The sequence below is a fragment of the Xanthomonas sp. JL1 genome, assembly GCF_038405005.1.
Window position 1 is genome coordinate 1 of sequence record NZ_JBBYGR010000014.1, and the last position, 57,671, is coordinate 57,671.

A 57,671-nucleotide genomic window follows, 5' to 3' on the forward strand; every position below is an offset into this window, starting at 1 on the left:
TGGCGTCAAGGTCGGCATTGCGGTGAGTGCGCGCAAGGGCTTGATCGTGGGCGCGCGCAGTTTTCCCGGCAATCCCTACGACGGCGATACGTTGGCCGAGCAACTGGAACAGGCGCGCGGGCTGCTGCAGGATGTGGATGTGATCCCGCAGGTGGCGATTGTGGATCTGGGGTATCGCGGGCGCGACGTGGAGGGTGTGCAGATCCTGCATCGGGGCAAAGCCAAGACGCTGACACGACGGCAATGGCGCTGGATCAAACGACGGCAAGCAGTTGAGCCGGTGATCGGACATCTGAAACAGGACTGCCGCTTGAATCGCTGCCATCTCAAAGGCGCCCAAGGCGATGCACTGCACGTGCTCGGCTGCGCCGCTGGCGACAACCTGCGGTGGCTGCTGCGCTGGATCGCCTTTTTGCGTGCCTGGTTGCAGGTGGTGCGGGCGCGTTCCTCAACGCGCTCAAGCATCATGTGGCCGGCAAACATGGCATTTGGTGTTTGAGAGGGTTTTTCAGGGGCGACTTATTAGCCGCTCTCAGCCGCTTCCAGCCCAAATCCCGCGCCTTGCGCCAGGGTGTCGAAGCCCGGAAACGACGTCGCCACGTTGGCCACATCGTTGACCCGCACGCTGCCGCTAGACAGTTGGCCGGCAATAGCGAATGCCATCGCAATGCGGTGGTCGCCATGGCTTTCGATCACGCCGCTGCCGATGCTGCCGCCGTGGATGGTGGCACCATCCGGCGTTTCGTCGACCTGCACGCCAAGCGTGCGCAGGCCGGTAGCCATGGCTGCCAGGCGATCAGATTCCTTGACCCGCAATTCGGCAGCGCCGGTGACCACGGTCTGCCCGCTCGCCGCGGTCGCAGCCACGAACAAGGCAGGAAACTCATCGATCATGTCCGGCACCAGCGCTTCGGGAATCTGCGCGCCGCGCAACGGCGCGTAACGCACGCGTAGATCGGCGACCGGCTCGCCGCCATGTTCGGCATGATTCTCTTCGCTGATATCCGCCCCCATCAGGCGCAACGCGGCCAGCAGCCCGGTGCGACGCGGGTTCAAGCCAACCGCCCGCAGCACGACCTCCGAGTCGGGAACGATGCTGGCGGCCACGATAAAGAACGCTGCCGACGAAAAATCCGCAGGGACCGCGATATCGGTCGCGCGCAGACGCTGCCCGCCGCGCAAACGTGCGCTACCCGGCGAAAAATCGATGTCCACGCCGAACGCCGACAACATGCGTTCGCTGTAATCGCGGGTGGGATGCGGCTCGGTTACCGATGTCTCACCTTGCGCATAGAGACCCGCCAGCAGCACCGCAGACTTGACCTGCGCACTGGCAACCGGCGAGACGAAGTCGATGCCATGCAACGCCTGCCCACCGTGCACGCGCAATGGCGGGGTACCGTCGTCCTGCGTGTCGATCCGTGCGCCCATCTGCGCCAGCGGACCGGTCACGCGCCGCATTGGCCGCTTGGACAACGACTCGTCGCCCACCAGCACGCTGTCGAAGCGCTGCGCGGCCAGCAAGCCGGCCAACAGGCGCATGCCGGTGCCGGCATTCCCGCAATCCAGCGCTCCGGTCGGCGGCTGCAGTCCATCCACTCCCACGCCGTGCACGATGCGCTGCGACGCCGACGGCGTCTCGATGCGCACACCGAGCTTGGCGAAGATGGCCGCAGTGGAGCGCGTGTCTTCGCCTTCGAGAAAGCCGTCGATCTGCGAAACGCCGTCGGCAAGCGCGGCGAACATCACCGCGCGGTGCGAGACCGATTTGTCGCCCGGAATGGCCAGGCTGCCCTGCAATGCGGTGCCGCGTCGGGCGATCCAATGGTGCGTGTTGCTACTCATGCATGTGATCCGATGGCGGCGACATCGCCAACGCTGGCGATGCGCTTTGAAGAAGGTTGCGGCGCTGCCATCATCAAGATGGCGGCGCGCCAGCGGTGACTGTCGTATCGAGCGTCGATGCCTAGGGAATGGCCACCGGATACGACCCTAGCACCTTGATCTGTGCCGCATGCGCTTTCAGTTCGGCCAGCGCCTGCTTCATCGCATCGTCTTCGACATGGCCGACCAGATCGATGAAGAAGCCGTACTCCCACTTGTCCTGATGCGAGGGCCGCGACTCGATGCGGTTCATGCTGATGCCGTGGCGCGCGAACGGGCTGAGCACGTCGAACAACGCGCCCGGCTTGTCGTGAATAAATACCAGCACCGAGGTGCGGTCGTGCCCGGAGGAGGGGAAGATCTGCCGCCCGATCACCAAAAAGCGCGTGGTGTTGTCGTCGTCGTCCTCAATCGACTTCATGATGACTTTCTTCAAGCCATACACATGCGCGGCGCTTTCGCCGCCGATGGCTGCCGCATCTTCTGCATTGCGTGCGCGGCGTGCGCCTTCGGCATTGCTGGAAACGGCGATCTTCTCCACATTGGGCAGGTGCGAACGCAGCCAGCCGGCGGTCTGTGCGAACGATTGCGAATGCGCGTAGATGCGTTCGATGTCTTCCAGCCGGCCGTTGCGCGAGAGCAGATACTGATGCACGCGCAGCTCGACTTCGCCGCAGATTTTCAGGTTGGAGGTCAGGAACATGTCCAGGGTGACCTGGATGGTGCCCTGCCCGGAATTTTCCACAGGCACCACGCCGAAGTCGGCATTCCCGGCTTCCACTTCCTGAAACACTTCTTCGATGGTGGCCATCGGCAACCCCACCGCCGAGCGGCCGAAATGCTTGAGCACCGCCTGCTGGCTGAAGGTGCCTTCCGGGCCGAGGTAACCGATCTTCAGCGGCTCCTGCTGGGCTAGGCACGCGGACATGATTTCGCGGTAGACGTGCACCAGCACTTCGTCGCTGAGTGGGCCTTCATTGCGGTCCACTACCATGCGCAGCACCTGCGCCTCGCGCTCGGGGCGGTAGTAATCCACCGCCGCCGCAAGCTTGCCCTTGGCCTTGCCGACCTGATGCGCAAAGTTGGCGCGCTCGGCGATCAGCGCCTGGATGTTGCGGTCGATCTCGTCGATCTTGGCACGCACATCAGCCAGCACCGGCGCCGCTGTCTTGATCGCAGAGGTGTCGGCAGACGTCTTTGCCTGCTTACTGACTGAAGCGCCCGCGGATTTTCTCGCTGGCTTGCTTTTGCCGCCAGTGGCGGACGTGGGCCTGTTGGACTTGGGAGCCATCGCTGGGCATTCCTAAAATGGCGGCAGACGCCGCAGGTCAATGAAGATTCAGCCGTGGCGCTGCTGGAAGTCGTGCATGAAGTTCGCAAGCGCTTGCGCGCCAGCCAGCGGCATCGCGTTGTACAGCGAGGCGCGAATGCCGCCGACGGCCTTGTGGCCCTTCAACGCGAGCAGCCCGGCCGCCTTGGATTCGCTGACGAACAACGCATCCAGCTGCTCGTCCGGCAGAAAGAAAGGAATGTTCATGCGCGAACGCACCGCCGGCGTGATCAGGTTGCGATAGAAGCCGCCGGCGCCATCGATGGCGCCATACACCAGCGCGGCCTTCTCGGCATTGCGGCGCGCGAATTCCTGCACTCCGCCCTGCTCCAGCATCCACTTCACGGTGAGCCCGAGCAGATACCAGTTCCAGGTCGGCGGGGTGTTGAGCATCGAATCGCGCGCGACGTGCGAGGCGTAATTGAAGATGTCCGCGCGCGGTTGCCCGGCACGTTCCAGCAGATCGCGCCGCACGATCACCACCGAAATGCCGACCGGACCAAGATTCTTTTGTGCACCGGCGTAGATCAGGCCATAGCGCGAGATATCCAGCGGCTCGGAGGCGATCGACGAACTGAAGTCGGCAAACAACGGCAACGTGCCCACCTCTGGCGTATCGCGGAACTCAACGCCATGAATGGTTTCGTTGGCGGTGATGTGCACATAGGCCGAGTGCGGCGACAAGGTCCAGCTGGCCGCCGGCGGGATGTCGAGAAAGCCGCCGGTCTCGGCGTCGGCGGCGATACGCGCATCCACATAGGGGGACGCCTGCTTGATCGCGGTCTTGCCCCAATGCCCGGTGATGACGTAGTCGGCCGCCTGGCCGGGCGCCGCGAAGTTCAGCGGCAGCAGCGCCTGGATGGTGGTGGCGCCACCGGCGGTGAACATCACTGCGTAGTCGTCGGGAATCGACAACAAACTGCGCAGATCGGCTTCGGCGGCCGCCGCCACCGCCATGAAATCGGCGCTGCGGTGGCTGATTTCCACGATCGAGGCGCCAACGCCGTTCCACTCGACCATCTCCGCCTGCGCCTGCCGCAGGACCGATTCCGGCAATGTCGCAGGGCCGGCACTGAAATTGAACGCGCGTGTCATGGCACACCTTGTCGAGCTAGCCTCCTAGTATGCCGCAGCGCATCGGGCTTGGCAGCGGGCAAAGAAGTTGCAGCTGCATCCTTCTGACTGAGCCTGACGTAACGTAGGCGTGCATCAAAGCGAACTTTTTTCCGGTTCGTTACTCTCACGTTGCAGCCACCGCCGGAGCCTGCCATGTCGTTTCGCGATGCTTTCAAATTGCCGTCCAGCCAGATCACAGATGAGGCCGTTTATCGCGACCGTCGCCGGCTGCTGCAGGTAGTGGCGTTGACCCCGGCGCTGGGCGTGGCGGGGTGTGCCGAGGCCGATCCGCCGCCTCCGCCCAAGACCGTGGTGACGCCGGCGCAGGCGCGCAGTGGGTTTCGCACGGCTGAGGAGTTGACCCGGCTGGAAGACGTCACCAGCTACAACAACTTCTACGAGTTCGGTACCGACAAGACCGATCCGTCCAAGGCCGCCAAGACATTGAAGCTCTCGCCGTGGACGGTGAAGGTGAGCGGCGAGTGCGAGAAACCGGGCAGCCTGTCGCTGGACGAACTGCTCAAGGACATCACGCCGGAGGAACGCATTTATCGGCTGCGCTGCGTGGAAGGCTGGTCGATGGTGATCCCGTGGACGGGCGTGCCGTTGGCCGAGGTGCTCAAGCGCTTCGCGCCGACCTCCAAGGCCAAGTACGTCGCGTTCACCACGCTGGCCGACCCACAACAGATGCCCGGCGTGCGCTACCGCTCGATCAACTGGCCGTACCGTGAAGGCCTGCGCATCGACGAGGCGATGCACCCACTGACCCTGCTGGCCACCGGCCTGTACGGCAAGCCGCTACCGCAGCAGAACGGCGCGCCGTTGCGGCTGGTCGTGCCGTGGAAATATGGCTTCAAGAGCATCAAGTCGATCGTGGAAATCCGCTTCGTCGAAAAAATGCCCGAAACCGCCTGGCACGATCTGCAACCGTCCGAATACGGCTTCTTTTCCAACGTCAATCCGGCGGTGGACCACCCGCGCTGGAGTCAGAAGACCGAGCGCCGCATCGCCGGCACGGCCAGCAAACTGTTCGCCGAGCGTATCGCGACCAAACCCTTCAACGGGTACGCCGATCAGGTCGCTTCGTTGTACGCGGGCATGGATCTGAAAAAGTGGTTCTAGGCGATGGCTCGATCCATGCGAGCTTGCATCACTGCAAGAGCGCGCTGGCGCGCGACCGGGCGTTCTACGTAGCGCCTCATCGCGCGCCAGCGGGCTCCTACCAAGCATGATGTGTAATGGCAGCGCCAGCGTTCTGGGTTAGCGAGTTGCAGAGCCTGATCGCGCAGGACATGCCTGTCCGCAACGCATTGCCGGGTATCCACCGAGCCAGGCACCTGTATCACCGCTGCGAGGCTGATGTGCGTTACACGCAGCCACGCAACCATCTTCCGCAAAACCGCTTTCATTGACGAGATCGCATGGCCAAGACATCCACTTCCGTGATCGTTGCCAAGACGCTGGTGCATGCTGCCGCGCTGGCGCCGATCGCCCTGCTCGGCTGGCAGTTCTGGCAGGTATGGCAGAGCGGTAGCGACGCCCTGGGCGCCGACCCGGTGGCCGAGATCGAGCATCGCACCGGGCTGTGGGCGCTGCGTTTCCTGCTGATCACGCTGGCAATCACCCCATTGCGCCAACTGACCGGACAGGCCGTATTGATCCGCTTCCGCCGGATGCTGGGCCTGTACGCGTTCTTCTATGCCACCGTGCACCTGGCGGCTTATCTCACGTTGGACCTGCGCGGCTTCTGGACGCAGATTTTCGAAGAGATCCTTAAACGCCCCTACATCACGGTGGGATTTGCGGCATGGCTGCTGCTGATGCCGCTGGCGATTACCTCCACCCAGGGCTGGATGCGTCGGCTCAAGCGCAACTGGGGCCGCGTGCACATGCTGATCTACCCGATCGGCCTGCTGGCGGTGCTGCATTTCTGGTGGTTGGTGAAGTCCGACATCCGCGAGCCGGCGCTGTATGCCGGCATACTTGCGGTGTTACTGGGCTGGCGCGCCTGGAAAAAACTCAGCGCGCGCCGAACCAAAGCAAGGCGCTCAGCGCCGCCGCAAGCAACACCGCGCTGAGCAGCAGCCAGGGCCAACTGGCGACCTTCACCGGCACGCGCGTCAGCTCGGCAACGGCACGCGGCGGTGGCATCGGCTCTGTGTCGGGCAGATCCCAGGTGGTGCTGTGGTGGGTACGCGGTACTTCCACCACGAACCGGTGGCGCGCGTCGAACACGACCTGATCGCCGGCCTGCAGCCAGCCATCGCGCACCTGCACGCCATTGATCCAGCTGCCTTCTTCCGAACCCAGATCGCGGATCAGCACACGGTCGCCATGACGCTCCAACCGCGCGTGCTGCGCAGCAAACGCGGGGTCGTCGATAACGATATCGGCGGCGGCATCGCTGCCGACCAGACGCGAGCGATCCAGGGTGAAGCTACGCCCGTGATGACGACCGCCCACACCGCGCAGCAGCAGGCAGACTTCGCTCAAGCCGGCCGTGTCTTCCTGGATATCGTCGGACGGCGCAGTGGAGGGCGCACTGCGCAGCAGCATTTCCACCCCATCGGCATAGATCGCATCGCCCGGGCGTAGCAGCGCCATGCGACGTATCGGTCGGCCATTGACGTGGATGCCGCGGATGCCGTTGGCCACCTGCAGCCACAGGCCACGTTGGTCCAGGCAGAACTGCGCCAACAGCAACGCGCCCTGCGCATCGGCGACCACCCGCACGCTGCCGGAGGCATGACGGACGATCCGGTGGACGCCGGGCTTGAGGGGATGATCCGGCTGCTGCCGGTGGGTGAAATGAACTTGCAGGTCGCGCACCGGCTGCAGCCTAGCAGGTTTGTTCCCGCGCGCGGCCATCTCGGGTGATCGGGGCGTGCCGGGGCGCAGCCAAGCGCACGTCAGGAACGCGATGCAGCCTGGCCGAGCGCACGCAGCGCCGGCGCGCGGCATAAACCCGCATTCCTGACATCGTCAGCAACGTGGTCCACGGTCGCACTTGGAGCCCGGCCCGCGCATGCGCACAATGCGCCCTCACTTTTCGCACGACCCATCGCCCCCATGTCCAGCATCGATATCCGCCACGACCATTCCTTGACGCCGGCCCAGGCCCGCGCGGCTATCGATGCGGCGGCGCGCAAGCTGACCGATCGCTACGGCATCGCCTCGCACTGGGAAGGCGACACCTTGCGCATCGCGGGGTCCGGCGTGGACGGGGCGATCGCGCTGCTGCCGCAGCAAGTGCACGTCACCGCCGAGCTGGGCTTCTTGCTGTCGGCCATGCAGCCGATGGTGGAATCGGAAATTCGCCGCTTGCTGGCCGAAAAATTGGCCTGAACCACGCTTGGCGCTGCGCTGCTTCAGCGCCAAGTCACCTGCCCTGGCACTGGCGGGTAGATGCTGGCAACACGCCTGATCGGGCACCGCTTCACCTGCCCGATGCAGGGCCGGTACTAGGGTGAAGGTAACGTCACTTTGGCAACCTACAGGAGCATCGCATGACGACCGGATACGATCACAACGGTAACCGCGAAAACGCGGCCCAGGGCTTCCAGGCGCAGGCGGAACAGATCTCGCGACGGCTCGGCGAATCGGCTCAGACCGTGTGGCTGGCCGGACTGGGCGCGCTTGGCCGCGTGCAGAGCGAAGGCGGCAAGCTGTTCGACTCACTGGTGCGCGAAGGCGCCGCCTACGAACGCACCGGGCAGCGCAAGGCGGCCGAAAGCGTTGACGAATTGCGCGGAGAAGTCGAAACCCAGTTCGAACAAGCACGCGACACCGCCATGCGCGGCTGGGACAAGCTGGGCAAGGCCTTCGACGAGCGCGTCAAAGGCGTACTGCGCACGCTCAACATCCCTGAGCAGGAAGAGCTGGAAAACCTGCGACGCGAGGTCGAATCGCTCAAGGCCCAGGTGCGTGCCAACACAGCCGCCACCAAGCGTGCCAACCGCACCGCCAACCAGGCGGCGCAAGCAGCCGGCAGCGAGACGCCGGGTGCCAGCGGTGCAGGTGCGGGGGCGGCGACCTCGTCCGGCAACCCCGGTGCGTTCGACCCTGAATAAGCGACGGTAAAAGCAACCGCGCCACCGTCTGGTGGGGCGGTTCTACCGAGCCGGTGAAGGCAGGATGTCCGACGCGCGGGAGGTATTTCGAGCCGGGCACGGGCGCTGAGCGCGGGCTCGCTTGGAAAAACTACCCTGCCTGCACAGCGCCTTGTGGGCAGCCGGCGACCCTGGATAACGAAAGTCTTTAACGTCGTTGGCCCGAATCGTTGCGCCACGCGGCCATCGAGGCACCAGTGGGCGCAGTGGCGCTGGATCAGCGCGATGTGTGGCACTGTCCATATGCCAGTCGAATCCTCATACAGGCTTTTGGAATCAGTGCCTTAGCTCTCCAACGCCACGCCGCCGCCCAATATTGCAAAGCAACATGTTTTTTCAGAAAATCGGGAACGACCCGCCAGTCCTGCATTCCGAAGTCCGTTTGCTCCCCTCCCCTCACGGCTTCGGACTGGCGGGTCTTTCGCTATCTGGATCACGGCTCGCGATATCGCCGCCAGTGATCCATTGACGAATCTTTCGCGAAGGATTCTTCTAGACCAACGACGCGTTATACGCGCCATTGCTTGATGCTTATGCCTTCCTGGATTTTGGCGCCTTTGGCTGCACTGCTGCTCTGGCTGGCGGTGTGTGCTTATCTCTGGTTGGTGCGACGACGCGCAAGTGAAGTGCACGAAGGCGTACGTGCGTTGTCCACCATGCATTGGCGCGATTTTTCCGCCGTGGTATTGCGCGTTCTGCAGGATCAACGCGGATGGCAGCCGACCCAGTTGCCGCAGGACGGCCTGCCCAGCGCCGATTTCATGATGCAAACCGAGCATGGCACCCGCCTGGTGGCCTGCAAGCACAGGCGCGGTTATCGCATCGGCGTGGCGGCGGTGAACGAGCTGGGCGCGATGGCGCGGCTGGCTGGCGCCAACGGCGGCGTGATGGTCACCGAAAGCCGCATGGAGCGCGAAGGTCTCGCCGCCTCGGAAAAACAATCGATCGAGGTGCTGGACGGTGCGCGCCTATGGCCGCTGCTCAAACCGTATCTGCCCGGCGATGTGGAAGCCGGCGTGGTCGGTGCGGCCCGCCGCCGCGCGATCCAACAGAGCGTGATCGCCGGTGCCGCGCTGGCCACGCTGGCAGTCATGGCGGTACTCGAACTGCGCCCGCCAGCGCCGGCACCGGCCGCACCGCGCACTGCGGTGTCCTCGCCGGTTCCTGCAGCGGTGGCTTCAAATACGCCTTCCGCGACGACAGCGCAGCCGACACCGCCGCCTGCTGCCGTACCGACGCCGCTCGCGCCAGTCACACCGACCGCCGGCGCAGAACCGGATGCCGCCACCATGCAGGGCTATCAGCGCGAGGTGTCCAAAGCGTTGGCGCAGACGCCTGGCCTGATGCGCGGCATCTGGCTGACCAAGGAGACGCTGGTAGTGGATCGCACGGTGGAAGACAGCGCGGCATGGCCGCTGATCTGCCGAGAACTGGAACGCTATCCCTACCTGCGCACGGTGCGCGTGCAACTCAACCCACGCCCGGGAGTCGCGGAGCCGGTGCGCTGGCGTCAGTGCACTACGATTTGATCCTGGCGCGTTGCTTGCTGTCTTGGTGTCATGGCGCGCAGGCATGCGCAGCAATCGCAAGGGATGCATTGGCATGCAGCGATTCCCACCTCGCCGCTAATGGTTGGTAGCGACATGTGCGCTGCGACGACGCACCCGGCGCCTGCCGAGATCATCTCAGCGCATTCCCGGCGCAAACCGCGCCACCAGATCGTACGAGCCGCCGAGAAACATCTGGCGCACGTAGGTGACCGGCTGGTCGCCACGCCAGGTGTGACGGTCGATGACCAGGCAGGCCGCGCCATCGTCCGCCTGCAGCTGCCTGGCCTGCGCCGCGTCGGCGCTGATCGCGCTGATGCGGTGCTCGGCGCGCGTCCATGGCACGTTGCGCAACAGCCAGCTGCCCGGCGCCATCTCGGTGAACGGCTGCGCCAATGCCTCTGGAACCGTGGTGATATCGATCACCCGCTGTTCTAGCGCAAACGGTCGGCCGTCGGCCAGATGCACGCTCTGCAAAGCCAGCAGTTTGCCGGTGCTGCCCAACGCACGTTCCTGCGGCACGCGCTGACGGACGTTGCGCAGCTGCCGCGACAACAACGCGAAACGATAGACGTGGCCGCGCGTGGTCATTTCCACTTCGATATCCGGAATCGAAAGCGCCACCTGTTCCAGATACGGATGCTGACGCGCCACGAACGAGCCGGTGCGCCGACGGCGTTCGATCATGCCGGCATCGGCCAGCAAGCCGAGCACCTTGTTGACGGTCATGCGCGAACAGCCGTATTGCGCCATCAACTCGTGCTCGGGGGGCACGCGGTGCCCGGGCGGCCAGTCGCCGCTATGGATGCGTTGCTCCAGATCCTGGCGGATGCGCTGATGCAAGGTGCCAGGCGCGATGGGGGGGGGGCGGTCAAAGCTCGGGTCTCCGGGAAGAGCGGCTATCCAATCGGAAGGCCGCATCGTCGGGCGGGTGCGCGGTGTGCACGTTGCGGCATGCACCATGCACACCCTGCATTGATGAGGGCACTGCATGCAGCTGCCCGACGACGCTGCAGCGTTTTTAGCGGCTCCAGCGGGAGCATCGTGCGCGCATCCGCTGATAGCAGCTGAGAACACCAACGCGCGGGCCTGCCCGGTGCGGCGGCGGCTCGGAATCGGCAGTTACAAGGCCCATACCTCGATCCTTCTGCGCTATCGGTATCAATCTGACGTTGCTCGCTACATTTTGCTAGCCGATGTCATGTGTCCAGCAGGCTGCGCAGCACCGCAGCAAACCGCGTGGCAATACGCGCGCGATCGGCATGCCGCCCATCGCGCACCACCCAGCGCCCGCCGCGCCAGACATTGCGTACCGCCGAGCCACGCGCGGCGAACAGCCAGCTGTCTACCAAGGCGTCGTCGTTGCGCGCCAGCAGGGCCGGATGCGCTGCGTCCAACTCGACCAGATCAGCCGCGGCACCGGGACGGATGCCGGTGTGCGCAACGCCCAACGCCTGCGCGGCACCAATGCCGGCCTGATCGTAGAGCCAGCGTCCGCTGGATACTCCACCCTGCGCCACTACATTGCGCGCCTGCAGCGTCAGGCGCTGGCCGTATTCGAGCAGGCGCAGTTCTTCGGCTGCATCGATCAGCACATTCGAATCCGAGCCCACGCCGAAGCGTCCGCCCGCCGCGGCAAATGCCCGCATCGGGAACACGCCGTCGCCCAGATTCGCCTCGGTGATCGGGCACAGACCGACGACCGCGCCGCTGGCGACGATCGCCTGCAGTTCGTGCGCATCCACGTGCGTGGCGTGCACCAGACACCAGCGCGCATCCACCGGCGCGTTGGCCAGCAGCCACTGCACCGGACGCTGCCCGGACCAGGCCAGGCAGGCATCCACTTCACGTTGCTGTTCGGCGATATGGATGTGGATGGGGCCATCGGTGAGCGGCACCAACGCCGCCAATTGCGGCGGGGTGACCGCACGCAGGCTGTGCGGCGCCAGCCCAAGCACCGCATCCGGCAGCGCTTTCAGGCTGTGTCTGCAGTCGTCCAGCAGGCGTGCGAAACCATCGATGCCGTGAATCAGGCGGCGTTGCGCCGGGCTGGGAGCGGCACCGCCGAAATCCGAATGCGCATAGAACACCGGCAACAAGCTGAGACCGATGCCGGTGTTGGCGGCCGCGGCGGCGATGCGCTCGGACATTTCGCCGGCATGCGCGTACGGCGCACCGCTCACGGCGTGGTGCAGATAGTGGAATTCGCCGACGCGGGTGAAGCCGCTTTCGAGCATTTCCACATACGCTTGTTCGGCGATCGCCTGCAGGCTGTCCGGATCGAGCCGGTCGACGAAGCGGTACATCAGCTCGCGCCAGCTCCAGAAGCTGTCGCCGCTGCGTCCGCCGACTTCGGTCAACCCCGCCATGCCGCGCTGGAAGGCATGGCTGTGCAGATTGCCCAAGCCCGGCAACAGCACGTCGCAGCGCGTGTCGGTCAGGGCAGCAGTGGCACCGGCCTGCAACGAGGCGATGCGGCCCTGCTCTGCCGCGACCCGCACCCCGCTCGCCCAGCCGTCGGGCAACAACGCCCGGGCGGCCCAGAACACCTGCATCTGTTGGTCAGCCACTGGACACCCTCGATTGCCGAACTTATTGTATATACATATCAGACACCACGAGCCTGCGCCATGCATTGCGACGTTCTCTGGCACAACGCGCAACTGATGACCCTGGATGCCGCCGACGGCGGCCTGGGCATCGTGGACGACGGCACCGTCGCCTGCCAGCAGGGCCGCATCGTCTACGCCGGCCCGGCCGCACAGGCACCAGCACTGCAGCCACACGCCACGCACGACTGCCAGCGTCGCTGGATCAGCCCGGGTCTGATCGATTGCCATACCCATCTGGTGTACGCCGGCAATCGCGCCAACGAATTCGAGCAACGCCTGCGCGGTGCCAGCTACGCCGACATCGCCGCAGCTGGCGGTGGCATCGTGGCGACGGTGCGCGCCACCCGCGCCGCCGACGACGCGGCACTGCTGGCCGCCAGCCTGCCGCGCCTGGACGCGATGCTTGGCGAAGGTGTGACCACGCTGGAAATCAAATCCGGCTACGGGCTCACGCTGGACGATGAAATCAAGCAACTGCGCGTGGCGCGCCAACTCGCCGCGCTGCGCAAGGTGGAAGTGGTGCCGACCTTCCTCGGCGCACATGCAGTGCCGCCTGGCGGCGATGCGCAGCGCTACACCGACCAGGTCTGCACGCAGATGATTCCGGCGATCGCCGCGCAAGGGCTGGCCGAGGCCGTGGACGTATTCTGCGAGCATCTGGCGTTCTCGCACGCGCAGGCCGAACAGGTCTTCATCGCGGCGCAAGCGCATGGCTTGCACATCAAGATCCACGCCGAACAGCTGAGCAATCAGCACGGTGCCGAACTGGCTGCACGCTACGGCGCGTTGTCGGCCGATCACATCGAATACCTGGACCAGGCCGGCATCGCAGCGATGGCTGGCGCCGGCACGGTGGCAGTGCTGTTGCCGGGCGCGTTTTATTTCACTCGCGACACCCAGGTGCCGCCGATTGCCGCATTGCGCGCGGCCGGCGTGCCACTGGCGCTGGCCACCGACTGCAACCCAGGCACTTCGCCGCTGACCAGCCCGCTGCTGGCGATGAACATGGCGGCGACGCTGTTCCGCATGACCGTGGACGAATGCATCGCCGGCTTCACCCGCGAGGCTGCGCGCGCGCTCGGGCGCAGCGAGCGCCTGGGCCGGTTGCGCGCCGGCATGGACTGCGATCTGGCGATCTGGGACATCGATGCGCCGGCCGATCTGGTCTACCGCATGGGCTTCAACCCTCTTCATGCCCGCGTGTTGCGCGGGCATCTTTGCTGAATCCGGAGTCGTCATGCCTGTTTCTGTTGTCTTGCAGCCCGGCCAGGTCACACTGACGCAATGGCGTGCGCTGTATCGCGGTGCCGAGGTCGCAGTGGACGATGCATGCGCCGCTGCCGTGCTGCACAGCGCGCAAACGGTGGAGGCCATCGTTGCGCGTGGCGAGCCGGTGTATGGGGTCAATACCGGCTTCGGCAAGCTGGCCAGCGTACGCATCGAGCGGGAGGATCTGCAGACCCTGCAGCGTAATATCGTGCTCTCGCATGCAGCCGGTGTCGGCGAGCCCACCCCGGTGCCGGTGGTGCGGCTGATGATGGCGCTCAAGCTCACCAGCCTGGCCCAGGGCGCTTCCGGCGTGCAGCCGGACACGCTGGCACTGCTGGAAGCGATGCTGCGCCATGGCATCACCCCGGTGGTGCCATGCCAGGGATCGGTGGGTGCCTCCGGCGATCTGGCGCCGCTGTCGCATCTGGCCGCGGTGATGATCGGCGTTGGCGAAGCCTTCGTCGGCAACCAGCGCCTATCTGCTGCTGACGCACTGGCACAGGCGCAATTGCAGCCCCGCGTGCTGGGCGCGAAAGAAGGCTTGGCGCTGCTCAATGGCACCCAGTTTTCCACCGCCTGCGCCCTGGCCGGTGTGTTTGAGATCGAAACCGTGTTGCAGGCCGCGCTGGTCGCCGGCGCGTTGTCGGTAGAAGCGGCCAAGGGCTCGGATACGCCCTTCGATGCGCGCATCCACGCATTGCGCGGGCAGCCGGGACAGATCGCCACCGCGGCGGCGTTGCGCGCCTTGATGACGGATTCGGCCATTCGCGAATCGCATCGGCTTGGCGATGGGCGCGTGCAGGACCCGTACTGCCTGCGCTGCCAGCCACAGGTGATGGGAGCGGCGTTGGACATCATGCGCCAGGCCGCGCGCACGCTGGAGATCGAAGCCAATGGCGTGTCCGATAACCCGCTGGTCTTCAGCGATACCGGCGAAGCCTTGTCTGGTGGCAATTTCCACGCCGAGCCGGTGGCCTTCACCGCCGACATGCTGGCGATGGCGGTGTGCGAAATCGGCTCGATCAGCGAACGCCGCACCGCCATGCTGGTGGACCCTGCCCTGTCCGGCCTGCCCGCCTTCCTCACCCCGCGCCCGGGCTTGAACTCCGGCTTCATGATTCCGCAGGTCACCGCCGCGGCGCTGGTGTCGGAAAACAAACAGCGCGCGTATCCGGCCAGCGTCGATTCGATTCCGACCTCGGCCAATCAGGAAGATCACGTGTCGATGGCCGCCCACGGTGCGCGCCGTCTGCTGGCGATGGCAGAGAACGCCGCGCATGTGATCGGCATCGAACTGCTGGCCGCCGCACAAGGCTGCGATTTCCATGCGCCGCTGCGCTCCAGCGCCGCACTGGAAGCCGCGCGTGCCCTGTTGCGCGCGCATGTACCAACACTGCAGGACGATCGCTATTTCCATCCCGACATGTTGGCTGCCAGCGCCTTGGTACGCTCGGGCGCGCTGGCGCAGGCGGTGGCGATTGCGTTGCCGGGCGTGGAGCACGACGTATGAGTTGGCAGCTCTCATGCAGCGGGTCGATACCTACATCTTCGCAATCGCAACGGCAATCTTTCGCGATATCTCCAAGCACATGCGATGACGCGGCACGGCGCACGCGACGCATCCACAACGCGCAACTGCTGCGCACCGCATGCCGCACGCTCGCAGCACTTATACATGGAGCGCAGCAATGAACGCCCTGCCCGACTGGTTAGAACTCCACCGCGGCGAGGCGCCGTTGATCATCAGTTTTCCGCACACCGGCGCCGAGTTACCGGAGGACGTGGCCGACCAGTTCGTTTCGCCGTGGCTGGCGCGCCGCGATACCGATTGGTGGGTGCATCAGCTCTACGATTTCGCACAGTCGCTGGGCGCCACCACGCTGCGCACCGCGATCTCGCGCTCGGTCATCGACGTCAATCGCGACCCCAGCGGGGCATCGCTGTATCCGGGCCAGAACACCACCGGTCTGTGCCCGCTCACCACCTTCGACAATCAGCCGTTGTATGTCGATGGCGCTGCGCCGGATGAGGCGCAAATCGCGTTGCGTCGCACGCGCTGGTTCGACCCGTACCACGCAGCGCTTGCCGACGAGATTGCACGGCTGCGCACGCAGCACGCGAAGATCGTGGTCTACGATGCGCATTCGATCCGCTCGTTCATCCCGCATCTGTTCGATGGCGAATTGCCGCAGTTCAATATCGGCAGCAACGACGACCGCAGCTGCGACCCACGCCTGGTCGATGCGGTAGAGAGCCTGTGCCGCAGCAGCGGCTCCAGCACGGTACGCAACGGGCGCTTCAAGGGCGGCTGGATCACCCGCCACTACGCGCACCCCGAACATGGCGTGCACACATTGCAGATGGAACTGGCCTGCCGCGGCTACATGCGCGAGCCGGACATCCTCACTCCCGAGAACTGGCCGATGCCGTGGCAGCCGGTGCACGCCGTCGTATTGCGCGCGGTGCTACGCCATGTACTGCTGGCCTGCCTGCAGTTCGCCAACACCCCCTCTTCCGACGCCGCGCCGCCTGCGGCCACCCGCTGATTGCAAGGAACCCGGCATGACCCGTCACGATGCAAGCCGCGTCATCCGCGCCGCCACCGGCACCACGCTCACCGCCAAGAGCTGGCTCACCGAAGCGCCGCTGCGCATGTTGATGAACAACCTGGACCTGGACGTGGCCGAGCGCCCGCAGGAACTGGTGGTGTACGGCGGCATTGGCCGTGCCGCGCGCGATTGGGAATCCTTCGATGCCATCATCGCTGCGCTCACCCGTCTTGACGACGACCAGACCCTGCTGGTGCAGTCCGGCAAACCGGTGGGCGTGTTCCGCACCCACGCCGATGCACCGCGCGTGCTGATCGCCAATTCCAACCTGGTGCCGCGCTGGGCCACCTGGGACCACTTCAATGAACTCGATCAAAAGGGCTTGGCCATGTATGGCCAGATGACCGCCGGCAGCTGGATCTACATCGGCGCGCAAGGCATCGTGCAGGGCACCTACGAAACCTTCGTGGAAATGGGCCGCCAGCACTACGCCGGCAACCTGGCCGGCAAGTGGTTGTTCACCGGCGGGCTTGGCGGCATGGGCGGCGCGCAACCGCTGGCCGCGGTGATGGCCGGCGCCTCATGCCTGGCGGTGGAGTGCCGCAAGAGCAGCATCGACATGCGCCTGCGCACCGGCTATCTCGATACCTGGACCGATTCGCTGGATGAAGCGCTGCGCTTGATCGAAGACTCGTGCACCGCGAAAAAACCGCTGTCGGTCGGCCTGCTCGGCAATGTCGCCGACATGCTGGACGAACTGCTGCTGCGCGGGATCAAGCCGGATCTGTTGACCGACCAGACCTCGGCGCACGATCCGGTCAACGGCTACCTGCCGCAGGGCTGGAGCGTGGACGAATGGGACGACAAGCGCGTCAGCGCACCGAAGGAAGTGGAAGCCGCCGCGCGCGATTCGATGGCCAACCACATCCGCGCCATGCTCACTTTCCATGCGCTGGGCGTGCCCACCGTGGACTACGGCAACAACCTGCGCCAGATGGCGCTGGAAGCCGGCATCGATAACGCATTCGATTTCCCCGGCTTCGTACCCGCCTACATCCGCCCGCTGTTTTGTCGCGGTATTGGCCCGTTCCGCTGGGTCGCGCTCAGTGGCGACCCGGACGATATCGCCAAGACCGACGCCAAGGTCAAGGAACTCATTCCCGACGATGCGCACCTGCATCGCTGGCTCGACATGGCGGCCGAAAAGATCGCCTTCCAGGGCCTGCCCGCGCGCATCTGCTGGGTGGGCCTGGGCGACCGCCACCGGCTGGGCCTGGCCTTCAATGCCATGGTCCGCAGCGGCGAACTGAAGGCGCCGGTGGTGATCGGCCGCGACCATCTGGATTCCGGCAGCGTGGCCTCGCCCAATCGCGAAACCGAAGCGATGGCCGACGGCTCGGACGCGGTTTCCGACTGGCCGCTGCTCAACGCCCTGCTCAACACCGCCAGCGGCGCCACCTGGGTATCGCTGCACCACGGCGGCGGCGTCGGCATGGGGTTCTCGCAACACGCCGGCATGGTCATCGTCTGCGATGGCAGCGAGGCCGCCGACAAGCGCCTGGAACGCGTGCTCTGGAACGACCCGGCCACCGGCGTGATGCGCCACGCCGATGCCGGTTACGCCATTGCAACCGATTGCGCCAAGGAAAAAGGGCTGGATTTGCCTGGAATTTTGGGCTGATACCTCAACCTGGCCCATGACACGCATGCATCCACTGGGCCTTACACACCAATTCGGGATACACACATGCGCTGCCGGTTAGCTCCCGAGTTCGGCGTAGAGTGATATTGATCAATCTTCTTGCCGACTGCGCGCGATACCATAGGCTTGAAGTTGCAAGCCAAGTAAGTTTTCAGCGAGTCGGGCGAAGCAGGGTAAACGCCTGCCCGCCCTGAGGCGGCAACGCACACAGACGCCTGCCGCCCTGAGGCGGCAACGCACGCAAACACCTGACGTCCTGAGGCGTCAGCGCACGCAAGCGACATCGCGCCTCCGGCAGGCGCGGGTTTTCGTATGTCTCCCACTGAGAGCCCCCACTCATGCAGCAGGAACAGCGCATCGATTCGTTGACCGGTATTCGCGGCCTTGCTGCATTACTTGTCGTTTATGCTCATCTGACGGAAGAAAAATTCTTCACCGATACCCATCTGTTTCCAGGCGAGATGGGCGTGATGGTGTTCTTTACCCTGAGCGGTTTTCTGATGGCATTTCTCTACGGAGAAAAGGATGCCAGCTACCCCTCAGTGGCGCGCTACGCAATTTCCAGGTCCTCCCGTATTGCGCCGGCCTATCTGACCGTCGTGCTGGCGTCCTATCTGATCTACAACCTGATCGACCCACATTTCGTCTACGCGATCAGCAACGACAACCTGCTGCGTCACCTTTTGTTCTCCGGTAACGTGTCTGCGCTCTGGAGCATTCCACCCGAAGTCCAGTTCTACGTGATCTTCGTCGGCATCTGGTTTGCGTTGCATGCGTCCCGCACCAGGAGCAATGTCACCCTGATGGTGGCGGTGCTCGGCAGCATCCTGATGCTTATCGCTTACAGGGCCCATTTGCCGGGCACCTTCGTCGGCTCAAAGATCCATTACTTCCTGGCCGGCGTGGTATTGGGCTTGGTGCGGACCCGGGTCGTGGCCGGCGTCAACATGACCACGCTGGCCTTTCTGCAGGCTGGCGTCATCGCGCTGGTGCTGGCCGTCATCGCGGGTGTTGTCGATGTCGATCTCGGTTCAAAGCGCGAGCTCTATCTGACCTTGGAGACGGCTGGCTTTGCCGGAATCTTCGTGTTCCTGTTCTCGTTCGATACCGCTCTCAGCAAGCGCCTGCTCGGCAACCGGCTGACGATGCTTATCGGTGAATGCAGTTTCTCGGTGTATTTGCTCAATATTCCGATCATCTATGCTGCGCTGGTGGTCATGGACGGCATGCAACCAAGACCGGCCCTGGCCTTGCCTATCGGCGCCATCACCATCGCGGCGGCCTGGTCGATGTATCGGCTGGTTGAAATGCCGGGAAATACGGCACTGCGCCGGCTGGGCACGCGTCTGTTGCTGCCCCCGCGCACCGCGCCCGTACCGTCATCGGCGGTCACCTCTGTACCAACGGATGTGCAGCCAGGGCGAACTCCCTGACGCCCACGTCGTGGCCGATGGCGGGACGGCAGCATTCCTGTTGGTGACCTTTGTCGCCGCACAAACCGAGATCCCTCAAGAACGTCATTGTCAGGCCGACAAGATATGCAACGTTTCGAGGAATCTCCCATGGGCATCTTGATCTACCTGGTGCCTGCGTCCGCACTGTGGGCGCTGATCGCCACCGCACTGGCATTCGTGCGCGGTCGCCAGTTGCGTGCCGAATCGAGCGAGCTTGCCAGCACGCAGGACCGCCTCGGTAGCTATCAGGCGGCGCTGTCGCAACAGAAGGCGCGTGCGGCGGCCACCACGCTGGAACTGGAATCGTTGCAGCGCAGCTATGCCGTGCTCAAGCAATCGCTGGAGCAGCAGGAGCAGAACGCCTCGGAGCAGCAGGCGGCCACTGCCGGCCAGGTGATTCCGATGGTGCTGGTGCAGCGGTTGGATATCGCCAGCGAGATCGGCACGCTCTTCGGGCATGTCGCACGCGTGGCGCGCATCCTGCGTCGCTACAGCGCCTACAGCCGCGGCCACAATGCACCCGAGCCGGCGACCGCGCGCTACGACCTGCACTGGCTTGCCGACTGTTTGCACAGCTTCGATCAGCTGGGTCACGCACTGGTGCACGGCAATGTTGCTGCACTGATCACGGCTTGCCAGGATCTGCTGTCGATGTATGAGCATTACTTGAAGGATGGCTCCGGCTACAACAGCCGCGATACCTTCCAGCGATTGAGTCACGATGTGCCGCTGTCCGAGGCCACCGATGCGATCCGCTCGATCATCGTCAAGGCGACGCTGGCGCAGGATGTGCAAGATGCGGTGCAGAACGACGAGGTGACCGCGAACGTTGGGTGAGTTGTCCAAGCGCTTCATCGCGCAGCGCCCAACCCGGCTTGTCGGCCTCGACGCCCGACACCATCGCGACCACCGCCTTGCTGTCCTTGCGACGTCCCCCCATCCTGAGTAGCAGTCGGGTTTAGAGTCCGGGGTTGATGATATCGCTATTGGCCAACTGCTGGGCATACGTTGCCTGCGTCATTGCGCCGATTGCTTTCTTTGGGCGGTGTTGGTTGTAGTCGTCCACGATCACCAGGCACTTGATCACTCGGCCTTCGGCGGTGCGGTCGAACACGACGTCCATCGACCACACCGGGTTGGCCTGCGCTGGCCGCAGCAGCGGCTGACGCTCGCCAACCGGTACCTTCTTGCGCTTGCGGTGCCGGACTTGTAGCTGCTGCTGGCGATACAGCCGCTCCACCCGCTTATAGTTCACGAGACGACCTTCCTGCCGCAGCTTGAGAGAGATCATCCCCACGCCATAGCGGCGATGGCGATGCGCCAACGCAAGGATGCGCTCGCGCAACTCAACGTTGCGGTCCTCGCGCGGGCGATAGCGCAGCGCACTGGCGCTCATGCCGATCGCCGCCAGGGCGCAGCGCTCGCTGGCGCCACCTTCGATCCACTCGCGCACCAGCGCACGACGCGCCGGTGCGCTCACCATTGTTTTTGCAGCGCATCCTTGATCAGGTCGTTCTGGAACACCTGCTCAGCCAGCAACTTCTTCAGTCGCGTGTTCTCGGCCTCCAGGTCCTTGAGCCACTTGGCATCTGGCACGCTCATGCTGCCGAACTTGCCGCGCCACAGGTAGTAGGACGCCTCACTGAAGCCATGCCGCCGGCACAGGTCCTTGATCGCCACACCGGCCTCGGCTTCGCGCAGGAAGCCGATGATCTGCTCTTCGGAAAAACGCTTCTTCACGTCCAATCTCCTCGGGGTAGGGAATTGGACTCCAAACTGAGATGCTACTCAAAATCGGGCGGACGTCGCCCATAAACAACGCCGGTAGTACGCCGGCGTTTGCTTTGATCGCTCTGCGACTGGCTGTGGCCGTCAGGCGTCTGCAGGCGGCGTATCGCTGGCAACAGCCGCCTCGCCTGCTACATCTTCCACCTCGTCCAGCGATGCATCCAGGCGTTCCACTGCCTGCAACTTTTCGCCCTTGGACAAGCGGATCAGCGTGACGCCCTGCGTGTTACGGCCCACGCGCGAGATCTCCGAACCACGTGTACGCACCAGCGTGCCGCCATCGGAAATCAGCAGCACTTCGTCGGTGGCCCCCAGCAGCACTGCACGCACCAACTTGCCGTTGCGCTCGGTGGTCTGGATGCCGATCACGCCCTGCGTGCCGCGCCCCTTGCGCGGATATTCGGCCAGCGGAGTGCGCTTGCCGTAGCCGTTCTCGGTGGCGGTCAGGATGTAGGCCACGTTGCCGTCATCAGCAACCTCGATGACCGCAGTTTCAGCGCCATCGGTGGTTTCGACCACATCATCGACATCGTCGGCTTCGATCTCTTCATCGGCGCCGCCGGCACGCTCAGCCACGATCAGGCTCACCACCTCTTCGCCCTTGGTCAGACGGATACCGCGCACGCCGGTGGCGGTGCGGCCCATCGAACGCACGGTGGATTCGCCAAAGCGCACGGTCTTGCCGTTGGAGGCGAACAGCAACACGTCGCGGTCGCCGTCGGTCAATGCCACACCGATCAGTGCATCGCCTTCATCCAGATTGATCGCGATCTTGCCGCGCGCCAGACGGAAGGCGAATTCGCTCAGCGAGGTCTTCTTGACCGTACCGTTGCGGGTAGCGAAGAACACATAACGATTGTCAACATATTCGCGCACCGGCAGCACCGCCTGCACGCGCTCGCCGGCTTCCAGCGGAATCCAGTTGATGATCGGGCGGCCACGCGCATTGGAGCCGGCCTCCGGCAATTGATGCACCGGCAGCCAGAACACCTTGCCGCTGCTGGTGAAGGTCAGCAGCGTGTCGTGCGTGTTGACCAACCACAGCTGGTCGATGAAATCTTCTTCCTTGGTCGCCGCGGCAGAACGGCCACGGCCACCACGCCGCTGCGCGCGATACGCGCTTACCGGCTGCCGCTTGGCATAACCGGCGTGCGAGAGCGTCACCACCACGTCTTCCGGCGCAATCAGATCCAGGATATCCAGGTCTTCTTCGCTGTGACGGATCTCGGTGCGGCGTTCGTCGCCGTATTCCTCGCGGATATTGATCAGCTCGTCGCGGATCACCTGCAGCAGCACATCCGGATTTTCCAGGATGCGGATCAGGCCTTCGATGACCCCGAGCAGTTGCTTGTACTCGTCGGTCAGCTTTTCCTGTTCCAGGCCAGTCAGACGATGCAGACGCATTTCCAGAATCTGCGAGGCCTGCACTTCGCTGAGCTGATAGAAACCCTTGATCAGGCCAACGCCCGGCGGCAGATCTTCCGGCTTGGACGCTTCGGCACCGGCTGCGCCCAGCAGCGCACCGACCAGACCCGGTTGCCAGGTCTTGGCCAGCATGCGCTCGCGCGCTTCCTGCGGGTTGGCCGAGGTCTTGATCAACTCGATCATTTCATCGATGTTGGCCAACGCAACGGTCAGGCCTTCCAACACGTGCGCACGCGCACGCGCCTTGCGCAGTTCGAAAATGGTGCGGCGGGTGACCACCTCGCGGCGGTGGCGAATGAACGCCTCCAGCATCTGCTTGAGGTTCATCAACTGCGGGCGGCCGTCGATCAGCGCCACCATGTTGATGCCGAACACCGATTCCATCTGGGTCTGCTGATACAGGTTGTTGAGCACAACCTCGGCCGATTCGCCGCGCTTGATTTCGATGTAGATGCGCATGCCGTCCTTGTCGGACTCATCGCGCAGCTCGCTGATGCCTTCAAGCTTCTTTTCCTTGACCAGCTCGGCAATCTTTTCGATCAGCCGCGCCTTGTTGACCTGGTACGGGATCTCGGTGACGACGATCGCCTCGCGGCCGTTGTCGGCCACTTCCACATCGGCCTTGGCACGGATGCGCACGCGGCCACGGCCGGTGCGATAGCCGGCGGCAATGCCGGCGGTGCCGTTGATGATGCCGGCGGTGGGGAAATCCGGGCCCGGGATGTATTCCATCAGGCCTTCGACATCCAGCTCCGGGGTGTCGATCAGCGCGATGCAGGCGTTGATCGCCTCGGTCAGGTTATGCGGCGGGATATTGGTGGCCATGCCCACCGCGATACCGGCCGAGCCGTTGACCAGCAGGCTCGGGAACCGGGTCGGCATGACCGTCGGTTCCTGTTCCTTTTCGTCGTAATTAGGCTGGAAATCGACGGTTTCCTTGTCGATGTCGGCCATCAGCTCATGCGCCAGCCGCGACATGCGCGACTCGGTATAACGCATCGCCGCGGCGGAGTCGCCGTCGACCGAACCGAAGTTACCCTGGCCGTCCACCATCATGTAACGCAGCGAAAACGGCTGCGCCATGCGCACCAGCGTGTCGTATACCGACTGGTCGCCGTGCGGGTGGTATTTACCGATGACGTCGCCGACGATACGCGCCGACTTGAAGTAGGCCTTGTTGCTGTGTGCGCCCAGCTCGTGCATCGCGAATAACACGCGTCGGTGCACGGGCTTGAGGCCATCACGGGCATCGGGGAGTGCGCGGCCCACGATCACGCTCATCGCGTAATCGAGATAACTCTTGCGCATCTCGTCTTCCAGGTTGACCTGGATGATTTCCTTGGCGGTTTCTGCCATTCGGGTTCCGTAAGTGAGGTAGCGGGCGAGCCGGAAAGCCGCGTCGGGGGCGCCCTTGCATCAGGCTGCCTCCCCTACGCTCCCGCCGATCGACTCAAGTGCCAGATTGTACCACGGCAGGCCACCCCGATGCCTCCGGTTTACCAGGCAGAAACAAGCACTTGCGCGGAGTTTGAGCGGCGCTGGCAGCCTGTCGGCGCCGCGTCGGGCTCAGTTGCCGAAGGCCGCCTGCATCCGCGCCTGGTCCGGCTGCGCGATGACGCCACGCTCGGTGACGATTGCATCGATCAGATCGCCGGGGGTCACGTCGAACACCGGGTTCCAGGCATGAATACCGTCGGCCACCGTCCTGACACCGCCCACGCCAAACAATTCGCCTGGATCGCGCTGCTCGATCTCGATCTGGTCGCCACTGGCGGTCGCCATATCCACCGTAGACGACGGCGCCACCACCATGAATTTGACGCCATGGTGGCGCGCGGCGATCGCCAGCTGGTAAGTGCCGATCTTGTTGGCAGTATCGCCATTAGCGCAGATGCGATCGGCGCCGACGATCACCCACTGCACCAGCCCGGATTTCATCAGATGCGAGGCGGCGGAATCGGCGATCAGGGTGGCGTCGATGCCGTCCTGCTGCAGCTCCCACACGGTCAGGCGCGCGCCCTGCAGCCACGGCCGCGTCTCGCCGGCGAAGACCTTGGCGATGCGCTGCTGCGCCATGCCTGCACGGATCACGCCGAGGGCGGTGCCGAAGCCGGCGGTGGCCAGCGAGCCTGTATTGCAATGCGTCAGCACACCGCTGCCCGGCGCGATCAGTGCGGCGCCAAGCGCGCCCATATGGCGGTTGGCGGCGAGGTCTTCATCGGCGATGGCCTGCGCCTCGCGCGCGATCACTGCGCGCCAGTCGGCCCCGGCCGCGCCCAGCACCCGGCGCATGCGCATCAGCGCCCAGGCCAGGTTGACGGCGGTCGGACGCGCCGCGTTGAGCCGCAGCAATGCCGGCTCAAGCTTCTGCAGCGCGGCGTTACCGTCGTCGGCCGCGATGTCGCGCGCGGCCAGCGCCACGCCCCACCCGGCTGCGATGCCGATCGCCGGCGCACCCCGCACGGCTAGCGAATGGATCGCTTCGGCCACCGCGTCGCTGGTGTCGCAACGCACGTGCTCCACCACAAAGGGCAGCTTGCGTTGGTCGAGCAATTCCAGGGCATCGCCGGTCCACAACAGTGGGCGGATGTGGTCGTAGCGGGCGTAATCGATATGGGCGCTGTCATTCATGCGTCCATTGTAATGCGCACGGACATCGGCTGCGCCGGTGGGTGGCCGCGTTGCCTCAGAACGGCCAACAACACGTAGTGAGCAATCGCCAGGTGGGCCTGGATGGCGCGGAGGTACCGCAGTGTACGAGCGGTACATGCCGCACCGAGCACAGGCCGCGCTCTCCTGGCGGCTGCGCAGTCGTTTTTTGTTCGCTGCTCTTAGTCGACGATGAACTCGGCGCGGCAGCCGTCGTTCACCCACACCCCATCGCGGCTCCAGCCCCAGGTCTGGCCTTCCACGCATGGCGTTTTGGACATCTGCCGACCCAGGCGCACCGCGCGTTCCACCGACACACCGCAGGTGCGGCGCGCGCTTTTCTTCGACTCGCAGGTGACCATGCGCGGCACCGCGACGAAGCCGGAGCCGTCTTCGGCACCCACCTCGAATTCGCCATCGCAGCCACGCGACACCCAGATCTCGTTGCGGCGCACGCCCCAGGTGCGCCCTTCCTTGCACGGCCACATCGAGCGTTGCCGCAGCAGCCGCACCGGCGCACCGCGCAGCACCACCGGGCATGCCACCGTGCCGCCATTGGAATCGCAACGCACTACGCGGCGCATCACCGTCGCGGCCTGCACGCGGGTCGCTGCGAATTCGGCGCGACAGCCCTGTTCGACCCACACGCCATCGCGTTCGACATCCCATTCGCTGCCGCGGATGCAGCTGGTTTCGGAAAGTTGGCGCACCAGTTGCACGCCTTGGGCGGTGTCCATCGCACAGTGCACGCGCGCCAGGTCCTCGGACTCGCAGCGCACCACGCCGGCCACGCGGTCCGAAGCGGGCGCATCGGCGAGCATCAGCAGCGGCAGGCACCACAGACCGCATAAGCTGATCAGCCACTTCATGCCGACAATCCTCACCCCGAAACGATCTTCGTCGCGCCCCCGTGTACGTGAAGATGAGAGCATCATCGATGTGAAGATAGCAATACGGTGCCGATGACAGCGCGATGACTCAGGCGCGGGCGAAGTCGAAGGCCAGCACGTCGGCAATCTGCGCGGTGCCGCGCAAGGCCATCAACAAGCGATCCACACCCACCGCCACACCGGCGCAGTCGGGCAACTGCGACAACACCGCGAGCAGGCGTTCATCCAGCGGTAGCTGCGGCAATCCACGCACCGCACGCACGGCGTTGTCGCGCACGAAGCGCGCACGCTGCTCCTGCGCATCGTTCAGTTCGTGATAGCCATTGGCCACCTCGACGCTGCCCAGGTACAGCTCGAAGCGCTCGGCCACCGGCGGATCGTCGTGGCGCACACGCGCCAGTGCGCACTGGCTGGCTGGCCAGTCGTGCACCACCGTCAACGTGTCGCTGGCAAAGCCCGGCTGGATGCGATGGGTCATCAGCAGGTCCAGCCAATCGTCGCGGGTCAGGCCAGCGGGATCGATGGCCACGTCATGCAGCGCGGCGCGTAGCGTTTCGATCGGATCGCGCAGCGGGTCGATGCCCAACCTCTGCACGAACAGTGCACGATACGTCAGCACCTGCACTGCGGCGTCGCGGCCGACCAGCGCGAGTGCGCGGCGTATCAGCGCGATGGTTTCCTGCGCCAGGCTGCGGTCGTTCCAGCCGATCCGATACCACTCGAGCATGCTGAACTCGGGGTTGTGGCGGCCACCGGCTTCGCCATTGCGAAACACCCGCCCCAGTTCGTAGCAATCGCCCGCGCCGGCGGCAAGCAGGCGTTTGAGCGGATATTCTGGCGAAGTGCGCAACCAGCGCACCGGCGCACCGGCGTCGACATGGCCGGTAAAGCGCGTGCTGAAACTTTCGATATTCGGTTCGGTGTTGCCGGCCTGCGAGAGCACCGGCGTTTCCACTTCCAGCACGCCGCGCTCGGCGAAGAAGTTGCGGATCGTGGCGTTGAGCCGGGCCCGCAACTGCAACGCGGCCAGATCGAGCTGCGCCGTGCTCATCGCTGTTGGCCGTGTTCGCCCAGGAAGGCCAGCAGACGCGCTTCGTCCCAGATCTCCACGCCCAGCGATTGCGCCTTGTCGAGCTTGGAACCGGCTTCTTCGCCGGCCACCAGAAACGCCGTCTTCTTGGAGACGCTACCGGCGACCTTGGCGCCCAATGCTTCCAGCCGCTGCTTGGCCGCATCGCGCGTCAGCGCAGCCAAGGTCCCGGTGATGACCACGGTCTGTCCATCGAGCGGGCCAGTCTTTTCTTCGCCAGCCTCCGGCATCATAGCCAGCAGCGCGGAAAGCTTTTTCTGGGCATTAACCGCGAGCGTGTCGTTGGCCGGCACCAACAGCCAAGTCGCGAGCGACTCGGCCACTGACTGCGGTACACCCGCTTCGACGAGAGGCTCGGGACCGCCATTGCGCAGGGCATCGATGGAACCAAACGCAGTCGCGATCTGGGCGGCGCGAATCGGCGTCACCTTGGGAATCTCCAGGTCCTCCAGCAAATTGGCCAAGCGCAGCTCGCCGCGCAGCTTCGGCGAAGGCGGATGGGTGTCGCCGATGCGCACCTTGCGCGCCAGCAGATGATCGATGGCCTTCTGATTCCCGGGCTGATCGAAGAAATGCCCCAGCGAACGCGCCACTTCTCCACCGATATCCGGCACGCGCTTGAACAGCGGCCAAGGCAGATGACGAATCAAGTCCAGATCGCCAAACCACGCCGACAACGCCTTCGCCGTGCTTTCGCCTACGTGTTCGATGCCCAGCGCAAACAGAAAACGCTCCAGCGTGGTGTCGCGCGATGTTTCAATCGCCTCGATCAGATTCTCTGCCCACTTGGTGGCGATCTTCTTGCGATTCCAGTCGAACGTCGGCAGGCCTGCGCGCAGTAGATCGGCCTGCCAGGTTTGCGGCACCTCGCGCTCGCCGGCCAGGTCCACGCCGATACCGACCAAGGTGGCTTCCAGCTGTGCATACGCGCCGCTGGCCAGATGCTCGCGCGCCTCGCGCAAGAACGCATGCGGACTTTCGGCCGTGCTGATCATGCGCAGTTGCAGCAGCTGATCCACCGTGAGCAGATACAGATCGGCCACACCTTGCACCACGCCGCTGTCGACCAACACCTCGATGAATTTTTCGCCCAGACCATCCACATCCATCGCGCGCCGCGAGACGAAATGCCGGAAGGCTTCCTTGCGCTGCGCCGGGCAGGTCAACTCGCCGGAGCAGCGCCACACCGCCTGACCTTCTTCGCGCACGATCTCCGAACCGCAGACCGGGCATTGCGTGGGCATCTGCCACGACTGCGTTGCGGGAGGGCGTTGGTCGGCTACCACGGCGGCCACTTCAGGAATCACATCGCCGGCGCGGCGCACGATCACCGTATCGCCCACGCGCACATCCAGCCGCGCGATCTGGTCGGCGTTGTGCAGCGTGGCATTGGTGACGATCACCCCGGCCACATGCACCGGCTTCAAACGCGCCACCGGCGTGGCCGCACCGGTACGTCCGATCTGGATCTCGATGGCTTCGACGGTGGTGGACTGTTCCTGCGCCGGGAACTTGTGCGCAAGCGCCCAACGCGGCGCACGCGAGACGAAGCCCATCTCGCGTTGCCCGGCCAGATCGTCGAGCTTGTAGACCACGCCATCGATATCGAAGGGCAAGCCGTCGCGCGCCTCACCGATGCGCTGGTAATACGCCAGCAGACCGTCGCTGCCCTGCACCACTTCGACTAGCGAACTCACTGGAAATCCCCACGCGCGCAGCTGCGCCAGCATTGCTGAATGAGTTGACGCAATACTTTGCGGAATCTCCTCAAAGAGGTCCTGCTCTACTTGAATGAGCCCTACCCCATATGCAAAAAAAGAAAGCGGACGCTGAGCCGAGATACGACTATCTAGCTGACGCAAAGAGCCCGCGGCCCCATTCCTCGGATTGGCGAGAAGTTTTTCGCCCCGAGCCATAGCACGCTTATTGAATTCAGAAAACCCATCACGTGGCATATAGACTTCACCCCGAACCTCTAAGATAGCCGGAACGTTGTTGCCCTTTAATTTCAATGGAACTGACCTTATTGTCCGAATGTTCTCACTAACATCCTCGCCAACATCGCCGTCACCACGGGTCACACCTTGAACGAACTTGCCTAGTTCGTAACGCAAGCTAATTGCTAGACCATCAAATTTTGGCTCTACAGAAAATTCGAGCGGGTTCGAGCTGCCCATTCGACGAAAAATTCGATCAACGAAGTTTTTGACCTCAACTTCATCAAATGCATTCGCCAAAGAAAGCATGGGGATTGAGTGTCTAACTTTTACAAATGATTTCCGCACTGCTCCACCCACCCTCATGGACGGTGAGTCAGCCGTGACTAGTTCTGGATACTTCTGCTCCAGTTCCTGTAACTCTCTAAAGAGCTGGTCGTACTGAGCATCTGTAATTTCAGGATCTGCAAGATCGTAATACCGGTGGTCAGCATTTTCGATACGCCGCCGAAGCTCTCGTGCCCGCTCAATCACACCTTGCTCCATCGTCTCAACCAATTGCCCACTCAAGATCTTCAATTCTATCGCTCTGCAAGCGAAGTGGTATGATGACATACCATCGACTGGCTCAAGGGCAAGGGCTACACCTGCCTGCCCTCGCAGGTCAACTGCTTCCTGCTGGACGTCAAGCGCGATGCAGGCGTGTTCGCCGATTCGATGCAGAAGCAAGGCGTCATCGTCGGCCGCAGCTGGCCGATCTGGCCCAAGCGCGTGGATGTGAGCGTGGGCACTGAAGCGCAAATGCTGCGCTTCCGCGAGGCGTTCGGTAAAGCCAAGCGCTAATTGGCGAAGCGTTCGATCAAGCGAACCACCAACCCGGTTCACATGGAAGAAGGTGCCCCGAAAGAAGCGGATGAAGGTGCGAGCGAAGCCTCGCCTTGTTCGATTGAACGAGTACGTCGCTGCGCACCCTCATCCAACCACATCTCCCGTGGGCAGTGGGCTTCGGATTCCTACTGATCGAACGCCTCAGGCTCCGGCATGCGCAGCGTGCGCCGGATCCAGAAATAGCTGATCACGAAAGTCAGCGTCATCGAGCCGGCGTTCCATCACAGCAACTCGTGCAGGAGCGGCGGGCCGTGCAGGATGTGCAGGGAATAGCGGCGATCCAACAACGCGATGGCATGCGGCATGAACACGCTGACGAAGGGCGTCGGCATCGGCGCGACCAGCGAGGCGATCGCAGCGGCAAAGCCCACGACCAGCCACGGCGAGTGCCGCGAGCGTCTGCGCAGGCGCGCGGTGCCTGGTAAAGATCCACAGCAACGGCATTGCCAGGATCGCCCACAGCACCAGCAGCAATGCCACCGCCAACACGCCCCGCAGGCGCAACATGCCAACTCACCAGCGCGGCGACTTGGTCAGCGGCGGTGCCTGGTGCTGGCGGTCGTAGGCGCGTAGTTCGTCGCGGATATGCGCCACGCGCTGGCGGCCCAATGCGTTGCGGCTGTCGTCCAGCACCACGCCATCCAGCAATTCGGCCATGCGCTGCACGGTGGGCAGCATTTTTTCCCAGGCATCCAGCGCGGTCATCGGCGCCGGCAGCGTGAGGAAGAACGCAATGGCCGGCGTCTGCATCTCGCGGATATTGGCCATGTCGAAACTGCCCGGCTTGAGGATGCTTGCCATGCTGAAAATCGGCCCGCGCTCCGGGTGCCCTTCCATCAGGCGGTGGAACACATTCATGTGGCCGAACACCAGTCCGGTCTTTTCGGCAGCAACCACCACATCTTCGCCGCGCAGCACCTGGCCCGCCTTGGCGGCCACGAACAACGACACGATCTTGTCGAACTCCTGGTTCGGGCGTTTGCCGACCTCGTTACCGCCGGCGGCATCGTGCTCTTCCAGGTTCAGCTCGCTCTGCTCGATGCCTTCACCGCGCTCCGCAGCTTCACCCTCCACGCCGGGCCCGCTGGAAATCACCGGTTCGCGACGTTCGCGCAGCTGGCCCTCGTGCTTGTCGACCCGGCGCCCTTGCGGCGATTGCTTCGGGCGACCAAACAGGAAGATGGCCGCGACCAGCAGCAGTCCAGCGATCAGGATCCCGATCCGGATCATGGCCATGTCGGACATTCAGCGTGCCTCCGCATAAGAGTGACAGATGTCGAGATTCCAACAAGCATGGCACGTCATGCCGCACCCGCCAAACGTGCGGCCTCTTCCAGGTCCACGCTGACCAGCCGGCTGACGCCCGGCTCGCGCATGGTCACGCCGGACAACTGGCGCGCCGCTTCCATGGTCGCCTTGTTATGGCTGACGAACAGGAACTGCACCTTCTCGCTCATCTCGCGCACCATGTTGGCCAGGCGGCCGACATTGGCTTCGTCCAGCGGTGCGTCCACTTCGTCGAGCAAGCAGAATGGCGCGGGGTTGAGCTGGAAGATCGCAAACACCAGCGCCACCGCCGTCATCGCCTTCTCGCCGCCGGAGAGCAGCGAAATGCTGGACACGCGCTTGCCCGGCGGGCGCGCCATGATCGTGACGCCGGTGTCGAGCAGGTCTTCGCCGGTGAGTTCCAGATACGCATGCCCGCCGCCGAACAGGCGCGGATACAGCGCCTGCACGCCGGAGTTGACGCGGTCGAAGGTGTCTTTGAAACGGCCGCGGGTTTCGCGGTCGATCTTGCGGATGGCTTCTTCCAGCGTTTCCAGCGCGGTATTGAGGTCCAGGTTCTGCGCGTCCAGATATTCCGAGCGCTGCGCAGCCTCGCCGTATTCCTGGATGGCGGCCAGGTTCACCGGCTCCAGGCGCCGCATGCGGCCGTCGATCTGGCCGACGGTCGCTTCCCATTCGGCAGGATTGGCCGACTCGGGCAAGCCATTGACCACATCTTCGAGCACGAAGCCTGCTTTCACCACTGCGGCCGACAACTGCTCGGCGCTGAGCACCAAGGCCTGCTGATCGAGCTTGCGTTGCGAAATGCGTTCGCGCTGCGCCAGCGCCTGTTCGTCGCGCTGCTGGCGGGTCTGTTCGAAGCTGCGCAGCTCGCTGTCGATACTGTCGAGCAGGGTGCGCGCTTCGCCCAGCGCGCGCTCGGTGCGCACGCGCTCGCTCAAGGCGGCCTGATGTTCGTGCTCCAGCGTTTCCACCGGCGAATCGCCTTCACTGAGCTGGGCCACCAGATCTTCCAGTCGCGTGTCAAGCTGGCCGCGCTGGCTATCCATGCGCTCCAGCGTCTGACTCAGCGAGGCAATCTGAGTGCGCTGCGATTCCAGCGTCAACGCCAAGGCATGCATCGCATCGCGCACGCCGCGTGCGGCATCGCGCGCTTGATCGCGCGCATCGGTGAGCTGACGACGCTCGCTTTCCAGCGCTTCGCGCGTGCCCTGCAGATCGCCCATCAAGGTGACCGCATCTTCGAGCTTGGCGCGCGCCTCGCGTGCCTGTTCGCGGCTGGTGTCCAAGGTTTCCAGCAGCTGTGACAGGTCGGTTTCGATGCGCTCGATGCGCGTGCGCGCCGCATCCACCTTGCCTTGCTGACTCTGCAACTGCCCGGCCAGTTCGGAAACGCTGCGGTGCGCCATGTACAGCTGGCGCTGCGCGTCTTCGCGCTGCTGCTCCGCCGCAAGCAGTTGTTCGCGGAAGCTGGCGAGCTGGTGCTCGAGCTCGGCTTCGCGTTCCTGCAAGGTTTCGATCTGGGTGCGTAGCTCCTGGATCTGGCGCTCGCGCAGCAGCGCGCCCTGCTTGGCCGCGCCCGAGCGCGAGACGCGCACCCAGCCCTCGCCCAGCCGCTCGCCATTGCGGGTGATGACCGAGTCGCCTTCAGGCAGGCTGCGTTGCAGCGTACGCGCCGCGTCCAGGTCCTCGGCGGTGTGCAGACGTGCGAGCAGGCGACGGATCGCAATCGGCCCCTGCACCTTGGCGGCCAACGAGGTCGGCGCGAAGTTCGCGTTGTCGGTTGCGCTGGACACCAGCGCGATGCGGCCATCGCCCAACTCGCCCAACGCGTCGACCAGTTGCTCCGGCGCATCCACCAGCACGCCTTCGATCAACTGCCCCAGCGCGCCTTCGACTGCATTTTCCCAGCCGCTCTGGACGCTGATGCGCTCGCCCACGCGCGCTGCCGAATCCAGTCCGCGCGACTTGAGCCACGCCACTGCCGCGCCCTGCTCCTGACCAAGCGCAGCCTGCTGCAAGGTTTCCAGCGACGACAGCCGACCGCGCGCAGCCTGCGCCTGCTTGCGCACTTCGGCCAGCTCGCCCTGGCTTGCCCGTTGCTGTTCCTGCAGCCCGCCGAGCGCGTGCTTGCGCGCTTCGACCTGCTCGGTCAAACCGTCCAGCGAGGTCTTCTGGGTTTCATGGCGCAGTTCGATCTGCTCGAACGCCTCGGCCAATGCATCCAGATCCAAGCCGGCGCGCTCGTTGACCAGCGCTTCGCGGCGACGATCGGCTTCCAGCGCCTGGCGGTCCAGATAATCGACGCGCGTGCGCTCCACTTCGCCGGCACGCGAGGCTTCGCCGGTGTCGCGGTTATGGGTTTCCCAGCGCTGCTGCCAGTCGGCCAGCCGCGCTTCGGCCTCACGCAGCGACTCCTGGCGGAATTCGTGGTCTTCGCGCAGTTGTTCCAGTTGCGGCTCGGCAGCGGCCACCGCTTCGCGCAGCACACTCAACTTGGCCGAGTCGCCACTGATGTGCTGGGTCAATTCCTGCAGCTGGCTCTGCGCCTCATCGCGCGCTTTGTGCAAACGATGCGAGAGCTCGCGCTGATGCTGGATCTGCTGCTCGATGCGCGCCAATGCACCACCGACCTGGTAGACATCGGCCTGCGCCTTGGCCACCGCTTCGGCAGATTCTTCGCGGCGCACGCGGCCGGTTTCGATACGCGCTTCGGCATCGCGTTGTTCGGCGATGAATTGCTGCAGGCGGGTCTCTTCCTGATTCAACTTTTCGCGCAGGCCCTGCAGCTGTCCATCCAGGCCGCGGTATTCCAGCGCCTTCCACTCGGCATCCTTGATCCGGCGCTCTTCCTGCAACGCCTGGTACTGCTCGGCCTGTCGCGCCTGGCGCTGCAGATGCGCGAGCTGCTTGGTGATTTCCTCGCGCAGGTCGCCCAGGCGGTCGAGATTTTCGCGCGTATGCCGAATGCGTGTTTCGGTTTCCTTGCGACGTTCCTTGTACTTGGAAATGCCGGCGGCTTCTTCCAGATACACGCGCAGGTCTTCCGGGCGCGCTTCGATGATCTGGCTGATCATGCCCTGCTCGATGATCGAGTAGCTGCGCGGCCCAAGGCCGGTGCCCAGGAACAGATCGGTGATGTCGCGGCGCCGGCACTTGGTGCCGTTGAGGTAGTAGGCGCTGTTGCCGTCGCGGCTGACCAGGCGCTTGACCGATATCTCGTTGAACGAGGCGAACTCGCCGCTGATGGTGTGATCGGAATTGTCGAAGATCAGCTCCACCGTCGCCTGCGACACCGGCTTGCGCGCCGAGGAGCCGGAGAAGATCACGTCGGTCAGCGAGTCGCCGCGCAGGCGGCTGGCCGAGCTTTCGCCCATCACCCAGCGCACCGCGTCGATGATGTTTGACTTGCCGCACCCATTGGGGCCGACTATGCCGGTCATATTGGTGGGCAGATGCAACGTGGTCGGGTCGACGAACGACTTGAAACCGGACAGCTTGATCGTGGACAGGCGCATGGGGACTGGAGATTCCGGGCACCGCGCGGACCAAGCCGGCAGGCGCTTTTCCTGTGAAGCCAGCACGCAAGCCCTTGATCCATAAGATCTGCAGGCCGTGAAACCGGCAATGGGGCATGAGTATAACGGGCATGCCCGCACTGGCGGCGGCACCCCAAAAACGAAGGGCGCCTAACAAGGCGCCCTTCGGATGACACAGACGGCTTGGATCAGGCGTCGGATTCGACGATGACCTTGACCGTGGTTTCCACGTCTGCGTGCAGGTGCAGCACAACGTCGTACTCGCCGACATTGCGGAATGCGCCTTCGCCCAGGATCACTTCGCTCTTTTCCAGCGGCAGGCCGGCGGCAGTGAACGCCTCGGCGATGTCGCGCGGGCCAACCGAGCCGTACAGCTTGCCTTCGGTCGACGCGTGCGCGCAGATGGTGACGCTGGCGCCTTCGAACTTGGTGGCGCGGCTCTGTGCGTCGGCCAGGATGCTGCTGGCCTTGGCTTCGTACTCGGCGCGCTTGGTTTCGAACGCCTCCACGTTCGCAGCGGTGGCCGGCACGGCCTTGCCCTGCGGAACGAGGAAGTTGCGGCCGTAGCCCGGCTTGACGCTGACCTTGTCGCCCAGGTTGCCCAGGTTGGTCACTTTCTGCAGAAGAATCAGATCCATGGTGGTGCTCCGTTATTCGTTAGCGCCGGCATGTGGCGGGCGCAACGGGTGCTGTCCGAACAGGAGAAGCCGGGAATCGGGATTGGGGAATCGTAAAAGCCCCGATTACCACCGCCCCTTCAATTACCAGGCCTCTATCAATTTGATGACCCGCACACGCATGCGCGGGTTTTATCAGTTGCCTCACACAGAAGAACCGTGTGGGTCCTGCGCAAGGAGCCTCGCAACTGGCGGACTCCTATGCGGCAATCCTTAGACGTCGTGATTGTCCGTGTACGGAATCAGCGCCAGGAAACGCGAGCGCTTGACGGCCGTCGCCAGCTGACGCTGGTACTTGGACTTGGTACCGGTCACGCGGCTCGGCACGATCTTGCCGTTCTCGGTGAGGTACTGACGCAGGGTGTTGAGATCCTTGTAATCGATCTCCTTGACGCCCTCGGCGGTGAATTTGCAGAACTTGCGACGACGGAAGAACTTGGACATGACAGCGCTCCTTAAGCGGCTTCGGCGTTGTCGCCGTCTGTATCGGTGGCAGCGGGGACATCGCCCTCTTCATCGTCACGACGACGACGCTCGCTACGCTCGTGCTTGTCGCCCTTCTCGTCCTTGCTCTTCATGATCAGCGACTGCTCGGTGTCCGGGCCATCGCGCTTGACGACCAGGTGACGCAGCACTGCATCGTTGAAGCGGAAGCTTTCCACCAGCTCGCTCAGCACGGCCTGGTCGACTTCGATGTTGAGCAGCACGTAGTGCGCCTTCACCAGGTTCTGGATCGGGTAGGCCAGCTGACGACGGCCCCAGTCTTCCAGACGGTGGATGGTGCCGTTACCGCCCTCGATCAGCGACTTATAGCGCTCGATCATGGCCGGGACCTGCTCGCTCTGGTCCGGATGGACCAGGAACACGACTTCGTAATGACGACTCATGTTGTTTTACCTTTCGGATGTGGCCACGTGGGCCAGACAGCTCCCCGGAAATCCGCGCAGGCGACCGGTGGAGCAAGGATTCCCGCCCAAGATCTGGACAGGAAGCAGGAAATTATGGCAGTTCAATTGCTTAGCTGCAACTGACCAGGCTGCAAGGAGGTTTGAAGCCCCTCTCCCGCCGGGAGATGGGTTGGGGTAAGGGTTCGGGGGCAAAGCCACTCGTGTCGTTCAACTATCGGGGCGTTCAACCACGCGAGGCTTCGCCCCGTCCCCTCATCCGCCCCTGCGGGGCAGCTTCTCCCCGATGAAAGAGGACAATGTCCCGCAGAGAGTAAGGAATAGCGTGCCGGCCGGCTCAGCGATGCTCGTCTGCGGTCGTGAAGCTCTCCCCGCAGCCGCATTCGGCGGTGGCGTTGGGATTGCTGAAGGTGAATGTCTCGCTGAGGCCGTGCTTGCCGAAGTCGATGCAGGTGCCATCCACCAACGGCAGGCTGACGGGGTCGACGAAGATGCGTACCCCGCCCTGCTCGAACACCGCGTCATCATCGCGCGCCTCGCGCGCCAGGTCGATGATATGGCCCCAGCCGGAACACCCGGTCTTGGTCACGCCAAAGCGCAGACCCAACGCACCCGGGGTCTGCTGCACGAAACGCTGCACGCGCTCCAGCGCGGCGGGGGTGAGGCTGACGGTCATGAGGGCACTCCAAAACAGTGGTGACAAGTATAGCCAGGCCGCATCAACCTGGCAGAACGCTGAGCAGCGGCGTTTGCCATAGATGGGGGCAATGCGCGCCTGCGACAAGCGTAGCCGTCGGCAACCTGTTCACAGATGCTCGCGCCGGCGCGGCCGCAGCCAGTAAACTCGCAGGCCATTCAAGGTCGCTACGGCGAGGAACAGTCATGACGGTGGTCAGCGTTGAACATGCGCTTGCGGGGAAGCTCCCCGAAGGCGGCGAAGTCACGGTACGGGGGTGGGTACGCACCTTGCGCGGATCTGCCGGACTGGCCTTCATCAACGTGACCGACGGCTCGTGCTTCGCTCCGATCCAGGTGGTAGCCAACGACACGCTGCCCAATTTCGACGAGATCAAGCGCCTGACCAGTGGCTGCTCACTGATCGCCAAGGGCGTGCTGGTGAAGTCGCAGGGCAAGGGCCAGTCGTTCGAGATCCAGGCCAGCGGCGTGGAGATCGTCGGCTGGGTCGAAGACCCGCTGACCTATCCGATCCAGCCCAAGCCGATGACGCCGGAGTTCCTGCGCGAAGTGGCGCACTTGCGCCCGCGCACCAATCTGTTCGGCGCGGTCACACGTATCCGCAACTGTCTGGCGCAGGCGGTGCACCGCTTCTTCCACCAGAACGGCTTCAACTGGATCAGCACACCCATCATCACCACCTCCGACGCCGAAGGCGCCGGGCAGATGTTCCGCGTCTCCACGCTGGACATGGTCAACCTGCCACGCGATGCCACTGGCAATGTGGATTTCAGCCGCGACTTCTTCGGCAAGGAAACCTTCCTCACCGTGTCCGGCCAGCTCAACGTGGAGGCCTACTGTCTGGCGCTGAGCAAGGTCTACACCTTCGGGCCAACCTTCCGCGCCGAGAACAGCCATACCACGCGCCACCTGGCCGAGTTCTGGATGATCGAGCCGGAGATCGCCTTTGCCGATCTGGCCGAAGACGCGCGCCTGGCCGAGCAGTTCCTCAAGTATGTGTTCCGCGCGGTGCTGGACGAACGTGGCGACGATCTGGCGTTCCTCGCCGAGCGCGTGGACAAGAAGGCGATCAGCAAGCTGGAAGCCTTCATCAATGCGCCGTTCGAGCAGATCGACTACACCGATGCGGTCAAGCTGCTGCAACACGCTGGCAAGACCTTCGATTTCCCAGTGGAATGGGGCCTGGACCTGCAGACCGAGCACGAACGCTGGCTGACCGAAGAACATATTGGCCGCCCGGTGGTGGTCACCAATTATCCCGAGCACATCAAGGCGTTCTACATGCGCTTGAACGACGACGGCAAGACCGTCGCCGCGATGGACGTGCTGGCACCGGGTATCGGCGAGATCATCGGCGGCAGCCAGCGCGAAGAGCGCCTGGATGTGCTCGACGCACGCATGGCGCAGTTCGGCCTGGATAAGGAGCACTACAGCTGGTACCGCGATTTCCGTCGCTACGGCTCGGTGCCGCATGCCGGCTTCGGTTTGGGCTTCGAGCGTCTGGTGGTCTATGTCTGCGGGCTAAGCAACATCCGCGACGCGATCCCCTACCCGCGCGCGCCGGGCAGCGCGGAATTCTGAGGTGAGCTTGCCGGCCGCCATCCCCATATTTCAATCGCTGGCCTTCGGGCTGGCGGGGATCACGGGGGGGCTGACAGCGATCCGTAGCGTGCTGCTGGCGGGGCTGGCGTCGCGCCAGCTCGACCCGCAACGCTGGTGGCAAACCAACACCGCGCGCGCCGCGCCCCGGCATTCCACGGCTCCGATGCGCTGGGCCATTACAGCGCTGGTCATTGGCGCGGCGCTCCCGCAACCTTTCCTGATGCTGGCGGCCACATGATTCTGTTCTTCGCCCTGTGCTTCGTCGGCCTGGCCGTCGCAGGTCTGACCGCGCTGCTGATCTTCTGGCCGCTGACCCTGGTACACATGCGCGACCGCCATCCGGAGGCATTGGCCAGCTTCGGCGACCCAGCCTTCATCAGCCCCGTGGCATTGCGCTGGTTGCTGGCGCGGCGTTACCGCGGCTACCGCGACAGTGGGCTGTCCGGTCTGGCCACACCCGCTTGGCTCTCGCTGCTCACCATTTTTTTCGGCCTGGGCATGGCGGCCCTGCTCGGCCTGATTTCCAAGGTAATGCAATGACAACGTACGAAGACACTCTGCAGGGCGCCCACGACTCCTGGTGGCTGGCCACGATCGGCCGCACGCTGATCTGGGCGCGCCTGCGCGTCAATGAAGCCGGCACAGCCGAAGTACTGGACAGCGACGGCAAGACGCTGCCCTACGACAGCGAAGACAGCGCACGCGCCGCCTTGTTCGATGCCGAATTCGTGGCGCTGGACGGGCTGGACGAAGAAGACGCGCGCATCCGCGGCTTTTCGCTGCACGAGGTCTCGCCGCCGCAGGGCGAAGACGATGCCGACCTGCGTGCGCGCATGGTTGTGAACATGGGCGGCCGCGCCTGACATGGACGCCCTGCGCGCATTTGCGCAGACCGATCTGGCCTTGCTGGACTGGCTGTTCGCACGCGATGCGTTTGTCGCCCTGATCAGCCGGGGGGAGGACGGACACCCGGCGATCTCGCACCTGCCGGTGCTGTATCAGCGCGATGGCCAGCATGTCGTGATCGAAGGCCATTGGGCACGTCCCAATCCGCAGGCGCGCACTCCTGGCGACGCGGTGATCGTATTGCAGGGCCCGCATGCCTATGTCTCGCCCACCTGGTACGTGGACAAGGACGCGGCTGCGCGCGTACCTACTTGGAACGATGCTGTTGCGCATCTGCATTGACGCTGTAGCCAGGTGCGCGATGAAGACGCGCTGGGTGCGTTGATCGGCCGCATGAGCGCGCACTTCGAACAGTGCGTGGGCAGCGGCTGGCTGTTCGAGATGGAGCGCGACAGGCACCCTAAGCCATTGCGTGGCCTGGTCGGCTTTCGCTTGGTCCCAAGCCGCATCGAATTGACCTTCGAGCTGAGTCAGAACCACCCGGCCGGCAATATCGCCGCAGTGAGCGATGCGTTGGCGCGACAGGCATCGGCCGATTCGCACGCGGTCGCCACGTTGATGTGCGATACATTGCGCGCACGCGATGGCGCAGCCTGAGCGCAGCGCACCGAGCGTTTTTCTGCATCACGGTTTTAGGCCTCCCTTGCCCTCTCCTCTCCCTCTGCCTCTGGAAAACTGCGCGCATGAACGAACTCAATCATTTACTCGAAAACAACCGCGCATGGTCCGAGCGCATCCGCCGCGAAGATCCCGAGTTCTTTTCCAAACTGTCGACCCAGCAGACCCCGGAATATCTGTGGATCGGTTGCTCCGATTCGCGCGTGCCGGCCAACCAGATCATCGACATGGCGCCGGGCGAAGTCTTCGTCCACCGTAATATCGCCAACGTGGTGGTGCATACCGATCTGAATTGCCTGTCGGTGATCCAGTTCGCGGTGGACGTACTCAAGGTCAAACACGTGCTGGTGGTTGGCCATTACGGCTGCGGCGGTGTGTTCGCCAGCCTGACCCAAAAGCGTATGGGTTTGGTCGACAACTGGATCCGCCACGTCACCGACGTGGCCGACAAGCACGAAGCCTGCCTGCACGACGCCGGCGATCTGCCGATACAGCACGCGCGCCTGTGCGAGCTCAACGTGCTCGAACAGGTGGTCAATGTGTGCCGCACCACCATCGTGCGCGATGCGTGGGAGCGCGGTCAGGAACTTTACGTGCATGGCTGGGTGTATAGCCTGCGCGATGGCCGCGCACACGACCTGGGCATGTCGATTGACCGCCACGAACTGGTGCAAGAGCGCTACGATGCGGCGCTGGCGAAGATCCAGGCTGATCGCGCCGAACGCTGAGCCGCACGCAACTGCATGGCCAACCGCCGCATCCATGTGAGGCGAGCGGTTGGCTATGCTGGACACCTTCTCCGCCGAGGAACCCTTGATGCTGATCCCGCCGATCAACCTGCATGCTTGGATCGAGGAACACCGCCACCTGCTCAAACCGCCGGTGGGCAACAAGTGCATCCAGCAGGATGGCTTCATCATCATGATTGTTGGTGGCCCGAATGCACGCACCGACTATCACTACGACGAAGGCCCGGAGTGGTTCTTCCAACTCGAAGGCGAGATGGTGCTGAAGGTGCAGGACGATGGCGTGGCGCGCGACATCCCGATCCGTGCCGGTGAAATCTTTCTGCTGCCGCCCAGGGTGCCGCATTCACCGCAACGCGCTGCCGGCTCAATCGGCATCGTGATCGAGCGCGTGCGTTTGCCACATGAGCAAGATGGCCTGCAGTGGTATTGCCCGCAGTGCAATCACAAGTTGTATGAAGCGATGTTCCCGCTGAAAAACATCGAAACCGACTTCCCTCCGGTGTTCGATCATTTCTATCGTTCGCTCGCGCTGCGTACGTGCTCGCAGTGCGGGCATCTGCACCCTGCGCCTGAGCGCTATGCCGCGGTCGAGGATTGACAGCGCCATGGCATGCGATCGCGCGCAGCAGGTTTGCCGCACGCATGCGTCGAAACCAGCGCCATGCTGCGCGCACTGATCGACCTCAAACCGCGCGATGTGCCCTTGCGCGTCGCGCTGCGCAACACTGCCGCAGTGGTTTTGCCGCTGGCGATCGGCGTGGCGACCGGACATGTCGCCGCAGGTCTGGCGGTATGCAGCGGCGCGCTCAACACCATGTTTTCCGACCAGCCGGGGCCGTATCGCGCACGCCTGCAACGCATGCTGATGGCAGCGCTGACGGCCGGCCTGGCGGCATTGCTCGGCATCTGGGTCGGCCACACCACGCCAGCGCTGGTGCTGGCCGGCCTGTTGCTCGGCCTGGGCGGCGGCTTGCTGGTGGCGCTCGGCCCGGTGGCAGCGCGGGTCGGCCTGACCAGCATGATCCTGCTGGTGGTCAGCGCAGACATGCAGCTGCCGGTGCGACAGGCACCCGGTGTGGCAGCCCTGATCTTCGCCGGCGGCTTGCTGCAGGTGTTGCTGGCGCTGGTGGCATGGCCGCTGCAGCGCTATCGCCCGGAGCGTTTCGCACTGGCGGAGTTGATGCGCCAACTGGCCGGCAGCGCCCGGAGGCCAGCGCGGCGGCGCCGGCAACGCAGGAAGTGCTCGATGCGATGGTGATGCTGCATGGCGAGCATCGCTCGCGTGCGATTGCGGTACAGAGCTTTCGCATCATCGCCGAGCTCTGCGATCGCGTGCGGCTGGAGCTGCTGTCGCTGGCCGATGCCGAAACGCGCCTGACCGAATCACAAGCGCGCCAGGCGATCGAACGCGTGCTCGAACGCAGCGCCATCGTGCTGGAACAGCTCGCACATGCGATGACCGTGGGCGAAGACCCGGTGGCAGCCAATGCGTCGATGACCGGTTTCGATGATCTGGTCGGTGCATTGGCACAGTTTCAGCACGGCAACGCCGATACCCGCGAACGCCACCTGGTGCGCGTCGCCGCGCGTGCGCAAGGTTTGGGCGGCCAGCTACGTGCGTTGGTGCGTAATGCGCACTGGGCCAGCAGCCGTGGCGAAATCCAGGCGCAACTGGCCGAAGCGCGCCTGCCGGCAGCGCTACGCCCGGCCGCGACCTGGGCCACCTTGCGGGCGAATCTGGATGTGTCGTCGGTGGCCTTCCGGCACGCCTTGCGGTGCGGTGTGTGCCTGGCACTGGCCATCGCCTTCCAGCGCTGGCAACCGCTTCAACACGGCTTCTGGATTCCGATGACCACCGCCATCGTGCTCAAGCCGGATTTCGGCGGCACCTTCAGTTTTGGCGCATTACGTGTCGCGGGTACCTTCGTCGGGCTGTTGCTGGCCACCTTGCTCGCGCACCTGGCCATGGACGGCGCCAGCATCCGCCTGGTCTTGTTGACGCTGTTTTGCCTCGGGTTTCGTTTACTGACGCAGGTGAACTACGGCATCGGCGTGGCGTTTCTGACCGGCATGCTGGTGCTGCTGCTCTCCTTCGAAGGCGTGTCGCCCGGCGCAGCGGTCGGCGCGCGGTTGCAAGCCACCGTGGCCGGCAGCGCGCTGGCGCTGATCGCCTACGCGCTGTGGCCCACGCGCGAACGTCGGCAGATTCGCACCTCGCTGGCGCACTTGCTCAGCGCGTATCGCGACTATTTGCGCCGTCTGTTACTCGGCCAGATGGACAACCTGGGCGATACCCGCGCCGCCACGCGCGTAGCACGCACCAATGCGCAGGCCTCGATCGAGCGTTTGCGCGGCGAACCACGCAGCCGGCGCAATCTGCAGGAACTCAAACTGGCCGAATCGCTGCTGGCCAATGGCAACCGGCTGATCCGCGCCACCTTGTTGCTGGAGGCGGTGCTAAGCGACGGCCACCCGCTGCCCACGCTGGAGGCGTTGCCCGCCTTCGCGCAGCAGGCCGACCAGACGCTGTCCGAGCTGATCGACTGCCTGCGCAACGGCGGCATTGCGGCTGCGGCCACCTTGCGCAATGCCGAGCGTCAGCTTTCCGATGCGCTGGCCGCATTGCCCGACAGTTCGCCAACCACCGCCGCGCTCGCCGAGCCCATCGACCGCGTCACCGACAGCATCGGCACACTCACCCATTTGCTGCGCCCTGCCCTGCCCTGCCCGACCGGCCTGGGCCGAGGTGCCAGCCCTGCATGACGGCGCGCATGATGCCGGCGGGTAAACTGCTGGCCTGATCCGTGTTGCGAGCCCGACGATGACCGACCTGCTGTCCCGCGCCCATGCCGATGCCCTGGATGCCGCCGACCCGCTGCGCAGCCTGCGCGATGCCTTCGTGTTCCCGCAGCACGGCGATCGGGATCAGACGTATCTCGTCGGCAACTCCCTTGGCCTGCAGCCGCGCGCGGCGCGCGCAATGGTGGACGAAGTGCTCGATCAGTGGGGCACGTTGGGGGTGGAAGGTCACTTCACCGGCCCCACCCAATGGCTGACCTATCACCAGCTGGTACGCGATGCGCTGGCCCGCGTGGTCGGCGCGCAACCCGGCGAGGTGGTGGCGATGAACACCCTCAGCGTCAATCTGCACCTGATGATGGCGAGCTTTTATCGTCCCACGCACGAACGCGGCGCGATCCTGATCGAAGCCGGCGCGTTTCCGTCCGACCGTCACGCGGTGGAATCGCAGCTGCGCCTGCGCGGGCTGGACCCGGCCACGCATCTGATCGAAGTGGAGGCCGACGAACCCAACGGCACGTTATCGATGGCCGCCATTGCCGATGCCATCGCGCAGCATGGTCCGCGCCTGGCGTTGGTGCTGTGGCCGGGCATCCAGTACCGCACCGGGCAGGCCTTCGACCTGGCCGAGATCGTGCGACTGGCGCGGGCGCAAGGCGCGGCGGTGGGCTGCGATCTGGCGCATGCGGTGGGCAACATCCCGCTGACCCTGCACGACGATGGCGTGGATTTCGCAGTGTGGTGCAACTACAAATATCTCAACGCCGGCCCCGGCGCGGTGGGCGGTTGCTTCGTGCACGAACGTCATGCCAACAGCGATCTGCCGCGTATCGCCGGCTGGTGGGGACATGAGCAGCAGACCCGCTTCCGCATGGACCCGCAGTTCGTGCCCTCGCCCGGCGCCGAAGGCTGGCAGCTGAGCAATCCACCGGTGCTGGCGCTGGCGCCGCTGCGCGCATCGCTGGCGTTGTTCGACCAGACCGGCATGGCCGCGCTACGCGCCAAATCCGAACGACTCACCGGGCATCTGGAGCAGTTGATCCACGCGCGCGTGCCGCAGGTGCTGCAGATCGTCACCCCGGCCGAACCGATGCGCCGCGGCTGCCAGCTGTCGTTGCGGGTGGCCGGCGGACGCGCGCAGGGGTGCTCGCTGTTCGAGCATCTGCATGCAGCCGGCGTGCTCGGCGACTGGCGCGAACCGGACCTGATCCGCATTGCGCCGGTGCCGCTGTACAACCGCTTCAGCGATCTGCACACCTTCGTGGGCCAGGTGGAAGCCTGGGCGGCTGCCTGAGTGCGGCAGGCTGACTGCATTGCCACCAGATCATCTGTCCGGCATGCGGAATCGCCGCACGCCCACGTACACTCCCAGCCCGCCCAGGGCTGATGCGAGGGCGGCTGTCATTACCAGTCGCTGTTTTCCCCTTTTCGCCGGCACTGCGCCCGGCTGCCGCCGGACATTGCATTGAGCCCAGTTTCTCCGCGTTCCCTGACCTTGATAGGCGCCGGTCTGGCCGGTTGCCTGCTGGCTATCCTGCTGTCGCGTCGCGGCTGGCAGATCACCGTGTACGAACGGCGTGGCGACCCGCGCATCAAGGGCTACGAGTGCGGCCGCTCGATCAATCTGGCGCTGGCCGAACGCGGCCGGCATGCGCTGCGCCAGGCCGGCGCCGAAGAGCTGGTAATGGCCAAGGCTGTGATGATGCGTGGGCGCATGGTGCACCCGCTGGTCGGCGAACCGCAGTTACAGCGCTACGGGCGCGACGACAGCGAGGTGATCTGGTCGATCCACCGCGCCGCATTGAATGTCGCACTGCTCGATCTGGCCGAACAGGCCGGCGCGCGCGTGCATTTCTACCGCCGCCTGCATACGGTGGACTTCGACGCCGGCTACGCGCGCTTCATCGACGACCGCGACGACCAGCCGCACGAAATCCACTTCCAAAGTCTGATCGGCAGCGATGGCGCCGGCTCGGCATTGCGCGCGGCGATGCAGCGCAAATCGCCGCTGGGCGAACGCACCGAATTTCTGGATCACTCTTACAAGGAACTGGAAATTCCACCGTTGCCCGGCGGCGGGTTCCGCATCGAAGGCAACGCGCTGCACATCTGGCCGCGCGGGCGCTACATGTTCATCGCGCTGCCCAACGATGGCGGCACGTTTACCGTCACCCTGTTTTTGCCCAACGCCGGCGAGCCGAGCTTCGCCACTACGCGTAACGGCGATGAAGCATTCGCCTTGTTCGCGCGCGACTTTCCGGATGCATTGCCACTGATTCCGCAGCTCAAGCAGCATTGGGAAGAGCATCCGCCCGGGCTGCTCGGCACCCTGACCCTGGACCGCTGGCATCTGGATGGCCGCGCCTTGTTGATCGGCGACGCCGCACACGCGATGGTGCCCTTCCACGGCCAGGGCATGAATTGCGCGTTCGAAGATTGCGTGGCGCTGGCGGATCAGCTGGATGCCCACGACGACCTCGCCAGCGCGTTCGCCGCCTTCGAGGCGGCACGCCGCGACGATGCGGGGGCCATCCAGCAGATGGCGCTGGAAAACTATCTGGAAATGCGCGACCGCGTCGACGACCCCGAGTTCCTGCTGCAGCGCCAGCTTGAACAGCAGTTGCAGGCGCGTTGGCCCACCCGCTTCGTGCCGCACTACACCATGGTGACGTTCCTGCGCACGCGCTATTCGATTGCGCTGGCGCGCAGCGAGATCCAGCGCGAGATTCTGGTCGAAGCCACACGCGGACACAGCGATCTGTCGCGTCTGGATTGGGCTGCGTTGGAGACGATCGTCCATGCGCGCTTGGAGCCGCTGGACGGCGCGCACTGAGGTCGGCCACGGCTGTGGCCGACGGCGTCACTGGCGGCGACGGTAACGTGCCGCCTCCTGCTTGGTGTCATGACCGATGTCTCGGTGGCCCGGCGTCAGCGGCCACCGGACACCGCAACTGCCTTCAGCGTGCGGGCTGGATCCAAACAGGTGGCACACCGGCAAACTGCACAAACGCGCCGCTGACGCACGTGCGAGCCACCCGCAACGCCACGCCTCAGCGTGCCGGCGCTGCGATGAGTGATACTAGGCGGCAACGGCAGCGCATACGCCGCGCGCTGCGCATCTGGATGTCGTACCTGCATGCCTGACAGCTTTCTCTTCTACGACCTGGAAACCTTCGGCCAGGACCCGCGCCGCACCCGCATTGCACAGTTCGCAGCGGTGCGGACCGACGCGCAACTGCGCGTGATCGAAGAGCCGATCAGCTTCTTTGTGCAGCCGGCCGACGATCTGCTGCCCTCGCCCTACGCCACCATGGTGACCGCTATCACGCCGCAGCACGCGCTGCGCGAAGGCGTCACCGAGGCCGAGGCGTTCGCGCGCATCGCCGAACAGATGAGCCGGCCGCAGACCTGTACGCTGGGCTACAACTCGATTCGCTTCGACGACGAGTTCGTGCGCTGCGGCCTGTTTCGCAATTTTTACGACCCCTACGAGCGCGAGTGGCGCGGCGGAAACTCGCGTTGGGATCTGCTGGATGTGTTGCGGATGGTGCATGCGCTGCGTCCGGACGGCATCGTCTGGCCGCAACGCGAAGATGGCGCCACCTCGTTCAAGCTGGAACACCTGGCCAGTGCCAACGATGTGCGCGAAGGCGATGCGCACGAAGCGCTGTCGGACGTGTACGCCACCATCGGCATGGCGCGCAAGTTTCAGCAGCATCAGCCAAAACTGTGGGACTACGCGCTGCGTCTGCGCGACAAGCGCTTTGCCGCCACCTTGCTGGACGTCATCGCCATGCAGCCGGTGCTGCATATTTCGCAGCGCTACCCCGCCTCGCGTCTATGCGCGGCGGCGGTGCTGCCGCTGACACGCCATCCGCGCATCGACAGCCGCGTGATCGTGTTTGATCTGGAAGGCGACCCGGACGTGCTGTTGCGGCTAAGCCCCGACGAAATTGCCGACCGCCTGTATATTCGCGCCGCAGATCTGCCGGAAGGCGAGCGGCGTATTCCACTGAAAGAAGTGCATCTGAACAAGTCGCCCGCGCTGGTGGCCTGGCAGCATCTACGCGCTGCAGATTTTGAGCGCCTGGGCGTGGATCAGGATGCAGTATTGGCCAAGGCGGCACGCATGCGCGAATTGGGCCCCGAACTTGCCGAAAAGGTACGCCAGGTTTATGGCAGCGAGCGCGCACCTGCGGCAGCGACCAACGATGCTGACGCTTCGCTCTACGATGGCTTTCTGGCCGAAGGCGACAAGCGTCTGCTGGCGCAAGTCCGCACCAGCGCACCGGCCGAACTGTGCGCGTTGGAGTCACGCTTTCGCGACCCGCGCCTGATCGAACTACTGTTCCGCTACCGCGCGCGCAACTGGCCGCAGACACTGTCGTTCGACGAACAGGAGCGCTGGAACGCGTATCGCCGCCAGCGCCTGCTCGAAGATCGCGGCCTGGGCGAAGTGACCCTGGAACAGTACAACGCGCAGATCGTGGATTTACGGCGTGCTCACCCCGACGATGCTACCAAGCAAGCCCTCCTCGACCAGCTCGCCGCCTGGGGTTTGGACCTCCAACGCACGCTATGACCAGCTACTTTTCCGACGCCAGTTTCACGTTCCTGCGCGCCCTGGCCCGGCACAACGACAAAACCTGGTTCAACGACCATCGGCATCAGTACGAGGCGCATGTGCGCCAGCCGTTTCTGCAGCTGATCACCGATCTGCAGCCGGCACTGGCGCAGGTCAGCCCACACTATCGCGCCGATCCCAAGACCCAGGGCGGCTCACTGTTCCGCATCTATCGCGATGCGCGGTTTTCCAACGACAAGTCACCGTACAAGAACTGGCAGGGCGCGCGCTTGTTTCATGAGCGCCGTCGGCAGATGCCGGCGCCCTCGTTCTATCTTCACTTGCAGCCGGGCGAAAGTTTTGTCGGCGCGGGTTTGTGGCATCCGGAACCGGACACGCAACGCAAGCTGCGCCAGTTCATTTTCGATAACCCCGGCAGCTGGAAAGCCGCCGCGCACAATCCGAAGTTACTGCGCAAATTCACCATGGACGACAGCGAAAAACTGGTGCGTGCGCCGCGTGGATTCCCCAACGATTTCGAGTTCATCGACGATCTCAAGCACCGCAACTGGGCGTACTTGCGTCACCTGGACGACAGCATCATGACCGGGCCGCGACTGCGTCAGACCATTGAAGCGGACCTGGTGATTCTGGCGCCTTTTGTCGATTACCTGTGCGCGGCCCTGGATCTGGAATTTTGAAGACTCAGGATCTACCGCTAGGCCAGCAGCGACGGACGCTGGGCCGCACCAAGCTATTGGTCTCACCGATCGGTTTGGGGTGTTCCGGCTTTTGGGGCCACCGCCGCTTCGACGAAGGCGCCGCCGCACGGGTGGTCGAGTCCGCGCTGGCGCAGGGCGTGAACCTGCTCGACACCGGCCACAACTACTCCGACTTTCATGCGGAACCGCGTCTGGGACGGATACTTCGCCCCCTGCTCGCACAATATCCGCGGGATTCGCTCGTCGTCTCCAGCAAGGGCGGCACCTTGACCGGTCAGGCCGGTATCAGTGGTGCAGAGCAGCGTGACTTCTCTGCGGCAGCGATCACTGCCAGTTGCGAAGCATCGCTGCGCAATCTTGGCTTGGACTATCTCGACATCTACCAGCTGCATGGCGCCAGCGAGCACGACATCAACGACGACCTGCTGCTGGCTATGCAGCGTCTGCGCGAGCGTGGCTTGATCCGCCACACCGGCATCAATACGCATTCGGCATCGACCCTGCGCTGGATGATCGCCAACCCCAACGTCTTGGATGCGGTGCTGCTGGACTACAACGCGCTGCAGCAGGACCGTGAACCGCTGATCGACCAGCTGCAGAAGGCGGGCATCGGTGTCCTGGCCGGCACCGTGCTTGCGCAGGGCCACCTCTTGCCCGCGCGTGCGCGCCTGCCGCGTCTGGCCGATGCCTGGTATCTGGCACGCGCCTGGCTGAAGCCCAGTAGCCGTGCTTTGATGCAGTGTTCACGCGACATGCGCAGTGCAGTGGCTTCGATCGATAGCCAGCGCCCCGCACAGACGGCATTCGCATATGTCCTGCAACACCCGGGTGTGGCCAGCGGCATCCTGGGCACCACCCGCATCGGCAACCTGGATGAAGTGCTGCAGACCCGCATACAGGCGCTGGACACCGCCCAACGGCAACGTCTGGTCGCCGCCTTCGGCGATGGCCGCGGCTCACCCAGTCACTGATCTTCACCTGCGGCAGCCGCAATTGCGGCAGTCTGGGCGCCATGAAAAAAGCCATCGGCATTCTCGTTGTTGTCTTGCTGGCCGTCACTGCGTGGTGGTTCGGCGGGCCTTACCTGACCATGCAGGGCCTGTCCAAGGCTATCGAGCAACGCGATACCGCCGCACTAGAACACTACGTCGACTTCCCGCGTGTGCGTAGCAGCCTGCGCGCCCAGCTCAACGATTATCTGGTGCGGCAAGCCGGTCCAGACATCGCCGCCAGTCCGTGGGGCACGTTGCTGTATGGCCTGGGGAACCAACTCGGTGGTGCGGCGGTGGATACGCTGGTGACGCCGATCGGCATCGGTGCACTGTTGCAGGGGCATGTCCTGTGGAAGCGCGGCCGCAATGAACTGCAGGGCGGCGATCCCTTCGGCCCCACCGAACCCGCGCGACCGTTGAAAAACGCCAAACACCGCTTCGAGGCGCTGGACCGCTTCGTGATCGACGTCGAACGCGCCCCCGGCGAACCGCCAATGAAGGTCGTACTGGAACCACAGGGGTTGCGCTGGAAGCTAGTGGACCTGCAGTTGGGGATATCACCGGTGCCAGATGCCGGTTGAATGACGCTATCGTTCTCGCATTACCCTTCGTTGGCCACGCCGTGCGGCACATGACCTGCGGCCACATGCTGATGTTGGCGCGCACTGTCGATGTTGTGCTGCGAATCGTCGAAGAAGATATCCGCGCCAAAGGCCTCCAGAAACGGCCCTTTATGGCGCCCGCCAAGGAACAGCGCCTCGTCCAGACGCACGCCCCACTCGCGCAATGTGCGGATCACTCGCTCGTGCGCCGGTGCCGAGCGCGCGGTGACTAGCGCCGTGCGGATCGGCGATGCCTCGCCGGGCGGAACCGCAGCCTGCAAGGCATGCAGTGCCGACAGGAAATTGCGGAAAGGCCCGACCGACAACGGCTCGCGTGCGCGTTCGCGCTCGTGACGCCCGAAGGCTTCCACGCCCTGCTCGCGCGAGATGCGCTCGCTCTCGTCGCCGAAGATCACCGCGTCGCCATCGAAGGCGATCCGCAGCTGCGTGGACAGCCGGCTTTCGTCGTTATCTGCAATTGCTGCGGCAGCCTCGGCGCGTTCGCCGGGTGCGCGCGGCATGATGGTCGCCGCCGCGATGCCATGGCTCAGCGCGCGCCGTACCGATTCAGGATTGGCCGACAGGAACAGATCAGTGCCGAATGGCTTGACGTACGGCCAGGTCGGCTGGCCCGAGGTGAACGTGGCACGTACGATGCCCAGGCTGTAATGCTGGATCGAGTTGAAGATGCGCAAACCGGTATCGGCAGAATTGCGCGACAGCAGGATCACTTCCACGCGCGGCGCGTCTTCGGGCACATCGTGATTGAGCGCCAGCAGCTTGCGCACGACCGGAAACGCAACGCCCGGCTGCAAGACATCGTCCTCGTGCTCGCGCTGGAACGCCGAATACGCCTCCACCCCATCTGCCTCGAACAGCGCATGGCCTTCTTCAAGATCGAACAGGGCGCGCGAGGTCACCGCGACGGTCAATAATCTTGGGGAGTTGTCGGGCATTGGAGAGGCCGGGATGAGAGATTGGGAATTCGGGAGTGGTTTGGAGCAGTCATCGGGAACGTGAGATCAGGCGTTGAGTCACGTGCGCCGCATCGTAACCTGCCGGCGCAACCACGGGCGGACGGCATCGCGTGTGTCTGCCGTTGCCAATGCCCAATCCCGCCCCCTCACACCGCAAACTGCTCGCTGAAGATGCGCTCTTCCAGGTTGTGTTCGGGATCGAACAACAATGTGACCTGGCGCTGCGTGGATTCGCGGATGGTCACTTCGACCACGTCGCGGATTTCGTGCGAATCGGCAGTGACGCTGACCGGGCGCTTGTACGGGTCCAGCACACGGAAACGCACTGCGGTATCGGCTTTGAGGATGGCACCGCGCCAGCGTCGCGGGCGATACGGTGCGATCGGTGTCAGCGCCAGCGTGTGCGAGCCCAGCGGCAGGATCGGCCCGTGCGCCGAATAGTTGTATGCCGTGCTGCCGGCCGGCGTGGCCACCATCACGCCATCGCCGATCAGCTCGGCAATGCGGGTCTGGCCGTTGAGATCAATGCTGAGATGCGCCGCCTGCCGGGTCTGCCGCAGCAGCGACACCTCGTTGTACGCCAACGAACCGGCACTGGCCCCGGATTCGGTCTGCACCTGCATTTCCAGCGGCCGCAGATACGCCGGCTCGGCACGTTGCAGCCGCTCGAGCAGGTCGTCCTCGTCGTCGCGGTACTGGTTCATCAGGAAGCCGACCGAACCCAGCTTCATACCGAACACCGGCTTGTTGGAGGCGCCATGTCGGTGCAGCGTCTGCAGCATGAAGCCGTCGCCGCCCAATGCACAGACGATGTCCGCGCAGTCCAGCGCATGGTCGCCAAAGCGCTGCACAAGGCGTGCGCGCGCGGCCACCGCCGGCTCGGCGGGACTGGCAAGAAAGGCGATGCGAGGTGGTGCGGTCATCGTTGACTCCAAAGCATGCGAATCAGCATACCGCAGCCCTGTGCCGGGCTTGTTGCGGTCATGCCCTGTACGCGCATGGGCGGCCGCGATTGCGTCTGCGTGTCCAAGCGCGACGAACCAACGCCTGGGCAGCCGCCAGGCAAGCGCGGCCGTTGCACGGCGCGGCATGTGCCCCCGTACACCGCAGCTCTGAGTGCACCTAACAAAACGTCGCGAGCAGCTGTCAGGTGGGCGCGGAGGGCGCGCTCACAACCGCAGTGGACGCGCGGTACATGAGTATTCCGAGCACCGGCCGCGCCCGCCTGGCGGTGAGCGCAGTCGTTCTGTTAGCCGCTCCACGTGCGCCTTCCACGCCCACCTGACGACTGCTTGCTACGTTCGGGTAGCCGCTTCAGGCGTCAGCCGCCTGCAACCGCGGCAACCACGCCTGCTGGCTGCATCGCGACACCGTGAAGCACGCCATCGCATGCAACCGGCGTGAACTCAGGCCGTCAACCGCCAGGCACGGTGAATCCGCGCATGCCGCTCGAAATCCGGGTCGATGGTACGCGGGCTGATGTCCTCGCACTGCGCGAACTCCGCCACCCCTTCCTCATCCAGCTTGAAGCGACGAAAGTTGTTGGAGAAATACAACACGCCGCCAGGCGCCAACCGTGCCACGGCCGCACGCAACAGACGCACATGCGCGCGCTGGATATCGAAATCTTCCGCGCGCGCAGAGTTGGAGAAGGTTGGCGGGTCGCAAAAAATGACGTCGAAATGCGCGCGTTCGGCTTCCAGCCAGGCCAATGCATCGGCCTGCACCAGCTTGTGCTTGCTGCCGGCCAGCCCGTTCAACGCGAGATTGTCGGCGCACCACTGCAGGTATGTTCCCGACAGATCCACGCTGGTGGTGGACGCCGCACCGGCCACGGCCGCTTCCACGCTGGCCACGCCGGTGTAGCAGAACAAATTGAGAAAGCGGCGCCCCCTGCTCTGCTGCGCCATGGTGCCACGCAGCGGGCGGTGGTCCAGGAACAGCCCGGTATCCAGATAATCGAACAGGTTCACGCGCAGCAACGCGCCGTGTTCGCGCACGTGGACGATTTCGTTGCGCTGTTCGAAGCGACCGTACTTGCTGCCGCCCTTGCCGCGTTCGCGCGACTTCAGCGCCACGCGCTCGGCCGGTACCTCGAAGACCTCGCGTGCGGCGGCCAGCAGTTCGTTGAGACGACGGCGCACATCGGCCTCGGGAATCGTCGCTGGCGCTGCGTATTCCTGCACATGCAGGAAGATGCGCCGGTCGCCGTCGGCTTGCTGGTACACGTCGATGGCGGCAGAATATTCCGGCAAATCGGCGTCGTAGGCGCGGAAGCATTCGACGCCTTCGCGCGCGCGCCACTTCTTGAATTTCTGCAGATTCTTGCGCAGCCGATTGGCCACCATCTGCGCGCCTTCGCTGAGCGCGGTGGGTGCCGCCAGCGGGGTGCGTCGCGGCACTGCGATCGGGTCGCAGACGATCAACGCGCATTCGATCGCGCCGTTGAACAGCTGGTATTTCTTGCCCGCGCGCAGGCCGGTGGCATACGCCAGCTCGGCATTGCCGCACAGCAGGCTCGCGCGCCATTGAGGCACGGCGCACTGCAAGGTATCGCCCAGGCGCCGATACAGCGCCGCATCGGCGGCCAAGCGCTCGTCATAGGGCGGATTGCACACCACCACGCCGGTGGCCTGCGGTGGCGTCTGCAACTCGCCGACCTCGCACACGCCGAACCAGATCGCCTCGGCCACGCCGGCCACTTGCGCATTCTCTTTCGCAGCGCGGATGGCATGCGGGTCCATGTCGCTGCCGTGGATCACCTGCTTGAGCGCGGCGCGGCCGACGCTGTCGCGTTCGCGCGCTTCGCTGACCAGTTGCTGCCAGCCGTTGCGGTCGAAGCCGCGCCAGCGGCTGGGCAGATCGCTGCCGTAACGCTGCAGACCGGGCGCGACGTCGGCGGCCATCAGCGCGCCTTCGATCAGCAGCGTGCCGCTGCCGCACATCGGATCCAGCAAGCCGCCGCCATCGGCATAGGCGCGCGGCCAGCCGCCGCGCATCAGCACCGCTGCGGCCAGGTTTTCCTTCAACGGCGCCTCGTTCTGCGCCATGCGCCAGCCGCGCCGGTGCAGCGGGCCTCCACCCAGGTCCACCGAGATGGTGGCGCGGCCTTTACGCAGCGACAAATTCAGGCGCAGGTCCGGGCTTTCCACGTCTACCGACGGGCGCTCCAGCCCCTGCCGGCGCATGGTGTCCACCACCGCGTCCTTGATGCGCTGCGCTGCGTAGCGGGCGTGCGTGATCGCGGTGCCGGACACATGCGCGTCCACCGACAGCGTGTGCCCCACCGACAGATGCGCGTCCCACGGCAGCTCGGCCACGCCGGCGTACAGCGCGTCTTCGTCCGGGCAATCGAACTCGCTCAGCGGCCACAGCACGCGGCTGGCCAGGCGCGACCACAGCACGGCGCGCTGGGCATCGCGCAGTTCGCCTTCGACGTTGACGCCGGAGATAGTGGCGGTGGCCTTGCTGGCACCGAGCGCAAGCAGTTCGTCGGCAAGCAGGTATTCCAGGCCCTTGGCGCAGGATGCGAAGAATTTCACTTGGGCAGGTATCGATAAAGACGCTGGCCGCGGCGGCGAGCGTGGGAGCAGGACAGCGGGCCGGCGCCCGGGTGGGCAATGCCGTGGCCGCCGTGGACGGGGTGCAAATGGTCGGCCATCGTGGCCGGCATTACCAGCCCGTGCGCCGGATCGCCCGCCGCACGGTTCACCACGGCGCCAGCCGCCACTGCACCTGCGCCGTATCCAGGCGCTGCTCAAGGCCCAGCCGTTGCGGGAAGGCGGCATCGTGCGAAGCGACGATCAGCGCCCCCTGGTAGCTGCGCAGCAGCGCCTCGATCGCTTCCACCGAGGGCAGATCCAGGTGATTGGTCGGCTCGTCCAGCAACAGCAGTTGCGCCGGCTTTGCCTGGTACAGCGCACAGGCCAGTACCGCCTTGAGCCGCTGGCCGCCGCTGAGCTGGCCGGTGGGCAGGTCGGCACGCGTCTGGTCCAGCCCCAGCAGCGGCCAGCCGCCGCCGCTGTGCATGCGTCGGCGCACCCGGGTCTGCCTCCTGCAGTTGCACAACGGCCGCGCGCATCGGGTCCAGCAGCCCCAGATCCTGATTCAGCTATGCCACCGGCACGTGCACCTGGCACTGCCCTGCGCTTGGCTGCAAACGCCCTGCCAGCAACTGCAGCAACGCAGACTTGCCACTGCCATTGGGACCGACCAGACCAATCCGCGGCTGTCCCTGCAGCAGCAACTCCACCCGCCGCCCGCCCAGCCGCCCGTCCAGTGCCACTTGTTTCAGCGTGGCCAGGCGCCGCGATCCGCCGGTTGATGCGGTCGGCGCCAGCACAGCGATCGCCTGATCGGCCTCCACCTGCGCTGCGGCCGGCCGCACCACTTCACTCAGCCGCGCCTGTTCGGCCTGACGTTGCTGTTGCAGCCGCTCCCGCGCTGACGTCGCTGCGGTGCTTGTGCCCACCAAACAGGATCGCGGCCTGATTCGCCTGCCCCGCAGCACGCGCGCCGCGCGCCTGGCCTTGCTGTTGACGCTACAGTTGCGCGCGCAACGCCTGCTCGCCGCGTGCGCGCATGTGTTTGCGCTGTGCCAGCAGATCGCTGGCCGCCTGTGGCTCGATCGCGCGGCTGCGCATACAACGCGTCGTTGCCGCCGTAGCTGCGCAGCCCCTGCGCGGACAGCTCCAGGATGCGCTGCATCGCATCGAGCAAGCTGCGGTCGTGGCTCATCACCAGCAAGCCGCCGCTCCATGCCAGCAACTGATCCATCAGCCGCTGGCGTTGCGGACCATCCAGGTGATTGCTGGGCTCGCCCAGGATCAGCAGATCCGGTTGGGTCAGAAACGCGCCGGCGAGCGCCACGCGCATCGCTTCGCCGCCGCTCAATTGCGCGGCCGGTGCACGTGGATCGTGCCCACCCAGGCCTTGCCGTTCGAGTTCGGCGGCAAATTGCGCATGGGCGGTCCAGCGCTCGCCGACGCGTTCAAAATCGGCGGGCGCAACACCGCCAGCGGCGATGCGCTCCAGCGCATCCAGCAGCGGCGCGATACCGGCCAATTCGGCAATGCTTTGCTCCGGCGCAACGCTCACCCGCTGCGGCAGGTCATGCACGCTGCCGCTACGGACACAGCGCCCGGCACTGGGCAGCAGCTCACCGGCAAGCAGGCGCGCAAGCACGCTCTTGCCCACGCCGTTGCGCCCGACCCGGCCGGTAGCGCGCTGGTCGATATGGATGTTCAGATCGGAAAATAACGGGCTGCCATCGGGCAGCACATACGCAACGCTTTCCAGCGTCAGCGACGCACAGGTCATCCGGATCTCCATTGCATGCCAGCACACGCGCCGATCCAGGCGGACCAGCAGCGGGTAAGGCCGTCATCACGACGGCGGCATCAATGGCGCATTGGACCAATCCTCGAAAAGTTAAGCGCAGCCAGTCTGACCTGCGGCTCTACCGACGACACCCGCGCAGCACACCAGGCGCAGGCAGCCTGCGCTCAGCCCAGCCCGAACGCCGGGTGATACGCCACATCGGCCAGCGGCAGCAGCCGGTCGCCGAAGGCCAGCGCCTGCAGTTCCGAAGCAGGCACGTCGGGCAGCACCAGGCCGGGTTCGACCGCAAAGCCCAGGCGCCGGAAGAACGCTGGCTCGCCCAGCGCCAGACAACCCGCAGCACCACGCTCGCGCAAGGTGGCGAGCGCCGCCTGCGCCAGCCGCGTGCCCAGCCCTTGTCGTTGGTGGCCTGGCCCGACGGCGAGCGGGCCGAGTGCGAACCAGCCGGGCGAATCGT

General features: G+C 64.7%; 46 protein-coding genes, 2 other RNA genes and 6 pseudogenes (1 of these 54 running past the window's edge). 27 read left to right on the forward strand and 27 right to left on the reverse strand.

What is annotated here, in order from left to right; genetic code table 11:
* A partial coding sequence (locus tag WJW29_RS03500) for a transposase (RefSeq protein WP_146764546.1) occupies positions 1–499 on the forward strand: 499 nt, incomplete at its 5' end.
* Between the two features lie 23 nt (positions 500–522).
* Here WJW29_RS03500 and aroA read toward each other — a convergent pair.
* The 3 genes from aroA to serC form a co-directional block, all read right to left on the reverse strand.
* On the reverse strand, positions 523–1,845 hold the full coding sequence (gene aroA, locus WJW29_RS03505; RefSeq protein WP_011259050.1) for a 3-phosphoshikimate 1-carboxyvinyltransferase: 1,323 nt from the start codon (positions 1,843–1,845) through the stop codon (positions 523–525).
* A 121-nt stretch (positions 1,846–1,966) separates the two neighbouring features.
* Positions 1,967–3,175, reverse strand: coding sequence for a prephenate dehydratase (gene pheA / locus WJW29_RS03510; RefSeq protein ID WP_011259051.1), 1,209 nt, complete (start codon positions 3,173–3,175; stop codon positions 1,967–1,969).
* 48 nt (positions 3,176–3,223) lie between these two features.
* Positions 3,224–4,309 carry a phosphoserine transaminase gene (gene serC / locus WJW29_RS03515; RefSeq protein ID WP_011259052.1) on the reverse strand — a complete coding sequence of 362 codons (1,086 nt, stop codon included), beginning with the start codon at positions 4,307–4,309 and terminating at the stop codon, positions 3,224–3,226.
* Between the two features lie 174 nt (positions 4,310–4,483).
* Here serC and msrP point away from each other — a divergent pair, with 174 nt between their 5' ends.
* Positions 4,484–5,452 (forward strand): protein-methionine-sulfoxide reductase catalytic subunit MsrP, encoded by a 969-nt coding sequence (gene msrP, locus WJW29_RS03520; RefSeq protein WP_011408582.1) that lies wholly within the window; start codon positions 4,484–4,486, stop codon positions 5,450–5,452.
* A gap of 299 nt (positions 5,453–5,751) precedes the next feature.
* Positions 5,752–6,408, forward strand: a complete 657-nt coding sequence (msrQ, locus tag WJW29_RS03525) for a protein-methionine-sulfoxide reductase heme-binding subunit MsrQ (protein WP_011408583.1) — start codon at positions 5,752–5,754, stop codon at positions 6,406–6,408.
* Here the strand turns inward: msrQ and WJW29_RS03530 are convergent.
* Entirely contained in the window at positions 6,350–7,159 is an 810-nt protein-coding gene (locus tag WJW29_RS03530; RefSeq protein ID WP_012444823.1) for an FHA domain-containing protein, read from the reverse strand. The genes msrQ and WJW29_RS03530 overlap by 59 nt on opposite strands.
* A gap of 240 nt (positions 7,160–7,399) precedes the next feature.
* Here WJW29_RS03530 and WJW29_RS03535 point away from each other — a divergent pair, with 240 nt between their 5' ends.
* The 3 genes from WJW29_RS03535 to WJW29_RS03545 all read left to right on the forward strand — a co-directional run bounded on the left by WJW29_RS03535 (position 7,400) and on the right by WJW29_RS03545 (position 9,968).
* A complete protein-coding gene (locus WJW29_RS03535; protein ID WP_011259055.1) occupies positions 7,400–7,675 on the forward strand; it encodes a polyhydroxyalkanoic acid system family protein in 276 nt (91 codons plus the stop codon).
* A 161-nt stretch (positions 7,676–7,836) separates the two neighbouring features.
* On the forward strand, positions 7,837–8,400 hold the full coding sequence (locus WJW29_RS03540) for a phasin family protein (protein ID WP_011259056.1): 564 nt from the start codon (positions 7,837–7,839) through the stop codon (positions 8,398–8,400).
* Positions 8,401–8,966: 566 nt separating this feature from the next.
* The gene (locus WJW29_RS03545; protein WP_027703736.1) at positions 8,967–9,968 is read left to right on the forward strand and encodes a restriction endonuclease; all 1,002 of its coding nucleotides are present in this window, start codon (positions 8,967–8,969) and stop codon (positions 9,966–9,968) included.
* A 156-nt stretch (positions 9,969–10,124) separates the two neighbouring features.
* Here the strand turns inward: WJW29_RS03545 and hutC are convergent, their stop codons facing one another.
* Both hutC and WJW29_RS03555 read right to left on the reverse strand, forming a co-directional pair.
* The gene (gene hutC, locus WJW29_RS03550; RefSeq protein WP_011259058.1) at positions 10,125–10,829 is read right to left on the reverse strand and encodes a histidine utilization repressor; all 705 of its coding nucleotides are present in this window, start codon (positions 10,827–10,829) and stop codon (positions 10,125–10,127) included.
* A 356-nt stretch (positions 10,830–11,185) separates the two neighbouring features.
* Entirely contained in the window at positions 11,186–12,556 is a 1,371-nt protein-coding gene (locus WJW29_RS03555) for a formimidoylglutamate deiminase (protein ID WP_041182138.1), read from the reverse strand.
* Between the two features lie 60 nt (positions 12,557–12,616).
* On the opposite strand from WJW29_RS03555, the gene hutI reads away from it, so the two are divergent.
* The 6 genes from hutI (at position 12,617) to WJW29_RS03585 (ending at position 20,409) form a co-directional block, all read left to right on the forward strand.
* Positions 12,617–13,822: an imidazolonepropionase gene (hutI, locus tag WJW29_RS03560; RefSeq protein WP_011259060.1), complete on the forward strand. Its 1,206-nt coding sequence runs from the start codon at positions 12,617–12,619 to the stop codon at positions 13,820–13,822.
* A 13-nt stretch (positions 13,823–13,835) separates the two neighbouring features.
* Entirely contained in the window at positions 13,836–15,377 is a 1,542-nt protein-coding gene (hutH, locus tag WJW29_RS03565) for a histidine ammonia-lyase (protein ID WP_011408587.1), read from the forward strand.
* Positions 15,378–15,555: 178 nt separating this feature from the next.
* Positions 15,556–16,413, forward strand: coding sequence for an N-formylglutamate deformylase (gene hutG / locus WJW29_RS03570; protein ID WP_011408588.1), 858 nt, complete (start codon positions 15,556–15,558; stop codon positions 16,411–16,413).
* A 16-nt stretch (positions 16,414–16,429) separates the two neighbouring features.
* The gene (gene hutU / locus WJW29_RS03575; RefSeq protein WP_011408589.1) at positions 16,430–18,097 is read left to right on the forward strand and encodes a urocanate hydratase; all 1,668 of its coding nucleotides are present in this window, start codon (positions 16,430–16,432) and stop codon (positions 18,095–18,097) included.
* Positions 18,098–18,456: 359 nt separating this feature from the next.
* A complete protein-coding gene (locus WJW29_RS03580; RefSeq protein ID WP_011408590.1) occupies positions 18,457–19,551 on the forward strand; it encodes an acyltransferase in 1,095 nt (364 codons plus the stop codon).
* A 129-nt stretch (positions 19,552–19,680) separates the two neighbouring features.
* A complete protein-coding gene (locus tag WJW29_RS03585) occupies positions 19,681–20,409 on the forward strand; it encodes a hypothetical protein (protein WP_042464900.1) in 729 nt (242 codons plus the stop codon).
* A gap of 121 nt (positions 20,410–20,530) precedes the next feature.
* Here WJW29_RS03585 and WJW29_RS03590 read toward each other — a convergent pair.
* The 7 genes and pseudogenes from WJW29_RS03590 to ligA all read right to left on the reverse strand — a co-directional run bounded on the left by WJW29_RS03590 (position 20,531) and on the right by ligA (position 29,897).
* A pseudogene (locus WJW29_RS03590) lies at positions 20,531–21,312 on the reverse strand (transposase).
* Between the two features lie 132 nt (positions 21,313–21,444).
* Positions 21,445–24,141, reverse strand: coding sequence for a DNA gyrase subunit A (gyrA, locus tag WJW29_RS03595; RefSeq protein WP_011259068.1), 2,697 nt, complete (start codon positions 24,139–24,141; stop codon positions 21,445–21,447).
* Positions 24,142–24,351: 210 nt separating this feature from the next.
* The gene (mtnA, locus tag WJW29_RS03600) at positions 24,352–25,416 is read right to left on the reverse strand and encodes an S-methyl-5-thioribose-1-phosphate isomerase (RefSeq protein WP_011259069.1); all 1,065 of its coding nucleotides are present in this window, start codon (positions 25,414–25,416) and stop codon (positions 24,352–24,354) included.
* 62 nt (positions 25,417–25,478) lie between these two features.
* Positions 25,479–25,554, reverse strand: a non-coding RNA gene (locus WJW29_RS03605) — sX9 sRNA.
* Between the two features lie 62 nt (positions 25,555–25,616).
* Positions 25,617–26,303, reverse strand: coding sequence for a DUF3011 domain-containing protein (locus WJW29_RS03610; RefSeq protein ID WP_041182140.1), 687 nt, complete (start codon positions 26,301–26,303; stop codon positions 25,617–25,619).
* Positions 26,304–26,412: 109 nt separating this feature from the next.
* Complete coding sequence (gene epmA, locus WJW29_RS03615) at positions 26,413–27,375, reverse strand: EF-P lysine aminoacylase EpmA (RefSeq protein ID WP_011259071.1); 963 nt, start codon at positions 27,373–27,375, stop codon at positions 26,413–26,415.
* A complete protein-coding gene (gene ligA / locus WJW29_RS03620; RefSeq protein ID WP_011408594.1) occupies positions 27,372–29,897 on the reverse strand; it encodes an NAD-dependent DNA ligase LigA in 2,526 nt (841 codons plus the stop codon). Before ligA ends, epmA begins: the two co-directional genes overlap by 4 nt.
* 69 nt (positions 29,898–29,966) lie before the next feature.
* On the opposite strand from ligA, the pseudogene WJW29_RS03625 reads away from it, so the two are divergent.
* Positions 29,967–30,194 (forward strand): annotated as a pseudogene (locus WJW29_RS03625) (aminotransferase); the annotation flags it as partial.
* 170 nt (positions 30,195–30,364) lie between these two features.
* Here the strand turns inward: WJW29_RS03625 and WJW29_RS03630 are convergent.
* The 7 genes and pseudogenes from WJW29_RS03630 to WJW29_RS03660 all read right to left on the reverse strand — a co-directional run bounded on the left by WJW29_RS03630 (position 30,365) and on the right by WJW29_RS03660 (position 37,323).
* A pseudogene (locus WJW29_RS03630) lies at positions 30,365–30,746 on the reverse strand (hypothetical protein).
* Between the two features lie 6 nt (positions 30,747–30,752).
* Positions 30,753–31,484 (reverse strand): cell division protein ZipA, encoded by a 732-nt coding sequence (gene zipA / locus WJW29_RS03635; protein ID WP_011259074.1) that lies wholly within the window; start codon positions 31,482–31,484, stop codon positions 30,753–30,755.
* A gap of 56 nt (positions 31,485–31,540) precedes the next feature.
* The gene (smc, locus tag WJW29_RS03640; protein WP_011408596.1) at positions 31,541–35,044 is read right to left on the reverse strand and encodes a chromosome segregation protein SMC; all 3,504 of its coding nucleotides are present in this window, start codon (positions 35,042–35,044) and stop codon (positions 31,541–31,543) included.
* Between the two features lie 209 nt (positions 35,045–35,253).
* A complete protein-coding gene (gene rplI, locus WJW29_RS03645) occupies positions 35,254–35,703 on the reverse strand; it encodes a 50S ribosomal protein L9 (RefSeq protein WP_011259076.1) in 450 nt (149 codons plus the stop codon).
* Positions 35,704–35,955: 252 nt separating this feature from the next.
* On the reverse strand, positions 35,956–36,186 hold the full coding sequence (rpsR, locus tag WJW29_RS03650) for a 30S ribosomal protein S18 (RefSeq protein WP_005991243.1): 231 nt from the start codon (positions 36,184–36,186) through the stop codon (positions 35,956–35,958).
* 11 nt (positions 36,187–36,197) lie between these two features.
* Positions 36,198–36,629, reverse strand: coding sequence for a 30S ribosomal protein S6 (gene rpsF, locus WJW29_RS03655; protein ID WP_011259077.1), 432 nt, complete (start codon positions 36,627–36,629; stop codon positions 36,198–36,200).
* Positions 36,630–36,984: 355 nt separating this feature from the next.
* Positions 36,985–37,323: an iron-sulfur cluster assembly accessory protein gene (locus WJW29_RS03660; RefSeq protein ID WP_011408597.1), complete on the reverse strand. Its 339-nt coding sequence runs from the start codon at positions 37,321–37,323 to the stop codon at positions 36,985–36,987.
* 206 nt (positions 37,324–37,529) lie between these two features.
* Here WJW29_RS03660 and asnS point away from each other — a divergent pair, with 206 nt between their 5' ends.
* The 14 genes and pseudogenes from asnS (at position 37,530) to WJW29_RS03730 (ending at position 50,876) form a co-directional block, all read left to right on the forward strand.
* On the forward strand, positions 37,530–38,924 hold the full coding sequence (gene asnS / locus WJW29_RS03665; RefSeq protein WP_011408598.1) for an asparagine--tRNA ligase: 1,395 nt from the start codon (positions 37,530–37,532) through the stop codon (positions 38,922–38,924).
* Position 38,925: 1 nt separating this feature from the next.
* Complete coding sequence (locus WJW29_RS03670; RefSeq protein WP_011259080.1) at positions 38,926–39,183, forward strand: hypothetical protein; 258 nt, start codon at positions 38,926–38,928, stop codon at positions 39,181–39,183.
* Positions 39,180–39,485 (forward strand): hypothetical protein, encoded by a 306-nt coding sequence (locus WJW29_RS03675; RefSeq protein ID WP_011408599.1) that lies wholly within the window; start codon positions 39,180–39,182, stop codon positions 39,483–39,485. The genes WJW29_RS03670 and WJW29_RS03675 overlap by 4 nt, the downstream gene beginning before the upstream one ends.
* Positions 39,482–39,808: a hypothetical protein gene (locus WJW29_RS03680; RefSeq protein WP_011408600.1), complete on the forward strand. Its 327-nt coding sequence runs from the start codon at positions 39,482–39,484 to the stop codon at positions 39,806–39,808. The genes WJW29_RS03675 and WJW29_RS03680 overlap by 4 nt, the downstream gene beginning before the upstream one ends.
* A 1-nt stretch (position 39,809) precedes the next feature.
* Positions 39,810–40,448, forward strand: a pseudogene (locus WJW29_RS03685) (FMN-binding negative transcriptional regulator).
* Between the two features lie 86 nt (positions 40,449–40,534).
* On the forward strand, positions 40,535–41,197 hold the full coding sequence (can, locus tag WJW29_RS03690) for a carbonate dehydratase (RefSeq protein ID WP_011408603.1): 663 nt from the start codon (positions 40,535–40,537) through the stop codon (positions 41,195–41,197).
* 88 nt (positions 41,198–41,285) lie between these two features.
* Positions 41,286–41,816 (forward strand): 3-hydroxyanthranilate 3,4-dioxygenase, encoded by a 531-nt coding sequence (locus WJW29_RS03695; RefSeq protein ID WP_024744799.1) that lies wholly within the window; start codon positions 41,286–41,288, stop codon positions 41,814–41,816.
* 12 nt (positions 41,817–41,828) lie between these two features.
* A pseudogene (locus WJW29_RS03700) lies at positions 41,829–44,006 on the forward strand (FUSC family protein).
* Between the two features lie 33 nt (positions 44,007–44,039).
* Positions 44,040–45,311: a kynureninase gene (kynU, locus tag WJW29_RS03705; protein ID WP_011408606.1), complete on the forward strand. Its 1,272-nt coding sequence runs from the start codon at positions 44,040–44,042 to the stop codon at positions 45,309–45,311.
* A gap of 171 nt (positions 45,312–45,482) precedes the next feature.
* Positions 45,483–46,850, forward strand: coding sequence for an NAD(P)/FAD-dependent oxidoreductase (locus WJW29_RS03710; protein ID WP_011408607.1), 1,368 nt, complete (start codon positions 45,483–45,485; stop codon positions 46,848–46,850).
* Positions 46,851–47,153: 303 nt separating this feature from the next.
* A complete protein-coding gene (sbcB, locus tag WJW29_RS03715; protein ID WP_011259089.1) occupies positions 47,154–48,599 on the forward strand; it encodes an exodeoxyribonuclease I in 1,446 nt (481 codons plus the stop codon).
* Positions 48,596–49,282, forward strand: a complete 687-nt coding sequence (locus WJW29_RS03720) for a DUF2461 domain-containing protein (RefSeq protein WP_011259090.1) — start codon at positions 48,596–48,598, stop codon at positions 49,280–49,282. The genes sbcB and WJW29_RS03720 overlap by 4 nt, the downstream gene beginning before the upstream one ends.
* Complete coding sequence (locus tag WJW29_RS03725) at positions 49,255–50,274, forward strand: aldo/keto reductase (RefSeq protein WP_011259091.1); 1,020 nt, start codon at positions 49,255–49,257, stop codon at positions 50,272–50,274. Before WJW29_RS03720 ends, WJW29_RS03725 begins: the two co-directional genes overlap by 28 nt.
* A gap of 41 nt (positions 50,275–50,315) precedes the next feature.
* The gene (locus WJW29_RS03730; RefSeq protein ID WP_011259092.1) at positions 50,316–50,876 is read left to right on the forward strand and encodes a DUF2939 domain-containing protein; all 561 of its coding nucleotides are present in this window, start codon (positions 50,316–50,318) and stop codon (positions 50,874–50,876) included.
* A gap of 20 nt (positions 50,877–50,896) precedes the next feature.
* Here WJW29_RS03730 and WJW29_RS03735 read toward each other — a convergent pair whose 3' ends face one another.
* The 7 genes and pseudogenes from WJW29_RS03735 to WJW29_RS03765 form a co-directional block, all read right to left on the reverse strand.
* Positions 50,897–51,853: a 5'-nucleotidase gene (locus tag WJW29_RS03735; RefSeq protein WP_011259093.1), complete on the reverse strand. Its 957-nt coding sequence runs from the start codon at positions 51,851–51,853 to the stop codon at positions 50,897–50,899.
* A gap of 167 nt (positions 51,854–52,020) precedes the next feature.
* Positions 52,021–52,797: an NAD kinase gene (locus tag WJW29_RS03740; protein WP_011408609.1), complete on the reverse strand. Its 777-nt coding sequence runs from the start codon at positions 52,795–52,797 to the stop codon at positions 52,021–52,023.
* Between the two features lie 197 nt (positions 52,798–52,994).
* Positions 52,995–53,071, reverse strand: a non-coding RNA gene (locus tag WJW29_RS03745) — sX9 sRNA.
* Positions 53,072–53,280: 209 nt separating this feature from the next.
* Positions 53,281–55,416 carry a bifunctional 23S rRNA (guanine(2069)-N(7))-methyltransferase RlmK/23S rRNA (guanine(2445)-N(2))-methyltransferase RlmL gene (gene rlmKL / locus WJW29_RS03750; protein ID WP_011408610.1) on the reverse strand — a complete coding sequence of 712 codons (2,136 nt, stop codon included), beginning with the start codon at positions 55,414–55,416 and terminating at the stop codon, positions 53,281–53,283.
* Complete coding sequence (locus WJW29_RS03755; protein ID WP_027703372.1) at positions 55,413–55,604, reverse strand: hypothetical protein; 192 nt, start codon at positions 55,602–55,604, stop codon at positions 55,413–55,415. Before WJW29_RS03755 ends, rlmKL begins: the two co-directional genes overlap by 4 nt.
* Positions 55,583–57,193: pseudogene (locus WJW29_RS03760) on the reverse strand (ATP-binding cassette domain-containing protein). Before WJW29_RS03760 ends, WJW29_RS03755 begins: the two are co-directional and overlap by 22 nt.
* Before the next feature lie 185 nt (positions 57,194–57,378).
* Positions 57,379–57,671, reverse strand: partial view of an N-acetyltransferase gene (locus tag WJW29_RS03765; protein WP_011259098.1) — the 3' portion only. The gene runs 214 nt beyond the window's last position; the window shows 293 of its 507 coding nt (coding positions 215–507); the start codon falls outside the window, past its right edge; its stop codon occupies positions 57,379–57,381.

What these genes read in the sequence shown, in the direction of transcription:
- aroA (WP_011259050.1), bottom strand. Translation starts at nt 1,845, where the DNA reads ATGAGTAGCAACACGCACCATTGGATCGCCCGACGCGGCACCGCATTG.
- pheA (WP_011259051.1), bottom strand. Translation starts at nt 3,175, where the DNA reads ATGGCTCCCAAGTCCAACAGGCCCACGTCCGCCACTGGCGGCAAAAGC.
- serC (WP_011259052.1), bottom strand. Translation starts at nt 4,309, where the DNA reads ATGACACGCGCGTTCAATTTCAGTGCCGGCCCTGCGACATTGCCGGAA.
- msrP (WP_011408582.1), top strand. Translation starts at nt 4,484, where the DNA reads ATGTCGTTTCGCGATGCTTTCAAATTGCCGTCCAGCCAGATCACAGAT.
- msrQ (WP_011408583.1), top strand. Translation starts at nt 5,752, where the DNA reads ATGGCCAAGACATCCACTTCCGTGATCGTTGCCAAGACGCTGGTGCAT.
- WJW29_RS03535 (WP_011259055.1), top strand. Translation starts at nt 7,400, where the DNA reads ATGTCCAGCATCGATATCCGCCACGACCATTCCTTGACGCCGGCCCAG.
- WJW29_RS03540 (WP_011259056.1), top strand. Translation starts at nt 7,837, where the DNA reads ATGACGACCGGATACGATCACAACGGTAACCGCGAAAACGCGGCCCAG.
- WJW29_RS03545 (WP_027703736.1), top strand. Translation starts at nt 8,967, where the DNA reads ATGCTTATGCCTTCCTGGATTTTGGCGCCTTTGGCTGCACTGCTGCTC.
- hutI (WP_011259060.1), top strand. Translation starts at nt 12,617, where the DNA reads ATGCATTGCGACGTTCTCTGGCACAACGCGCAACTGATGACCCTGGAT.
- hutH (WP_011408587.1), top strand. Translation starts at nt 13,836, where the DNA reads ATGCCTGTTTCTGTTGTCTTGCAGCCCGGCCAGGTCACACTGACGCAA.
- hutG (WP_011408588.1), top strand. Translation starts at nt 15,556, where the DNA reads ATGAACGCCCTGCCCGACTGGTTAGAACTCCACCGCGGCGAGGCGCCG.
- hutU (WP_011408589.1), top strand. Translation starts at nt 16,430, where the DNA reads ATGACCCGTCACGATGCAAGCCGCGTCATCCGCGCCGCCACCGGCACC.
- WJW29_RS03580 (WP_011408590.1), top strand. Translation starts at nt 18,457, where the DNA reads ATGCAGCAGGAACAGCGCATCGATTCGTTGACCGGTATTCGCGGCCTT.
- WJW29_RS03585 (WP_042464900.1), top strand. Translation starts at nt 19,681, where the DNA reads ATGGGCATCTTGATCTACCTGGTGCCTGCGTCCGCACTGTGGGCGCTG.
- gyrA (WP_011259068.1), bottom strand. Translation starts at nt 24,141, where the DNA reads ATGGCAGAAACCGCCAAGGAAATCATCCAGGTCAACCTGGAAGACGAG.
- mtnA (WP_011259069.1), bottom strand. Translation starts at nt 25,416, where the DNA reads ATGAATGACAGCGCCCATATCGATTACGCCCGCTACGACCACATCCGC.
- WJW29_RS03610 (WP_041182140.1), bottom strand. Translation starts at nt 26,303, where the DNA reads ATGAAGTGGCTGATCAGCTTATGCGGTCTGTGGTGCCTGCCGCTGCTG.
- epmA (WP_011259071.1), bottom strand. Translation starts at nt 27,375, where the DNA reads ATGAGCACGGCGCAGCTCGATCTGGCCGCGTTGCAGTTGCGGGCCCGG.
- ligA (WP_011408594.1), bottom strand. Translation starts at nt 29,897, where the DNA reads ATGGAGCAAGGTGTGATTGAGCGGGCACGAGAGCTTCGGCGGCGTATC.
- zipA (WP_011259074.1), bottom strand. Translation starts at nt 31,484, where the DNA reads ATGTCCGACATGGCCATGATCCGGATCGGGATCCTGATCGCTGGACTG.
- smc (WP_011408596.1), bottom strand. Translation starts at nt 35,044, where the DNA reads ATGCGCCTGTCCACGATCAAGCTGTCCGGTTTCAAGTCGTTCGTCGAC.
- rplI (WP_011259076.1), bottom strand. Translation starts at nt 35,703, where the DNA reads ATGGATCTGATTCTTCTGCAGAAAGTGACCAACCTGGGCAACCTGGGC.
- rpsR (WP_005991243.1), bottom strand. Translation starts at nt 36,186, where the DNA reads ATGTCCAAGTTCTTCCGTCGTCGCAAGTTCTGCAAATTCACCGCCGAG.
- rpsF (WP_011259077.1), bottom strand. Translation starts at nt 36,629, where the DNA reads ATGAGTCGTCATTACGAAGTCGTGTTCCTGGTCCATCCGGACCAGAGC.
- WJW29_RS03660 (WP_011408597.1), bottom strand. Translation starts at nt 37,323, where the DNA reads ATGACCGTCAGCCTCACCCCCGCCGCGCTGGAGCGCGTGCAGCGTTTC.
- asnS (WP_011408598.1), top strand. Translation starts at nt 37,530, where the DNA reads ATGACGGTGGTCAGCGTTGAACATGCGCTTGCGGGGAAGCTCCCCGAA.
- WJW29_RS03675 (WP_011408599.1), top strand. Translation starts at nt 39,180, where the DNA reads ATGATTCTGTTCTTCGCCCTGTGCTTCGTCGGCCTGGCCGTCGCAGGT.
- WJW29_RS03680 (WP_011408600.1), top strand. Translation starts at nt 39,482, where the DNA reads ATGACAACGTACGAAGACACTCTGCAGGGCGCCCACGACTCCTGGTGG.
- can (WP_011408603.1), top strand. Translation starts at nt 40,535, where the DNA reads ATGAACGAACTCAATCATTTACTCGAAAACAACCGCGCATGGTCCGAG.
- WJW29_RS03695 (WP_024744799.1), top strand. Translation starts at nt 41,286, where the DNA reads ATGCTGATCCCGCCGATCAACCTGCATGCTTGGATCGAGGAACACCGC.
- kynU (WP_011408606.1), top strand. Translation starts at nt 44,040, where the DNA reads ATGACCGACCTGCTGTCCCGCGCCCATGCCGATGCCCTGGATGCCGCC.
- sbcB (WP_011259089.1), top strand. Translation starts at nt 47,154, where the DNA reads ATGCCTGACAGCTTTCTCTTCTACGACCTGGAAACCTTCGGCCAGGAC.
- WJW29_RS03720 (WP_011259090.1), top strand. Translation starts at nt 48,596, where the DNA reads ATGACCAGCTACTTTTCCGACGCCAGTTTCACGTTCCTGCGCGCCCTG.
- WJW29_RS03730 (WP_011259092.1), top strand. Translation starts at nt 50,316, where the DNA reads ATGAAAAAAGCCATCGGCATTCTCGTTGTTGTCTTGCTGGCCGTCACT.
- WJW29_RS03735 (WP_011259093.1), bottom strand. Translation starts at nt 51,853, where the DNA reads ATGCCCGACAACTCCCCAAGATTATTGACCGTCGCGGTGACCTCGCGC.
- WJW29_RS03740 (WP_011408609.1), bottom strand. Translation starts at nt 52,797, where the DNA reads ATGACCGCACCACCTCGCATCGCCTTTCTTGCCAGTCCCGCCGAGCCG.